Source organism: Streptomyces sp. BRA346, from assembly GCF_052851135.1.
On record NZ_JAIWIH010000029.1, the window covers coordinates 57,672 to 113,315 of the forward strand.

Below are 55,644 nucleotides of genomic sequence, written 5' to 3' on the forward strand. Positions count from 1 at the left end.
CGGTGGCGGGTCACGGAGCTGGGGCTGCACCGGCTGCGCGGCACGCGCAATGTGGCGACGCATCTGTCCACGCCCGCGCAGCCGCTCGTCCTCACCGTGCCGGATCTGGCGGTGCGGATGCCGCTGGACTACGGGGCGTCCGCCATCGGCTCGCTGAGCGCCACGGGCGCCACGGGCCTGCGGATGTCGCCGTTCCCGTTCCATCTCGCCTTCCGCCGGATCGGCCTGCCGCTGCGGCTGGCGGACGGGAAGAACGCGGCGCCGGGGCTGGCGGCGCACTGGGAGGCGGGGTTCGCCCGGCGCGAGGCGGCGCTGCTCGCCGCCGCGGCCGGGGGCCCGCTGCCCTCCCCCGCGGCGGACACGGTGGAGTGGGCGCGCCCCGAACGTGGGGAGCGGCGGCGGCAGTTCACCTCCCGTCTGGTGCCGCTGCTGATGGGGCTGGTCGCGCTCGGCGTGGCCGCCGTGCCGTCGGACGGGGCGGTCCCTGGGCGGGTGGCGGTCATCAACGCGCTCGCCGTGCTGGTGCTCGTCTGGACCGCGGGCTCGTACTGGCGCGTCCTGCGCAACCCCGGGGTGCGGTGGCGCGTCGGCCCGCGCGGGATCACGGCGTACGACCCGTGGTTCGGCACCACCGAGCTGCCCGCCGGCCGGATCGCCGGGATCGTTCCGCAGCGGGTCACCGAGGAGACGCCCACCGGCACCACGCGGACTGCGGTGGTGCTCCAGTTCTACGGGTACGACCTGTCGCTGCTCGGCACCGCCCACGCCGGGCGGATCCCGCCCGTCGAACTGCTGGCGGTGCTGCACTCGCGCGGCTACCGCGTCATCGAGGACGAGCACGCGCCGGACGGCAGCGCCCACCGTGCCCCCGGCCAACCTCCCGCCCCGGAGTACGACGCGTACGCCTCGACCGCCTACGCCTCCCTGGCGGCGGGCGCGGCGCACCCGGCCCCGGCCCGCCCCGCGCCGCAGACCCCGCCCCCGCCGCCGTCCCCCTCCGGGGGCGAGCCGGTGGTCGTTCCGCTGCCCGCCGCCACCCGCCTCTGGTACTACCTCGGCGGGGTGGCCGCCGGGGCGGCGGTGGCCGCGGTCCTCGGCTTCAAGCTGCGCCACCTCGTGGGCGGCGGAATGTCCTGGCTGCTCTGGGGGCTGCCCGCGGGCATGGCGATCGGGGCGCTGGCGGGCTGGTTCCACGATCTGCGCCGCCCCGGCGTCGTCCTCGGCCCGGACGGCATCCGGCTGGCGGGGCGCGGCGGCAAGGGCGGTACGCAGTGGGGGCACGACCGCGCGACGATCGGCGGCATCGCCGTGGAGGCGTACGACAACGGGGAGCGCGCGCTGTACGTGTGGTCGCCGTCGGGCCAGGTGATCCGCAAGGAGAGCGGGCACGTACCCGACGCCCAGGAGCTGCGGCGCGGCTGCGAGCGCGCCGGACTCCCCTGGGGCCGCCCGGACTTCGGCCACGGGAGCCCGCCGACCCCGTAGGTCCGTACGGCCTATTCCAGGAACGCCGCCAGGGCGTCGAGGAACTCCTCGGGCCGGTTCTGGTGGACGCAGTGGCCCGCGTCGATGGTGACCAGGCGGCAGTCGGGTATCCGCTCCGCCAGGTCGGCCAGCAGCTCCTGCGGGATGTGGCTGGCCGGGCCGCCGCCTATCACCAGGGTGGGCGCGGTGATGGCCGAGAGCCCCTCGGTCCAGCCCGGGTCCGGGGCGTTGCGCTGGGCGGTGAACTGCGTCTTCACGGCCCAGTCGAAGGCCATCCGCCCGGCCGGGCGCGGCGGCACCTCCAGCGGCGGGTCCTGGGGCAGCAGCGGCGGGGCGTCCTCGATCACCAGCCGCTCCGTCAGCTGCGGGAAGCGCTGGGCGACGAGGTAGGCGACCACGCCGCCGTAGGAGTGCCCGATGAGCGTGACGCGCTCCAGCCCCATCGCCGCGAGGAACCCGGCGACCTCGTCCCGCAGCAGTTCCAGGGCGTAGTCCCCCGGCCAGTCGCTGGAGCCGTGGCCGCGCAGGTCGAGCGCGTACACCCGGCGGCCCGGGGCGAGGCGCGGCGCTATGGTGAGCCAGTCGACGCCGTCCTCGCCGAGGCCGTGCAGCAGCAGGACGGGCGGGTCGCCCGCGGCGCCCCACACCCGGTACGTCAGCTCGACCCCGTCCACCTCGACACTGTCAAGTGTGTGCATGGGGCAGAGGATACGGCCGATACGGCTGGAAACCACCCCTGTCACAAGGCCCCTCACCGGGAAGGTGGTCACATATGCGAAAAGCGCTCATGACCGTCCCAGTAGGGCTCCCGGAGCCGCCGCTTGTAGAGCTTGCCGTTGGGGTCGCGGGGCATCTCCGCGATGAAGTCGACGGACTTGGGGCACTTGTAGCCCGCGAGCCGCTGTGCGCAGTGGTCGAGGATGGCGGCCGCCAGCTCCGGTCCCGGGGTGTGGCCCGGGGCGGGTTCCACGACCGCCTTGACCTCCTCGCCCCAGTCGTCGTGCGGGATGCCGAAGGCGGCGGCGTCGGCGACGGCGGGGTGGGTGAGCAGCGCGGACTCGATTTCGGCCGGGTAGATGTTGACCCCGCCCGAGATGATCATGTCGATCTTGCGGTCGCGGAGGTAGAGATAGCCGTCGTCGTCGAGGAGGCCGAGGTCGCCGACGGTGAAGTAGTCCCCGATGCGGTTCTTGCGGGTCTTGCCCTCGTCCTTGTGGTAGCTGAAGCCGCCGGTGCTCATCTTCATGTAGACGGTGCCGAGCTCACCGGGCGGCAGCTGCCGCCCGTCGTCGTCGAAGATGGCGATTTCGCTGATGGGCCAGGGCTTGCCGACCGTTCCCGGTTTCTTCAGCCAGTCCTCGGCGGTGGCGAAGGCGCCGCCGCCCTCGCTCGCCGCGTAGTACTCCTCGACGCAGCCGCCCCACCAGTCGATCATGGCGCGTTTCACGTGGTCCGGGCAGGGCGCGGCGCCGTGGATGGCGTGGCGCATCGAGGAGACATCGTAGGACTCCCGTAACTCCTCGGGGAGGGCGAGCAGCCGGTGGAACTGCGTGGGCACCATGTGGGTGTGGGTGCAGCGGTAGGCGTCGATGAGCCGCAGCATCTCCTGGGGCGTCCACTTGTCCATGAGCACCAGGGGGTGGCCGATGTGCAGGGACGAGGACGCGAACTGGAGGACGGCCGTGTGGTAGAGCGGTGAGCACACCAGGTGGACGTGGTCGGGCTCCTCGGCGCGGGGCCGGATGCCGAAGAAGCGCAGGAAGCCGCCGAGATGGCTCTCCTCAGGGAGCTTTCCGGTCAGTGGGCGACGGATGCCGCGCGGGCGTCCCGTCGTACCGGAGGTGTAGTTCATGACCCAGCCCAGTTCGCGGTCGGCGGGCGGGTCCGCCGGCTGTCCCCGGAGGAGTTCGGCGTACGGGCGAAACCCGTCGACAGCAACGCCGCCACCCACCGCGTAGCGGTGGGTGGCGGGCAGCCCGGCCTCGTCGGCGGCCAGGGCGGCCTGGGTGCCGAAGCGTTCGTGGGCGATCAGCACCTTGGCGCCCGAGTCGGAGACGATCCAGGCGATCTCGGGGCCGACCAGGTGGTGGTTGACGGGCACGAGGTAGAGCCCGGCCTGGGTGGCGGCCAGCGCGGCGGTGAAGAACTCGACTCCGTTGGGGAGGACGACGGCGAAGGCGTCGCCGCGCCGGAGCCCGGCGGCGCGCAGCCCGCCGACGAGCTGGTTGCACGCGGCGTGCAGCCGGGCGGCGGTCCACTCCTCGCCGTCGGGGGCGACGAGGACGACGCGGTCGGGTTCGCTCGCGGCCTGGGCCCAGAAGCCGACCGGGATGGTGTGGGTGGGGTCGCTGGTGGTGGCGGTCATCGGTCGTGGCCCTTCTTCAGTCCCGCTTCAGTCCCGTCCGGCGATGCGGTTGACGCGGTCGATGGCACGTTCGAAGCCCCGGGTCAGGTCGTCGAAGACGGCCTGCACGCTGCGGGTTGAGTTCATCCGGCCCACGATCTGCCCGACCGGCGTGCCGAGCAGCGGCTCCACCTCGTACTTCTGGATGCGCGAGACGGCCTCGGCGACCAGCAGCCCCTGGAGCGGCATCGGCAGCGTCCCGGGGCCCTGCGGGTCGTCCCAGGCGTCCGTCCAGGCGGTGCGCAGCTGGCGGGCGGGCTTGCCGGTGAGGGCGCGGGAGCGCACGGTGTCGCCGGATCCGGCGGCGAGGAGCTTGTTCGTGAGCGCGGCCGAATGCAGTTCGGCCTCCTCGGTGGTGAGCCAGATCGAGCCGAGCCATACGCCCTGGGCGCCGAGCGCGAGCCCGGCGGCGATCTGTTCGCCGCTGCCGATGCCGCCCGCGGCGAGCACGGGCAGCGGGTCGACGGCCTCGACGACCTCGGGGGTGAGCACCATGGAGGCGATCTCACCGGTGTGGCCGCCCGCCTCATAGCCCTGGGCGACGACGATGTCGAGGCCCGCGTCCTGGTGGTGGCGGGCGTGACGGGCGCTGCCGGCCAGCGCGGCGACGAGGATGCCGCGGTCGTGGGCGCGGGCGACGACGTCGGCGGGCGGCGAGCCGAGCGCGTTGGCCAGCAGCTTGACGGGGTAGTCGAACGCGACGTCGAGCTGGCTGCGGGCGACCTGCTCCAGCCAGCCGGTGATCCGCCAGCCGGACGCCTCGCCCTCGGCCAGTTCGGGCACCCCGTGCTTGGCCAGGGTCTCCTGGACGAACGCGCGGTGCTCCTGCGGGATCATCGCCTCGATGTCGGCCTCGCTCACCCCCTCGACCTTCTTCGCGGGCATCACGACGTCGAGGCCGTACGGTTTGCCGTCGGTGTGCTCCTGCATCCAGTCCAGGTCGCGGGCGAGGTCCTCGCCCGCGGCGTAGCGGACCGCGCCGAGCACGCCGAACCCGCCCGCGCGGGTGATCGCCGCGGCCACGGCGGGGAACGGCGTGAAGCCGAAGATGGCGTGCTCGACACCCAGCCTTGTGCTCAGCTCCGTCTTCATGCGGGGCAGGATGCCGCAGGGGACCGGGGAGGGGAAGAGTTTTTCTGACGCAACGTCAGATTGGCTCGGTTGCCGGGGTCCCGAGGTGCCGGGGCTACTTCCCCAGCACCGCCATCGCCGCGTTGTGGCCGGGGATACCGCTGACCCCGCCGCCGCGCACCGCGCCCGCGCCACACAGCAGCACATTGGCGTGGCGCGTCTCCACGCCCCAGCGGCCGGTGCCCTCCTGTGCGTACGGGAAGGCCAGCTCGCGGTGGAAGATGTTCCCGCCCGGCAGCCGCAGTTCGCGGTCCAGGTCCAGCGGGCTCTTCGCCTCGATGCACGGCCTGCCGTCGGCGTCGTACGCGAGGCAGTCGGCGATCGGCTCGGCGAGATGGGCGTCGAGCTGGGCGAGGGTGTCGCGCAGCAGTGCCTCGCGGGTCCCCTCCGGGTCGTCCGTGAACAGCCGGGCGGGGGTGTGCAGCCCGAACAGGGTCAGGGTCTGGTAGCCCCGCGCGGCCAGGTCCGGGCCGAGGATCGACGGGTCGGTCAGCGAGTGGCAGTAGATCTCCGACGGCGGCCGCCGCGGCAGCTCCCCCGCGGCCGCCTGCCGGTACGCCTCCGCCAAGTCGCCGTACCCCTCGGCGATGTGGAACGTCCCGGCGAACGCCTCGCGCGGGTCCGCCTCGGGGTCCCGCAGCGCGGGCAGCCGCCGCAGCAGCATGTTCACCTTCAGCTGCGCGCCCTCGGCGGGCGGGGCGGGCGGCTCCTCGCCGAGCAGCCGCGCCAGCTCCCGCGGGGCGGCCCCGACGAGTACGTGGCGGGCGCCCACGACGTGTTCGCCGTCCCGGTCGACGTAAGCCACCTCGGCCGACGTCCCGTCGGTGGCGATCCCCGTCACCTCGCAGCCGGTCGCGATCCGCGCGCCCGCGAGGCTCGCCGCGTGCGCGAGCGCGTCGGTGAACGCGCCCATGCCGCCGACGGGTACGTCCCAGTCGCCGGTGCCGCCACCGATCACGTGGTACAGGAAGCAGCGGTTCTGCCGCAGCGAGGGGTCATGGGCGTCGGCGAAGGTGCCGATCAGCGCGTCGGTGAGCACCACGCCCCGCACCAGGTCGTCCTCGAACGCCGCCTCGACCGCCTCCCCCAACGGCCGTTCGAACAGCGCCTCCCACGCCGCGTCGTCCCCGATCCGGGCCCGCAGCGCGTCCCGGTCCGGCAGCGGCTCGGTCAGCGTCGGGAACACCCGCTCGGCGACCCGCCCCGTCATCCCGTAGAACCGCTCCCAGGCCGCGTACTCCCGCTCCCCGCCGGTCAGCCGCGCGAACGCCTCCCGGGTCCGCGCCCCGCCGCCGGTCTCCACCAGCAGCCCGGTCGGCCGCCCGCCCCGGACGGTGGGGGTGTACGAGGAGACGGACCGCTTGCGGACCGCGAACCGCAGGCCCAGGTCGTCGACGATCGACCGGGGCAGCAGGCTGACCAGGTACGAGTAGCGCGAGAGCCGGGCGTCCACCCCGGGATAAGGCCGCGTGGACACGGCCGCGCCGCCGGTGTGGCCGAGCCGCTCCAGCACCCGCACGCTGCGCCCCGCCCGGCCCAGATAGGCGGCGGCGACCAGGGCGTTGTGGCCGCCGCCGACGATGACGACGTCATAGGCATCCCTGGCACCGCTGGCACCGCTGGCACCGCTGGCATCGCTGTGAGGCATGCCCTCTGGATTAGCACGGGGTGAACGCCGCGGCTACCACCCGGCCCCGTCCGGTACGGCCGCGTCGCGGAGGAGGGTGCGGGGCGAGGGGCGGGTGCCCGGGCCGAGCCTCTCCACGGCCCGCAGGATGTGCTTCGGCGGCAACTGCCAGCGCACCGTGGACGGGACGCACCGCAGCACCCGGCCCGTCGCCCGCAGACGGCGGGTGACGGTGGCGGGCGCGGGTGCGGGGCGTCCGTACAGCTCGTGGGCGTAACGCGGCAGGGAGGCGTAGGCCAGGGCGGCGAAGCGCCCCCAGATCAGGTCGCGCGCCGGGACGAGCGCGGTGTGCACCGGGGGCCTGCGCAGAAAGGCGTCGACCTCGCGGGCCTCGGGGGTGGCGGCGAGTTCGGGGCGCACCGCCGCGAAGTACGCGCGCAGTTCCGCCGTATCGCCCGGCACGGCGGCGGGGTCGAGCCCGACCAGGCGGGCGGACTCCCGGTTCTCGGCGACATAGGCGTCCGCCTGGCCGTCGGTGAGGGGGTAGCCGGAGCGGCGTACGACATGGAGGTACGAGGCGACCTCGGCGCAGTGCACCCACAGCAGCAGGGCGGGCTCGTCCACGGCGTGCCGGGCGCCGGTGCCGGGGTCGGTGACCGAGAGCCGCCGGTGGATGCCCCGCACCCGGGCACCCGCCCGCTCCGCGGCCTCGGTGGTGCCGTAGGTGATGGTCGCGACGAACCGGGCAGTGCGCAGCAGCCTGCCCCAGGCGTCCTGGCGGAAGTCGGAGTTCTGGATGACGCCGCGCACCGCGAGCGGGTGCAGGGCCTGGAGATAGAGCGCGCGGACCCCGGCGATCCACATCATCGGGTCGCCGTGCATCTGCCAGGTGACCGACCGTGGGCCGTACAGCCCCGGGTCGGGGTCCGGTATGCCCTGCGCCGCGGGCGCCGTCATGGCCCACCACCTCCTGCGGTCAGCCTAGAGGCGCATGAGCTTGCCCTAAGTTCGATCTAGATACAATTTCCGCTTCGCCGCCACGCCCCCAAGATCCCTTCGCTCCGATGGTTGTACCAATCCGCGGCTTGAGACAACATAGGGCGCCCCGACGCTCACCCGCGGGCCCCACCCGCCCGGAACAGCATGGATCATGAGCACAGACCGCATCGACGCCCCGTCCGCGCACGCCCGGCCGACGCGCCGCCGGGTGCTGCGCGGCGCCACCGCCGCGGGCGTCCTCGCCGCCACCGGCGGCACGTGCTCCGGCTGCACCGCGGACGAGGCGAACGCCGCCGCCCGGCCGACCCCGCGTACTACCCGGCCGGTTACGACCACATAGTCGACCGGCCAACGGCCGCGTCGACGAGGAGTCGCCCGCCGACGCCAAGACCCTGCGCATGGAACTCGGCACCAGGGTCCGCCACTTGAGGGTCGTACGCACCGACACCGCCCCGCCCCGGGCGAAGCCGCCACCGTCGGCCTGCGCTCCGAACGCATCTCGCTCACCGACCGCACGGAGGCCGAGGGCGACACCGCCGACGTCAACGTCCTCCGCGCGAGGATCGAGCAGTGCTCGTACACCGGCGCCCGCTTCGAGTACCACCTCGCCATCGGCGACCTGCGCGTACGCGCCGAGAGCGCCGTACGCCACGCGGGTCCCGAGATCAGCCTGCCTGCTGTACCCACGGGCGACGTGAGGTCGGGCAGCCGGCGGGTCAGCGGCGTACCCGTGGCATGCCCAGGCCGATCCAGGAGATGATCTCCCGCTGGATCTCGTTGTTGCCGCCGCCGAAGGTGAAGACGACGCTGCTGCGGTAGCCGCGCTCCAGGTCGCCGTGGAGGACCGCACCCGCCGAGCCCTCCTTGAGGGGGCCCGCGGCGCCGACGATTTCCATGAGCCAGGCGTAGGCGTCGCGGCGGGCCTCGGAGCCGTAGACCTTGACGGCGGAGGCGTCGTGGGGGGTCAGGGTGTCGCGCTGGAGGGCGTCCACCATCTGCCAGTTGAGCACCTTCATGGCGTCCAGCCGGGCGTGGGTACGGGCCAGCCGGGCGCGGACCCAGGCCAGGTCGATGACCCGGCGGCCGTCGGGGAGCTTGGTGTCGGCGGCCCACTGCTGTACGCCGCGCAGGGCGCGGATGGCCATGGTGCCGTGGGCGGCGAGGGTGACGCGTTCGTAGTTGAGCTGGGTGGTGATCATCCGCCAGCCCTCGTTCTCGGCGCCGACGCGGCGGGCGGCCGGGACGCGGATGTTCTCGTAGTAGCTGGCGGTGGTGTCGTGGGAGGCGAGGGTGGTGATGACGGTGCAGGAGTAGCCGGGGTCGGTGGTGGGGACGAGCAGGATGCTGATGCCCTGGTGGGGCTTGGCGTCGGGGTCGGTGCGCACGGCGAGCCAGACCCAGTCGGCGGTGTCGCCGTTGGTGGTCCAGGTCTTCTGACCGTTCACCACGTAGTCGTCGCCGTCGCGGACGGCGCGGGTCTTGAGGGCGGCGAGGTCGGTTCCGGCGTCGGGCTCGCTGTAGCCGATCGCGAAGTCGATCTCGCCGGAGAGGATACGCGGCAGGAAGTACCGCTTCTGCTCGTCGGTGCCGTAGCGCATGAGCGTGGGGCCGACGGTGTTGAGGGCCATGAGCGGCAGCGGTACGCCCGCCTGGGCGGCCTCGTCGAAGAAGATGAACTGCTCGACCGGGCCCAGCCCCCGCCCGCCGTACTCCTGGGGCCAGCCCACGCCCAGCCAGCCGTCGGTGCCGAGGCGGCGGATGGTCTCGCGGTAGAACCGCTTCTGCCCGGCGGGGTCGGCGTAGCGGGCGTAGTCGTCGTCGGGGACCAGCTCGGCGAAGTAGGTGCGCAGCTCGGCTCGTAACTGCCGCTGCTCAGGGGTGTATTCGAGGTCCACGGCCCCTCCTGGAGTCTCGCGTGCGCCACGACGGCGGTCGGGGAGCGTCCTGGGATCGAGGGGCACGGTAGAACGCGTTCCAAAAATTCGGAAGGGCCGTGGACCATCGGGCAGTGCGGTCGCGCCCGCCGCGCTCAGCTCGTCTCGTCCGCCGGGGGCGGGCCGTCGTCCGCGCCGGGCCGTACGACCCGTACCGGCTGGCCCGGGCGCCAGGTCCGCAGGCTCAGCCCGGATTCCCCGGCCTCGGTCTGCACGACCTCGGTCACCTCGGCGCGGAAGAGGTGGAACGGCTCGGGCGGATGGACCTCGGCGGCGAAGCGGGCCAGCGAATCCGGGTCGGTCACCTCGACGGCCCGGCCGCTGACCCGGACGTCGCCGCCGGGGGTGCCGGTGTCGGCGCCGGGGTTGGCCTGGATCGAGAAGCGCCGGTCGCGGCGCAGGTCGACGGCCTTGCGCGAGTCGGGCATCATGCCGAGCCACAGTTCCCCGAAGCGGAAGGTGACCTCCAGCGGTGTCAGCCGCGGGGAGCCGTCCTGGCGCAGGGTGGCCAGGACATGGGTGCGGTAGCGCTCGAAGCGCTCCTGCGCGGCGGTGGCGAAGCCGGGCTCGGCGGCCTGGAATCCTGCCCAACTGGTGATCGGATACGTCGTCATGGCGCCCATGTTCGCGGGATTATCCGACGCCTTCTGTCCGGATTTCCGGGACTGACGGGACTGACGGGACTGAAGGGCCTCCCCCGCGCCGCGCGAGGCCACTTGGCGTGCCTGATGCGGCGGCAGATACGCGCTCCACGCCGTGCCCGGCAGCGGGAACCCGATCCAGGTGCGGGCGTACGACGGCGGCCGGGCGCCGCCGTCGCGCCGGACGAGCAGCGCGGTGGGCTCGTGCGCGGCCCGCCGCAGCAGCCCGGACACGCTGATGGAGCGGTTGTTCCCGGCGGTCTGGGCGGAGGCGCAGCCCGCGTGGTACGCGACGGGCAGGGCCCGGTCGCCCGCCACCAGACACGGCGGCCGCAGCCCCAGCCGGGTCAGGCCCTCGGCGGCGGTGCGGTAGCGCCCGGTGGTCTTCTCGGACACCGCCGCCGTGTGGGTGAGGACGGCGAACTGGCTGGCCAGCTGGAGCAGGACGACGATCGCGAGCGCGGTGGCCATGTGGCGGGGCGAGCGCGCGGCGCGTACGGCGCGGAAGCCCAGCGCGGCGAGGGGCAGGGCGAGCAGCGCGTAGGAGGGCATGAGGAAGCGCGGCGCCGAGTAGTCGATGAGCAGCAGGTAGGGGACGGCGAGGGAGGCCGCGCAGACGATGGGCAGCACGGTGACCGGCGCACCGGGGTCCTGGGGTGCGGAGGGCTGCCCGAGCCCGACGCGCATCCGGGTCCGCCGTGCGTGACGGTCCCGCAGGGCGACGCTGATGGCGGTGAGGGTCAGCACCGGCAGCGACAGCCACCACAGGGTCAGCTCCGGGTGGGTCAGCGACACGTCGCAGGGGCGGCACAGCTGCGGCCCGTTGAGGCTGCGCAGCGCGGCGCCGACGGCGAAGTGGAGGCCCATGCCGCCCTCGACCTCGCTGGAGACGTCCAGCCGCCCGCCGATGCCGCCGAAGCGTTCGTACGCCTCGCCGATCCACTGTGCGGCGCCGAGCAGGAGCCCGCCCACCAGCGGGGCCAGCGCGGGCCGCCAGGCCCGCACCCGGAGCGCGGCGACCAGCAGCGGAAGGGCCAGCCAGCCGCCGTCGGGGGTGCGGACGAGCGTGACACCGGCGACGAGGGCGGCGAGCCACCAGCGGGCATGGAGCTCGGTGGGTAACCGCAGGAACCAGCCGACGGCGGCCACCGCGCCGAGCGCGACCCAGAGGTTGGGCATCACGGCGGGGCCGCTGATCGCGGTGATCCACAGCCCGGCGAAGAGCAGCGCGGCGAGCGCCACGGGACCGCGGGGCAGCAACCTGTTCCAGACGCGGAAGGCGGCGTAGAGCGCGCCCGCGGAAAGCACCGCAAGGAGGACCCGGAGCACCGTAATGGAGGACGTGGCGGCCACCACCGGGGAGACCAGCATGCTGATGCCGCGGGAGCGCGGCGCGCTGAAGTACGCGGACGGGGTGCGCGGGTCCACCTGGGAGACGTACACGGACTCGTCCCAGCCCAACGCGTGTCCGACGTGCGGAACGACCACGGCGAGCTGGACCGCCGCATAGCCGACGGCGACCACCGCGAGCCACGGCGCGCGGCGCCGGTGGCGCGGCGTCCGGGGTGGATGCGGTCGCGGGCGCGCGGCAGCGGCCGCCGGTGCGGCAGTGTTCTCCATGCGCGCACCATATGATGTCTATGTACCTTTTTCGGCTTATTAGGCCGTTCGGCTCAGCGCCCCAGGGGTGCCATGACCGCGCCGGATCCGTACGCTGTTGCAGCGGTGCACAGCTCCCACCCGGTGGAGGACGAACACGCCCATGAAGATGCTCATCAATGTGGCCGAAACCGTGGTCGCCGACGCGCTGCGCGGACTGGCCGCCTCCCATCCCGAACTGACCGTGGATGTCGAGAACCGGGTGATCGTCCGGCGGGACGCGCCGGTACCCGACAAGGTGGCCCTGGTCTCCGGCGGCGGCTCCGGCCACGAGCCGCTGCACGGCGGGTTCGTCGGTGCCGGCATGCTCGACGCGGCCTGCCCCGGCGAGGTCTTCACCTCCCCCGTGCCCGACCAGATGGTGCGCGCGGCGGCCGCCGTGGACAGCGGCAAGGGCGTGCTGTTCGTCGTCAAGAACTACACCGGCGACGTGCTCAACTTCGACATGGCGGCCGAACTGGCCGAGGACGAGGGCATCCAGGTCGCCAAGGTGCTCGTCGACGACGACGTGGCGGTGTCCGACAGCACCCACACGGCGGGCCGCCGCGGTACCGGCGCCACGCTGTTCGTGGAGAAGATCGCCGGCGCGGCGGCCGAGGAGGGGGCGCCACTGGAGCGGGTGGAGGCGATCGCCCGCCGGGTCAACGCGTGCTCGCGCAGCTTCGGCGTGGCGCTCTCGCCCTGCGCGACACCCGCCAAGGGCGGCCCCACCTTCGACCTGCCCGCCGGGGAGCTGGAGTTGGGCGTGGGCATCCACGGCGAGCCGGGGCGGGAGCGGCGCGCCATGATGACCTCGCGCGAGATCGCCGACTACGCGGTCGACGCGGTCCTGGACGACCTGCGCCCGGACAATCCGGTGCTCGTCCTGGTCAACGGCATGGGCGCCACCCCGCAGCTGGAGCTGTACGGCTTCGCGGCCGAGGTGCACCGGGTGCTCGGCGAGCGCCGCGTGGCGGTGGCACGTACGCTCGTCGGCAACTACGTCACATCACTCGACATGGCGGGCGCCTCGGTCACGCTGTGCCAGGTCGACGAGGACCTGCTGCGGCTGTGGGACGCGCCCGTACGGACCGCCGGGCTGCGCTGGGGCTGCTGACCCGGACCACCGCATCCGGACCACCGCATCCGGACCACCGGACCCCGACCACCGGAGCCGGTCCGCCGGGCCCGGCCCGCCGGACCCCACCGGCCGACCTGATACGTACGCTGTCGCCGTCGGTTACCGTCCTGAGGAGGCGTCTGTGTCCAGCAGTGAATCCGCAGTCGAACACGCGCTCGACACCTCTTTCTTCCAACGCTGGCTCACCGCCGCGGCCGAGTCCGTGCACCGCGAGGCGGCCCGGCTCACCGAGCTGGATTCCGCGATCGGCGACGCCGACCACGGCACCAACATGCAGCGCGGTTTCGCGGCCGTGACGGAGGCGCTGGAGAAGGAGCCGCCGGGATCGCCCGGCGCCGCGCTCATCCTGGCCGGGCGCCAGCTGATCTCGAAGGTGGGCGGCGCCTCCGGGCCGCTGTACGGGACGCTGCTGCGGCGCGCGGGCAAGGCGCTGGGGGACGCGGCGGAGGTCACGCCCCAGCAGCTGGCGGACGCGCTGCGGGCCGGGGTGGACGCGGTGGCCCAGCTCGGCGGCGCCGCGCCGGGCGACAAGACCATGCTGGACGCGCTGGTCCCCGCGGTGGAGGCGCTGGGCGGCGACACCGCGTCGTTCGCCGCGGCGGGCGAGGCCGCCGACAAGGGCGCGCTGGCCACCGTGCCGATGCTCGCGCGCAAGGGCCGGGCCAGCTATCTGGGCGAACGCAGCGTCGGCCACCAGGACCCCGGCGCCACCTCGTCCGCGCTGATCGTCGCGGCGCTGGCGGAGGCCGTCCGATGACCGAGGACAGTGGGGAGAAGCTGGTCGGGGTCGTGGTCGTGTCGCACAGCGGGGAGGTCGCCGAGTCGGTCGCCCGGATGGCCACCGCGCTGGCGGGCGGCGGCACCGCGCCCGTACGGGCCGCGGGCGGGACCCCGGACGGCGGATTCGGCACCAGTGAGGAGCTGATACGCGAGGCGGCGTACGCCGTCGACCAGGGCGCCGGGGTGGCCATACTGGTCGACCTCGGCAGCGCCGTACTGACCGTCAAGGCGCTGCTGGCCGAGGAGGACGAGCTTCCGGAGGGCTCCCGGCTGGTGGACGCGCCTCTCGTGGAGGGCGCGGTGGCGGCCGTGGTCACCGCGTCCACGGGCGCGGACGTGGACACCGTCGCCGGAGCCGCCGCGGAGGCGTACGACTACCGCAAGGCCTGAAGCGGAGCGCACGGGCCCGGGGGCATCGGACACCACCCACCCCCGGGCCCGTTCGTGTGGCCCCCTTCGTATGGGTGCGGGGCCCGCAGCGGACGGCCCAAGTGTGGAGTCCCCGTACATATCCGAGCTGACATGCGCATTTCTACGGTGTGGGCACTCGCATCCGTCCCCGCACCCGCTCGGAAGTGGTAACCATGGCTCCTCCGGCCCCCGCTCCCCCGACCAGCCCCGGATCGCTGCGCCGCGTCGTCGCCGCCAGCCTCGTCGGCACCACCATCGAGTGGTACGACTTCTTCCTCTACGGGTCGGCCGCCGCGCTCGTCTTCAACAAGCTCTTCTTCCCCGACTCCGACCCGCTCGTCGGCACCCTGCTGTCGTTCCTGACGTACGCGGTCGGCTTCGCCGCCCGGCCGATCGGTGCCCTGGTGTTCGGGCACTACGGCGACCGGCTCGGCCGTAAGAAGCTGCTGATCCTGAGCCTGCTGCTGATGGGCGGGGCGACCTGTGCGATCGGCCTGCTGCCGACGCACGCCACCGTCGGCTCGGCCGCGCCCGTCCTGCTCACCGCGCTGCGGCTGGTGCAGGGCTTCGCGCTCGGCGGCGAATGGGGCGGGGCGGTGCTGCTGGTGTCCGAGCACGGGGACGCGCGACGGCGCGGATTCTGGGCGTCCTGGCCGCAGACCGGCGCCCCCGCCGGGCAGTTGCTGGCCACCGGGGTGCTGTCCGCGCTGACCGGGCTGCTCTCCGAGGGCTCCTTCGAGTCCTGGGGGTGGCGGGTGCCGTTCCTGCTCTCCGGTGTGCTGGTGCTGGTCGGCTTGTGGATTCGTCTCTCTGTCGATGAATCCCCGGTGTTCAAGGCCGCGCTGGCCCAGGCCGAGGCACGGAAGTCCGCCGACGTGGCGGAGAAGATGCCGCTGGTGGCCGTCCTGCGCCACCACTGGCGGGACGTCCTGGTCGCGATGGGCGCCAGGATGGCCGAGAACATCAGCTACTACGTGATCACGGCCTTCGTCCTCGTCTACGCCACGTCCGACCATGTGGGCCTCGGCAAGCAGACCGCGCTGAACGCCGTCCTCATCGCCTCCGCCGTGCACTTCGTGACGATCCCCGCCTGGGGCGCCCTCTCGGACCGCATCGGCCGCCGTCCGGTCTATCTGCTGGGCGCCGTGGGCGTCGGCGCGTGGGCGTTCCCCTTCTTCGCCCTCATCGACACGGAGGGCTTCGGGGCGCTGCTCCTCGCGGTCACGGTCGGGCTGGTCTTCCACGGTGCGATGTACGCGCCCCAGGCGGCCTTCTTCTCGGAGATGTTCGCGACGCGCATGCGGTACTCGGGCGCCTCGATCGGCGCCCAGTTCTCCTCCGTCGCGGCCGGGGCGCCCGCACCGCTGATCGCCACCGCGCTGCTGGCGGACTACGACAGCGCCACGCCGATCGCCCTGTACGTCATCGCGGCGGCGCTGCTGACGGTGGTCGCGGTCGGCGCGGCGAAGGAGACGCGCGAACGCGACCTGGCCGCCATCCGGCCGGGCGACGGCGATGAGCCGCGGGCGGCGTCGAAGGCTTCCCGTTCGGCCTCGGCGTGAGGGGTGCGGGGCGGGCCTCGGCTCAGGGGGTATGGGGCGGGTGCTCCACGGTCCCCGTCAGCCGGTGCAGCCGCAGCGCCAGCTGGATCTCCAGCGACCGCGCGGGCGACTGCCAGTCGGCGCCGAGCAGCCGCCCCACCCGCTCCAGCCGCTGCGCCACCGTGTTCACATGCACATGCAGCTCGTCCTTGGTGCGCGCCGGGCTCATCCCGCTGGCGAAGTATGCGTCGAGCGTGCGGACCAGCCCGGTGCCGCGCCGCGCGTCGTACTCCACGACCGCCCCGATGGTGCGCGTGACGAAGTCCCGCACCCGGGTGCCGTCCGGGGCGCCGTCCCGCGTACCGGCCAGCAGCAGACCGAGGAAGCCGAAGTCCTCGGCGGCGGCCCCCTCCCCGGCCCGGCCCAGCACCCGCAGCGCGGCCAGACAGCGCCGGGCCTCGGCGTACGAGGCCGCCACCTCGGCGGGCGCGGCGGCGGGCGCGGCCACGGGTGCGGAGGCGCCGACGGTGACGGGCGCGTGCACGGCGGTGCCCAGCTGCCGGGCGGTGCGGCGGGCGAGGGCGTCGGCGCTGTCGCCGTCGGCGAGCGGCAGCAACAGCACCGTGCCGCCGTCGCGCGCCGCGGCCAGGCCCTGTCGGGTGGCGGCCAGATGGGACGCGGCGGACCACAGGCGCTGCCGGTCGGCGGCGTCCTCGGCGGAGGGGTCGGGTTCGGCCGCGGGCTCGGAGCGCGGCGCGTCGATGCCCGCGGCGAGGACGACATGGGGCGCGTCCAGGTCGGCCCGCAGCCGCGCGGCCCGCTCCCGCAGCAGGCGCGGCTCCCGGTCGGGCGCGTCGAGCAGGTCGTCCAGCAGCTCGCCGCGCACCCGCTGTTCGGCCTCGCCCGCCGAACGGCGGGCGAGCTGGAGGAGTGAGGTGACCATGGCGGCGCGCTCCAGGGTGCGCTGGTCCACGGGGTCGAGCCGGGGGTGGCCGTGCAGGACGAGCGCGCCGAGGAGTTCGCCGCCCGCGGAGACGGCCGCGACCCAGTCCTCGCCGTGGCGTACCGCGTGGCCGTCGGCCCGCGACCGGTCGAGGGCGCCCGCGGGGGCCGCGTCCGCCTCCAGGAACTCCACGGATCCGCTCAGCACCTCGGCCACGGCGGCGGCGACGTCCTGCACCCCGCCACCGCGCAGCACCAGTTCGGTGAGCCGGTCGTGGACTTCGGAGGCGCGCTCGATGACACCGCTGCGGTCCCGGATGATCTCGTTGGCGGCCTCCAGTTCGGCCAGCGCGGTCCGGGTCTCGGCGAGCAGGTTGGCCGTGTCGATCGCCACGGCCGCGTGCGCGGCGAAGGAGGCGAGCAGGGCGATCTGTTCGCGTTCGAAGACGCGGACGCGGCGGTCGGCCGCGAACAGCACGCCGATGACGCCGCTGCCGAGCAGCAGCGGCACTCCGAGGATGGCGACCAGGCCCTCGTCGCTGACGCCCGCGTCGATGGTGCGGGTGTGCTGGAACCGGGGGTCGTCGAAGTAGCTGTCGGTCACATAGGGGCGCGCGGTCTGGGCGACGAGCCCGCCGAGCCCCTCCCCCATGCCGAGCCGCAGCTGCTGGAAGCGCGCCGAGACCGAACCGTCGGTGACCCGCATATAGGTGTCCCCCGCGGTCGGGTCGTTGAGCGTCAGGTACGCGACCTCGGTCCCCAGGAGCGAGCGGGCGCGCTGCACGATGGCCTGGAGGACCGCGTCCAGATCGCGCAGCCCGGCGAGGTCGTGGGCGGTCTCGAAGAGCGCGGACAGCTCGGCCTCGCGTCGCCTGCGCCCCTCCAGTTCGCCGCGTACCCGCAGGGCGAGCAGCTTGGCGCGCTCCAGCGCTGCCAGCCGCCCGGCCGGGGCGCCCTCGGCGCGGGCCCGCAGGCCGGGGCGCTCGTACGCCTCGGCGGGCGCGCCGCGCGCGAGCAGTTCCAGGTATGGGGTCTCCGGCGGATCGTCGGACGGCGTACTCCCGCCGGAGGCGGCGCGGCCCGGTGTGCGGTCCGCCGAGCGGCCGGGCAGGGGGCCGTCCGGCCGCTCGTACGGGGGGCCGTTCGAGGAGCTGTCCGGGGAGCCGTTCAGTGGGCCGTCCATCCGCCGTCCATGCTGAGCGAGGCGCCGGTGATGAACGAGGAGTGCGGACCGCACAGATACGCCACGGCCTCCGCCACCTCCTCCGGCTCGACGAGCCGCTTGACCGCCGCGTCGGCCAGCAGCACCTCGGAGACGACGCGCTCAGTGGAGATGCCGTGCGCCGCGGCCTGATCGGCGATCTGACGCTCGACCAGTGGGGTCCGTACATAGCCGGGGTTGACGCAGTTGGACGTCACCCCGTGGGGCGCGCCCTCCAGGGCGGCGACCTTGGAGAGCCCCTCGAGACCGTGTTTGGCGGCCACATACGCGGACTTGTACGCGGACGCGCGCAGCCCGTGCACGGAGGAGATGTTCACGATCCGCCCCCAGCCGCGCTCGTACATCCCCGGCAGGGCGCCGCGCACCAGCCGGAACGGGGCCTCCAGCATCACCGTGAGCACCCGGGAGAAGACCTCCGGCGGAAAGTCCTCGATCGGGCGGACGAGCTGGATCCCCGCGTTGTTGACCAGGATGTCGGCGCCCTCGGCGGCCCGTTCGGCCTCGTCGAGGTCGGTCAGGTCCAGGGCGTACGCCTCGACGCTGCCTTCGGCACAGGCGACCAGGTCGGCAAGGCCCTCCGCGTCCATGTCGACCGCCCGGACCCGCGCCCCGGCGGCCGCCAGCCGCAGGCTGCACGCCCGCCCGATGCCCCCGGCGGCGCCGGTGACGACTGCGGTACGGCCGGCGAGACCGGGGGCTTCGGAACGGGATGCGGGGGACGCGCTCATGAGCGGCACACTAGGCGGCGGCCGCGCCCGGACCGATGGGGGCGCGGCACACTCTTCACGCCGCCGGGATGGGTTCGAACCACGTCGGCCCCTCGCCGAGCGCCTGCTTGATCCGGGTGAGCGAGAAGTCCTCCAGCTCCGGCAGCCCGTCGAGCGGGAACCAGCCCACGTCCAGCGACTCGTCGTCGTTCACCCGCGCCTCGCCGCCCACCGCGCGGCAGCGGAAGCAGACGTCCATGAACTGGCACTGGTCGTCGTTGGGGTACGTCACCGGCGCCAGCGTCCGTACGAGCACGATGCGCTCCGGAACGCAGCGCACCGCGGTCTCCTCGTGCACCTCGCGCACCACCGCCGTGGCGGGCTGCTCGCCCGGTTCGGGGATGCCGCAGATGATCGCCCAGCGGCCGTTGTCGGCCCGGCGGCCCAGCAGCACCCTGTCCTCGTCGTCGAAGACGACGGCGCTCACGCCCGGCAGGTAGAGGAGTTGATGACCGATGGAGGCCCGCAGGCCGCGGATGAAGTCAGGGGTCGCCATGCGCAGAGGGTATCCGCCGGACCCGAACCCGCGCCGGTGACCTGCGCCGGGCGCCCGTTCTGTGCGCTCGGGGTGCGTTTCACCACTGACACATCGTTTCTGCGCAACATATACACATAACTCGCCGCTGGCGCTACCGTTCCTGGTGCATGGCACGCGACGCGACTTCCGGTCGCTGCGCGATGCCCGTCACGACGGGGGGTCGACGGGATGACGTCATCTGCGCTGGAACCGGTCGTAAGGAATCACGACCAGGACGACAGCGACCACTACAGCAATCACTACAGCCAGCCCCTGGGCAGTCTGCCCGACATCGCGGGTGTGGCGATCCTCGCTTCCTGCGCCCTCTGGGCGCTCATCTCCGCCATGGGGCGCACCGCGCGCCCCGAGGGGGTGCTGCTCGCCGTACTGGCCGTGGCCGCCGGGTACGCCTGCGGCCGCATCGCCGGATCGCTCCTGCCGGTCGCCTGCGGGGCCGCCGCCGGGCTCGCCGGGCTCGGCCTGGCCCTGGCCGGGTGGAACGATCCGAGCGGCCACCAGGGGCTGGACGCGGCCCAGCTGACCCTGGCCACCGGCGCGGCCTGCTGCGCCGCGTGGGCCGCCCGGCGCACCGCGCTCCGGCTCGCCCTGTGGCTGCTGGCCCTGACGATCACGCTCACCGCCGTGGTGAGCGGGCCGCCCGCGGGGTGGGTCGCGAGCGGCACGGTCCTGCTGTGCTCCCTGGCCGCCGCCCGGCTGCGGCGGCGGCTCGCCGCACTGGCCGCCCTCGCGCTCGTCGCAGCGGTCGCCGTCGGCGGCTGCTGGGCGGTCGCGGCCGACGCGGTGCCCGGCGGTCTGCCGCGCCCGCTGCGGTCCCACCTCACCGAGCACCGGATCCGCATGTGGCAGGACGCGGCCCACCTCGCCCGGGCGGATCCGGTACGCGGTGCCGGGCCCGACCGCTTCGGCGAGCTGAGCCCGGCGGCCGCGCAGTCGCCCGAACCGGACCCCACCCCGCACTCCGCCCCGCTCCAGCAGGCCGCCGGGCAGGGCCTGCCGGGGGTGGCCCTCCTGGGCGCGGCCTTCGCCTGGCTGCTGTACGCGCTGTGGCGCTCACCCCGGTCCACCCCGGTCGTCCTGACGGCGGCGGCCGCGCTGACGGCCCTGGCCGTCGAGGCGTCGCTGGGCAACGCGCTCAGCTTCCCGCAGGTGACGGCGGGCGCGGGCCTCCTGGCGGGCCTGGCAACGGCCCGCCCCCCGGACGGAACCGTGCCCTGACGTGGCGGGCCTTCTCCGCCACCCCGCCCCTTCCCGAAACCGGGGACACCCCGGCCCCCGCGGCCCCGCCCCGGGCACGCCACCCCGCGAAGCGGGCCACAACCGCACCACCGCCGAGGGCGGCCCGGGGCCCGCCCAGCACCGGGGCCCGGGGGCCATCCTGGGGAGGACCTAGGTCGGGAACCCACCGCAGCCGCACCCCGGAGGAGGCACGCCCACCGCCAGGGGCGCAACTCCGGGGCAGGCCCACCGCCGGGGCGGGCCGGGCCCCTGGTGACGATCGATACGCGAACGCGCGCCGGGCGCGGCACTCCGCGAAACCCCAGGACGGGGGCCGGGAGCATCCCCGGTTACGGGAAGGGGCGGGGCAGGGGAACAACCACCCGCCACAACCACCCGCCACACCCGACCGCCCCGGCACCACGAGAAACCCCAGGCCCGGGACCCGGCACCGACCGACACACGAACCCGCCCCCGGCCGCGGCGCTCCGCGAAACCCCAGGACGGGGGCCGGGGGTGTCCCCCGGTTTCGGGAAGGGGCGGGGCAGGGGACCAACCACCGCCACACCCGACCGCGCACGCCCCAACCCCGACCGCCCCGGGCACGCCACCCCGCGGAGCGCCAGAACGGGGCCCGGGGGGCATCCCCCGGTTACGGGAAGGGGCGGGGTGGGGGAACAAACACCGCGGCCTCGCACCGCCGGGGTGGCCCCGGGGCGGGGAGGGGGCCGCTAGACCTGGGACGTCCGCGTCGCGATGAGTCGCAGTCGGCCACGAATGACCCGCACGGCCGCCTCCGCATCGTCCACCGTCACCGTGAAGATCCGCCCGTCCCCCAGCCGCAGCACCAACCCCTCACCGCGCCGCACCACCACGGCGGTGCCCTTGTCGGGGCGCCATCGGTAGCCCCATCCGCCCCACTGGCACGGGGTGACGCGCGGCGCGACGTCGGCGTCGACCACGTCGCTGAGGGGGATGCGGCGGCGGGGCAGCCCCATGTGGCCGCAGCGGACCTCCAGGCACTCCTCGTCGACCCGCACCGCCACATGGACGAAGGCGAGGGTGCCGAAGAGCATCAGCAGTCCGGCGGCGAGGCAGCCGATGACCGACATCAGGAGCGGGGCGAGTCCGGTGGTCCAGGGGGAGGCGACGGCCAGGTCGATGCCGAGCGCCACGCACGCGGCGCCCGCGGTCGCCAGCACCCACTGCATCCGGTTGTGGGCATGACCGGTCCAGACCGCGGGCGTGCCCTGGCCCGGGGTCTGCTTGCCGTGGTGATCGGGGTCCTCGGCGTGGGGCCTCATGTCTGGCAGGGTACTCACGTTCCGCTACCGCGGCAGCCGACGGCGGCGTTTTGCCCGGTGGGAGGGGTCCGGGGTCAGCCGCGCGCCGTGGTGGTGGCGGGGGCCAGCAGGCTGCCCTCGGCGTAGGCGAGCGCGGCTTCCGGAAGCGTGGCCTCGCGGCCGCTGAGGATGACCGTGAGGGTGCCGCGGGCGGACCCGGCCGCGCCGGGCGGCAGGGAGGGCTCGGCGCCGATCCGGCGCAGGGCCTGCGCGGCGACGGCCCCGGCCGACCCGTGGAGGGCGATGGGCGGCGCACCGGCGGGCTGGACGGCGGCCCGGATGCGTTCGGCGACCAGCTCGTAGTGGGTGCAGCCGAGGACGACGGCCCGGACGTCGTCCGGGGTGCGGGCCGCGGCGGCGGCCACCGCGGCGTCGATCGCCGCGTCGTCGACGTGCTGGACGGCGTCGGCGAGGCCGGGGCAGGGCACGGCCGTCACCTCGACGCCGTCGGCGAATTCACGGATCAGCTCGCGCTGGTACGGACTGCCGGTGGTGGCGGGCGTGGCCCAGATCGCGATGGGGCCGCCGCCGGCCGCCGCGGGCTTGATCGCGGGGACGGTCCCGATGACCGGCAGCCCGGGCTCCAGTTCGGCCCGCAGGGTGGGCAGGGCGTGGACGGAGGCGGTGTTGCAGGCGATGATCAGCGCGTCGGGCCGGTGCGCGGCGGCGGCGCGGGCGCAGGCCAGGGCGTGTTCGGTGACGTCCTCGGGAGTACGCGGCCCCCACGGCATTCCGTCGGGGTCGGAGGAGAGGACGAGATCGGCGTCGGGTCGAAGGCGGTGCATCGCGGCCGCGGCGGGCAGCAGGCCGAATCCGGAGTCCATCAGCGCGATCTTCACCCCGTCACTTTAATGGATCGGCCCCGACTCCTCGGCACCGCGGTCCGGGTTCGGGCAGACTGCGGCGGGTGAGCGCGCTGACGTGGATCGCGGCCGGGTCCCTGGTGGTGTGGCTGTGGCTGCTGCTGGGCCAGGGGTTCTTCTGGCGTACGGACGTCCGGCTGCCCCGGACCCCACCGGGTGAGCACGGGAACCCGCCCGATGGGCAAGGGAATCCGCCCGACCAGGACGGCAACCCGCCCGACGGGCACGGGCCCGCGCCCGGTGAGGAGCCGGGCGGCTGGCCCTCGGTGGCCATCGTGGTGCCCGCCCGGGACGAGGCCGCCGTCCTCCCCGCGAGCCTGCCGTCGCTGCTCGCCCAGGACTATCCGGGACCGGCGGAGGTCTTCCTGATCGACGACGGCAGCTCCGACGGCACCGGAAAGCTGGCCCGTGAACTCGCCGACACCTACGGCGGGCTGCCGCTGACCGTCGGCTCGCCGGGCGAGCCGGAGCCCGGCTGGACCGGGAAGCTGTGGGCGGTGCGACACGGCATCGCGCTCGCCAAGAGCGCCCACAAGTCCGAGTTCCTGCTGCTGACGGACGCCGACATCGCTCATGAGCCGGATTCGCTGCGGGAGTTGGTGCGGGCCGCCCGGGCCCACGGACTGGACCTGGTGTCGCAGATGGCGCGGCTGCGGGTGACGACCGGCTGGGAGCGGCTGATCGTCCCGGCGTTCGTGTACTTCTTCGCCCAGCTGTACCCGTTCCGTTGGGTCAACCGGCGCCGGGGACGCCGGGCGGCCGCCGCGGGCGGCTGCGTCCTGCTGCGCCGGGGGGCGGCCGAGCGGGCCGGAGTTCCGGAGGTCATCCGGCAGGCGATCATCGACGACGTGGCGCTCGCGCGGGCGGTCAAGCGCTCCGGCGGGGCGATCTGGCTGGGCCTCGCCGACCGGGTCGACAGCGTGCGGCCGTATCCGGGGCTCGGCGAGCTGTGGCGGATGGTCTCGCGCAGCGCGTACGCCCAGCTGCGGCACAATCCGCTGCTGCTGGTGGCGGCGGTCGTGGGGCTCGCGGGGGTGTACCTCGCGCCGCCCGTCGCGCTGTGCGCCGGCGCACTCACCGGGCGCCCGGCGCTGCTGGTGGCGGGCGCCGCCGCGTGGGCGCTGATGGCCGTCACGTACGTCCCGATGCTGCGCTACTACCGGCAGACCCTCTGGCTGGCCCCTCTGCTGCCGCTGACGGCGCTTCTGTATCTGCTGATGACGGTCGACTCGGCGCTGCGGCACTGGCGGGGACAGGGCGCGGCGTGGAAGGGGCGCACCTACGCCCGTCCCAGCGCCGCGCCCTGAGCCCGGCCGGTGCTCACTTGCGGCCGGGGGTCCAGTTCATGCCCCAGCCGTAGGCGTGGTCGAGGGTGCGCTGCGGGCTGACGCCGCGGTCCGGCACCAGATAGCGGGCCTCGCGCTGGACGACGAGGTCGCCGCCGTTGTTGGTGATGAGCGCGAGCGCGCAGACCGTTGAGGGGACGGTGCACTCGTCGAGGGAGAAGTCGACCGGCGCGCCGAACTGTGGCTGAAGAGTGACGGTGGCGTGCAGGTTCGCGAAGCTGCGGGCACCTTCGTAGATGGTGACGAACACGAGGATGCGGCGGAACGCGTCCTTGTGGTCGAGGTTGACGGTGAGGTTTTCGCCAGATGTCCGGGCACCGGTCCGGTCGTCGGCGTCGAGGTGGATGAACGGCGGCTGGTGCAGCGACCCGAACGCGTTGCCGAGCGCCTGCACCACGCCCTTGCTGCCGTCGGCGAGTTCGAACAGGCAGCCCAGGTCGAGGTCGAGGTCGCCGTGCAGGGCCAGGGCCCGGCCGAGCTTCTGGCCCCACCCCTGGAACTGCTTGTGCACCTGCCAGTTGAGGTTGACCCGCAGGGCGCCGGAGGTGCCGCCCTGCTTGGTGAGCGAGACGGCGGGCGCCTCCTTGGTCAGCGTGACCTTGCTGAGGCTCACCGGGGCCCCCGCGGGCGCGGCGGTCGGGGGCGCGGCGGTCGGGGGCGCGGCACCCGGCGCGGGCGGCGGGTACGGCGCGGCGGCGGCCCCGGGCGGCGGCGGGAACGCGGCGGCCGGGGGCCCCGACGGCGGCGCCGGGGGCGCGGCGGGCGGTGCGGCGGGGGGCGTGGGAGGCGCGACGGGGGGCGCGGGAACGGAGGCGGGGGCGGGCGCCTGCTGCGGTTCGTCGACGCTGATGCCGAAGTCGGTGGCGAGGCCCGCGAGCCCGCTGTCGTACCCCTGGCCGACCGCGCGGAACTTCCACCCGCCCTGCCTGCGGTACAGCTCACCGAGGACGAACGCGGTCTCCACGGAGGCGTCCTCGCTGTCGAAGCGGGCGATCTCGGCGCCGCCGGACGCGTCGAGGACCCGGATGTACAGACCGGGCACCCGGCCAAACGTTCCGCCATCCGAGGAGGCGGCGAGCACCACGGTCTCGATCGCGGGCTCCACGCGGCCCAGATCGACCGCGAGGACGTCGGTCACGGTGTCACCGGCGGTGTGCTTGCCCTCGTGCCGTACGGCGCCCGAGGCGTGCACGGCCTGGTTGTAGAACACGAAGTCCGCGTCGGAGCGAACCTTTCCGGACACCAGCAGCAGCGCGGAGGCGTCCACGTCCGGCACTCCGGGGCCGGACCGCCAGCCGAGTTCGACCCGCACCGACCCTGCCGTGACCTGGATGTTGCTGCCTTTGCGCATCGCCATGCTGTCCCCCTGTCTTTCTGTTCGCTTCATCATCTGGACGGGCATGTGACCCTCCGAAAACGCGCCCTTTACAGGATCTCAACGTACCCTGACGACCGTTTTTCCCGGGTTCGGTCCGATTAGGGGTCCGCGACCGCTCCGAACACTGAAAACAACCCTCCTACCGGGCTCCCCAATCAGCACATGGTGGGCTTAACTTATGGTCTATGACCTCCCCCCGCAGCACCTACGGCGGCGGCTACTACTCCTCGCCGTCCTTCCCGGACACCCCCATCTACGACAGCCTTGTCGCCGAGCGGGGAACGCCTCAGATCGCACCCATCCGGGTGCCTTCCGCGTATGACAGCGGAAGTCACCTTCCGGCACTGCCCTCGGCGCTTCCCGCGCTCCCGGCCGCCCCCTCCCAGCAGACCCCGCCGCCCGGCTATCAGCAGCAGGCGCCGCAGCCGGGCGGCATGCAGCCCGGCGGCATGCAGCCGGGCGGGCTCCAGCAGGCGCCCTCTCCGTACATCCCGCCGCAGGCGGGCCCGCGCGGCTACCCGGGGGCGCAGCAGCAACAGCAGCGTCCGGCGGCGCCGAACGGGTACGAGGCGATGCGTCCGGCGATGCCGCGCCCCCAGGCGCCCCGCCCGGCGGCTCCCTCGCCGTCTCCGTACGACGACCCGTACGGCCGTCAGCAGCAGTATCCGGGGCGTCCCCAGCAGCCGGGGGGCGGCTACTGACCCCAGCGCACTCTTCGCGCACCCTTTCGCAGCACTGCCGGGGCCCGGTGGTCCGTCGTTCGGACCACCGGGCCCCGGCTTGTGTTCACCCTGCGGCCGCCCGGTCTGTCGGACCCTGGTGGCAGGATGTTCCGCATGGTCAACCCGGAGCTGAGCGCCCTGCACGTCTACCCCGTCAAGTCCGTCGCGGGGCGGGCGCCAGGTGCCGCGGTCGTGGAACCGTGGGGACTGGCAGGTGACCGCAGGTGGATGGTCGTCGAGCCGGACGGGCGCTATGTGACCCAGCGCCAGCAGCCGAGGCTGGCGCTCGCCTCGGCCGAGTCGCTGCCGGACGGGGGTGTCCGGCTGAGCGCCGAGGGCCGGGAGCCGCTGACCGTGACGGCACCCGGGCCGGGGGACCCGTCGGTGCCGTCACCGGTCACCTTCACCGCCAAGCTGGCGCGGACGGAGGTCGAGGTGGTGTCGGCGGGTGCCGCCGCCGACGCCTGGTTCAGCGACTTCCTGGGCACCGAGGTGCGACTGGTCCACCTCGACGACCCGGCGCGGCGGCCCCTGACCCCGGAGTACGCGCGCGGCGGGGAGACCGTGAGCCTCGCCGACGAGTTTCCGCTGCTGCTCACGACCACCGCGTCGCTGCACGCGCTCAACTCGCTCATCGCACAGGGTGACCACCCCGACGAGGGCCCCTTGCCGATGAACCGCTTCCGGCCGAACGTCGTGGTCGACGGCACCGCGCCATGGGCCGAGGACGACTGGCGGCGGATAAGGATCGGCGAGGTCGTCTTCCGGGTGCCCAAGCCGTGCTCCCGCTGTGTGATCACCACGACCGACCAGAGCACCGGCGAGCGCGGCAAGGAGCCGCTGCGGACGCTGGCGCGGCACCGGCGTGCGGGGGACCGTCTCCTCTTCGGGCAGAACATGGTGCCGGAGGGCACGGGCACGCTGCGGCTGGGCGACCCGGTCGAGATCCTGGAGTAGCGCCCCGACGGGCAGCGCGGCGGACCATCCGGCCCCGGGCCGGGGGCCGTTCGGCCCTCCCCCACCGGGGCGGGACACGGGACGCTGGGAGCGGTGTGAGCCGGTTGACCACGGGGCAGCCGGGCTCTCACTCCACTGCGGTGATGAGCCTCCATGATCGGCCGACCCCGTTCGGCGTGGGGTGCGGGGCCGGATGGGGAGCCGGCCTCGTACCCCCCGCGACCCAGGGGGTGTCCCGCCGCACCGCCCCGTCCGGGGCTCCCCTCCTCACTGTCCCGTCTCGCGCTCCCTGATCCGCTCGGCGATCACCGCGGCCTGGATCCGCCGCCCGACGCCCAGCTTGGACAGGATCGAGGAGATCCGGTTCTTGACGGTCTTCTCGGCGAGGAACAGCCGCTCGGCGATCTGCCGGTTGGTCAGCCCGTCCCCGATCAGCTCCAGGATCTCCCGTTCGCGCGGGGACAGCCGCTCCAGCTCGTCGGGCGTGCTGGGCTGGGGTCCGCGGAGCCGGGCCATGACGCGGGCGGTCGCGCCCGGGTCGAGCATGGACCGGCCGCCCGCCACGGTGCGTACGGCGGACACCAGGTCGGAGCCGTTGATCTGCTTGAGCACATAGCCCGCGGCCCCGGCCATGATGGCGTCGAAGAGCGCCTCGTCGTCGTCGAAGGACGTCAGCATCAGGCAGGCCAGCTCCGGCAGCCGGGCCCGCAACTCCCGGCAGACCGCGATCCCTTCGTGGTCGGCGCTCTCCCCCGCCCCGCCCAGCCGTACGTCGAGCACCGCCACGCGGGGCCGTACGGCGGGGGCGCGGGCAATGGCCTCGCGGGCGCTCGCCGCCTCGCCGACGACCGTGAGGTCGGGCTCCGCGTCCAGCAGGTCGCGCAGGCCCCGTCGCACCACCTCGTGGTCGTCGAGCAGGAAGACCCCGATCGGCTCGGCGGGAGGGTCGACTCCCCCGGCATCGGCGGTGTCGGCTGTCTCGGGCACTGCCCTCTCCTCCGTAGCGCGCGGGGCGCCGGTCGTGATCCGGTTGCCCACTCTTACGTCCTGCCGCACGGAGGCGTAAGGGGCCATTCGGCCCTCGGGCGCGCCGCTCCGCGATCAGCGGTGCCGACGATACGCAGTCCGGCCCGCCCGGCGGCGTCAGCGCGCGGTTCCCGTCCCGATCAGGGGACGGCCCGTGGGCGACAGGAACACGCTCAGGGGGTCATGCCGCCCGCGTACGGCCCGTACAGGTCCAGCAGGCGGCTGCGGGCGGCCTGGAGGCGGCGCCCGATCACCTGTGCACAGGCCAGCGCGAGCGAATAGCCCAGCTCCGGGTCCTCGTCGCACAGCCGACGTACCGCCTCCGCGTCGAACTCGTACGCGCGCACCGGGCTGAGCGCCTCCGCGCCCAGGTGCCAGGTGTCCGGCGGGAACAGCCATGACCAGCCGATCAGCTCGCCGGGGCCCAGGGTCTCGATCACCGCGGCCCGGCGGCCCGGCACCCGCAGGTCGAGGGTGACCGCGCCGGTGCGGATGACCCAGAAGCGGTCGGCCTTCCGGCCCTCCTCGAAGATGCGGCCGCCGGAGGGGAAGGACACCTCGTGGGCGAGCGTCATCAGCCGCTCGCGGTGCTCGGCCTTCAGTCCGCGCAGAAGTCCCATCATGGCCTCACTCTGCCGTCTCCTCCCGCACCTCGCCCCTCGGCGGTGACCGTGCGTGGGAGCGGCCGTCGATCCGAAGCGATACGCCGATGAGCGCGTACCGACTCTCCTTTAGTCATTTCCCGTCGAGTTGCTGATATGACACGTCATTTGTGTTCACGCCTCCCCAAGGGACGCCGCACCCCATACCCTCAGCTCCTTCACCGACCCTGATGTCGCTCGTCCTCGTCACCCGGGAGGCCCTGGTGCCAGCCGACTCTCTCCGTCGGTCCGCCAACCGAGCCGGAGCACACCTGGAACATCTGCTGCACCGCCGCTTCACCGCCGGCGAGCTGCCGCGGCTGCGCGTCCTCGTGGAGGAGTGCGCCGCCTGGGCGGGGCTCAGCGAGGCCCGCCGCGGTGACTTCGTCCTCGCCGTCGACGAAATCGCCAGCAATGCGATCGAACACGCGGGCGGGACGGGCTCCCTGCTGCTGCGGCGGGTGGGCGACGAGCTGGAGTGCCGGATCAGCGACTCCGGCCCCGGCTTCTCCGAGGACGTCATCCCGCAGATCCTGCCCGGCCTGGACGGCGCGACCAGCGGCCGCGGGCTCTGGCTGACCCGCTTGGTCACCGATCGGCTGGTGATCAGCGCCGGGGCCATGGGCGCCGTCGTGACGCTCGCCATGCGGCTGCGTTAGGGCACACCCCCTGGGGCGGCCGTTGGCGGCCGTTACTCCCGGTGCCCCGATACCGCGTCATGGCCGCCGCTTCGACGGGACAATGAGCGGGAATACAGCCAGGTGCCGACAGGAGAGGCGGTGGGCACGGTGGAGCTTCCCGTGGTCGTCGGGGTCGACGGTTCGGACGCCGCCTCCGACGCGCTGGACTGGGCCGCCGCGATGGCGGCCCGGCGGCGGCTCCCCCTGCGCATCGTGCACGCCTCCCTGTGGGAGCGGTACGAGGGCTACGTCCCCGCCACGGCCGCCGACCGTCCCACCGAGCGCCTGCACAGCGAGACCGTGCTGGCCACCGCCGCGGAGCGGGCCGGGCGGCGCGCCCCCGCGCTGAAGTTGATGACCGATCTGGCGGCCGACGACCCGGTGACCGCCCTGCTGCGCGCCGGGCAGAGCGCGGAGGCGGTGGTCGTCGGGTCGCGGGGGCGCGGCGAGTTCGCGTCCCTGCTGCTGGGCTCGGTCGGGCTGGGCATCGCGGCGCGCGCGGCCTGCCCGGTGGTCGTCGTCCGCGGCCGCCCGGAGGGCGGGTACGGCCGGATGCGCCGCGTCGCGGTGGGCATCGCCGAGCGCGAGCGCCCGGGCGAGCACGAACGCCCGCCGCCCTCCCCCGCCGTCGCCTTCGCGCTCCGGGAGGCCCGGCTGCTCGGCTGCGAGCTGGAGGCGGTGCACGCCTGGCGCTGCGCGGGACCGGACGACCACGGGCCGCACGAAGAGCGGAGCTGCGCGAAGCGCATCGGGCAGGGGTGGTGGTCGGGCTGGCGGGCGGGGCATGCCCGGCACGCCGCCGAGCTGCTGGACGAGGCGCTGGGCGGGGTGACGGAGATGGCGCGGCCGCCCGTGCCGGTGGCCTACCGCGCGGTCGAGGGCCCGGCCCGCAAGGCGCTGCTGGACGCGTCGGACCAGGCCGGCCTGCTGGTGGTGGGCGCCCGGCGGCGGCAGGGCCACTTCGGGATGCAGCTGGGCCTGGTCAACCACGCCGTGCTGCACCACGCCCGCTGCCCGGTGGCGGTGATCCCGCAGCCCTGACGGCCCCCGCGCCTCGATATCCTGTGTCCGGGGGCGAACCGAGCCTCAAAAATGGGGGGTTTCAGTTGTCTGGGGGTCAGGGGCGTCATCCTGCGCTGCCTCAACTCCGGCTGGATCAGCTTCTCGACGAGCTCCAGGCGCGGCTGGATGCCGCCCGGTCCACGCAGGGGCGGATGCACAGCCTGCTGGAGGCGGTGCTGAGCGTGGGCCGCGAGCTGGACCTGGAGCAGGTGCTGCGGCGGATCGTGGAGTCCGCGGTGGTGCTGGCGGACGCGCAGTACGGGGCGCTGGGCGTGGTCGACAGCAACCGGCTGTCGCAGTTCCTGCCGGTGGGCATATCGGAGGACCTCGCGCGCCGGATCGGCCCGCTGCCGAGCGGCCACGGCCTGCTGGGCGAGCTGATCCGTCATCCGCAGCCGCTGCGGCTGACCGATCTGTCCGAGCACCCGGCGAGCCATGGCTTCCCGGAGGACCATCCGCCGATGCGCTCGTTCCTGGGGGTGCCGATCCGGGTCCGGGATCAGGTGTTCGGCAATCTGTACCTGACGGAGAAGCGCGGTGGCGCCCAGTTCGACCCCGACGACGAGGCGGTGCTGACCACCCTGTCGGTCGCCGCCGGGGTGGCCATCGACAACGCCCGGCTGTACCACGAGAGCCGCCGCCGCGAGCAGTGGCTCGAGGCGCTGGGGGTGATCACCCGCACGCTGCTGGCGGGCACTCCGGCGGCCGAGGTGCTGAGCCTGATCGCCCGGCTGGCCCTCCAGGTCTCGCTGGCCGATTCGGCGGCCATCCTGCTGCCCGCCGCGGGCACGGACAGCCTGATGGTGGAGGTCGCGGAGGGGCACGACGCGGAGCGCATCAGCGGTCTGGTGGTGCCCTCCGACGGCTCGCTGGCCGGGCTCGCGGTGCGCACCGGACGGCCCGCGGTGGCGAGCGACGTACGGACCGACGCCCGGGCGCGGGCCTGGCAGCTGCCGGACCAGGAGAGCGAGTTCGGCCCGCTGGTGGCCGTCCCCCTGGTCGCCCACGAGCGGTCCTCGGGGGCGCTGCGGCTGTGCCGGCTGGCGGGGCGGCCCGCGTTCGACGACCATGAGGTGGAGCTGCTGTCGGGGTTCGCCGCGCAGGCGGCGCTCGCGCTCGAACTGGCCCGGCACCGTGCCGAGTCCGAGCATCTGGCGCTGCTGCACGACCGCGACCGGATCGCCCGTGACCTGCACGATCTGGCGATTCAGCGGCTGTTCGCGACGGGGCTGACGCTCCAGAGCGCGAGCCGGCTGATCGACCATCCGGAGGCGGGTGAGCGGGTCGGCCGGGCGGTGGACGACCTGGACGAGACGATAAAGATCATCCGTTCGACGATCTTCGCGCTGCGGGCGGTCGGGGACGAGGACGGCGAACCGGCCACCTTGCGGAGGCGGCTGGTGAAGGCCGTACGGTCGGCATCGGACACCCTGGGCTTCACGCCGTCGCTGCTGATGGACGGACCGGTCGACACCGATGTGCCGGACGAGACCGGTGACCAGGCGCTGGCGGTGCTCGCCGAGGCGCTCAGCAACACCGTCCGGCACGCCCGGGCCCAGCGGGTGGACGTGCGCTTCACGGTCGGTGCCGATGTCGTCCTCACGGTCACCGACAATGGGGTGGGCATCGGCGGCGCGGCCCCCAGCGGAGGGCTGGTCAACATGCGGTCGCGGGCCGAGCTGCTCGGCGGCACGCTGACCATCGAGGCCCCCGAGGCGGGCGGCACCCGGGTGGTGTGGCGCGTGCCACGAACCCCCGACGGCCCCGCCCGCACGACCAAAGGGTTCAGCCCGTGATATGGCTCTCTCTTCTCCGAATTCGCGCATATCCGGCCTCCCATGCGGTATCCACGAACGGGGAAGGGGACTGTCGAAAGACGTGCGGATGATGCGAATGATCAAGGGCTTGTGGCGCTGGCGGCGGAACCCGCTGCGCCGTAAGACCGACCTGGCAGAGGCGTGGGCGGCACTGGTCGCCGCCGTATTGATCCTGCTCGCGGCCCCGGCCGCGGGCTGGGCAGCGGGCTCCCTGGCGCATGGTGCGCTGGTGAGAACCGCGCAGGAGCAGCGCGCCGAGCGCCATCTGGTGGCAGCGACCGTGGTCAAGGTGCTGCCCCAGCCACCCATAGACTCCGACCCCGAGACCGCCTCGGCGCGCGACGCCCAGCGCCGGGTGCTCGCCCAGTGGACGGGTCCGGACGGCAGCAAGCACGAGGGCACGCTCGGCGCCCGCCCGAGCGCCGACCCGGGCGAGACGTTCCGCATATGGACCGACGACCAGGGCCGGCTGAGGGCCCGTCCGCTGGACTCGGCCACCGCGGCCACCCACGCCGCGCTGGCGGGGATCGGCGCGGGCGCGGCGACGGCGGGGCTGGTCGACGGCGCCCGGCGGCTGGTCGTATGGCGGCTCATGCGCCGTCGTTACGCCCAGTGGGACGTCGCGTGGGAGCGGGCTCGCCAGGATTGGGGCCGGGCCGACGCGGACAGCTGACGCGGACCGTACCGTAGACCGGGTATTGCCCCGGTACGTTCCGTGTCGCCAGGACACCTTGTGCACCGGGCTTCCGGGCAGGTCAACTCGGCGTGCCGCGCGCACGCTACGGTGGGGCCTTCACGTGAACAGCGGCACAGTCGCGCACATCCGGCATTCGCACGAGGTGGGGGCACAGCAGCACCATGGCACAGGGCTCGGTCGTCCAGGTGACGCACAGCGGAACGTCGCGGTGGCGGCGCCGCACCGGAGAGTACGCCTCCCTCGCCGCGGCCCTGGAGGCCGCCGGCGACGGCGACGTGCTCTCCATCTCGCCCGGCACCTACCGTGAGAATCTGGTGGTGGGACGGGCCGTCACCCTGCGCGGTCCCGAGGGCTCCTCGCGCGGCTCGGTGCGCATCGCGCCCGCCGACGGCGTCGCGCTGACGATACGCGCGTCGGCGGTGGTCCAGGATCTCCACGTGGAGGGCATGGACTCGGCGTCGCCCGCGCTGCTGGTCGAGGAGGGCACTCCGGAGCTGACGGATCTGCGGGTCGCCACGCGCTCCGCCGTCGGCATCGAGGTGCGCGGCGGCGCCCGGCCGACCGTGCGGCGCTGCACCGTGGACAACCCGGCGGGCGTGGGCCTGAGCGTGCTGGACGGCGCGGGCGGCGTGTTCGAGGACTGCGAGGTCGTGGCCGCCGGGCAGTCCGGCGTCGCGGTGCGCGGCGGCGCCCGCCCGCGCCTGGAGCGCTGCCGCATCCACCACTCCTCGGGGTCCGGGGTCTCGCTGACCGGCGAGGGCAGCTCGCTGGAGGCCGTCGGCTGCGAGGTGTACGAGATCCGGGGCGCGGGCGTGACCGTCTCCTCGCGGGCGACCGGGCACCTGACCGACTGCCGGGTGCACCGCACGACGGGCGACGGCGTCAACCTGGACACCGACGCCGTGCTCACGCTCGCGGACTGCGAGATCCACGACGTCCCGGAGAACGCGGTCGACCTGCGGTCCCGTTCGGTGCTGACGCTGACCCGCTCGACGGTGCGCCGGTTCGGGCGCAACGGCCTGTCGGTGTGGGACCCGGGCACCCGGGTGGACGCCAACCAGTGCGAGCTGCACGAGAGCACGGGCGACTATCCGGCGGTGTGGGTGAGTGACGGCGCCACGGCCGTGCTCGACTCGTGCCGGGTGCGCGAGGTCCCGGACGCGCTGTTCGTGCTGGACCGCGGCTCGCGCGTGGACGTCGTCGACAGCGATCTGTCGCAGGTGCGCAACACGGCGGTGTCGGTGAGCGACGGGGCGACCGCGCAGCTGGACGACTGCCGGATCCGGGAGGCGGCCACCGGCGCCTGGTTCCGCGACCACGGCAGCGGCGGCACCCTGGCGAACTGCACCATCGACGGCGCCGCGACCGGAGTGATCGTCACCAAGGGCGCCGATCCGACGGTCGAGCGCACCACGGTCTCCTCGCCGACGGAGGCCGGGTTCTATGTGTCCGCCGAGGGGCGCGGCACGTTCACCGGCTGCCGGGTGACGGGCAGCAGCGGCTACGGCTTCCACATCATCGACGGCTGCCGCACCACCCTGACCCGGTGCCGCACCGAGCGGTGCGTGCGCGGCGGTTACGAGTTCTCCGAGGCGGGCCCGGCCGTCGAGGACTGCACCAGCGACGAGAGCGCCACCAGCGCCGTCACCGCCCCGGCGACCGCCCCCGCCCTCCCGGCGCCCGCCGTGGAGACCGCCGCCTCGACGGGCGGGCTGCTGGGCGGCATCCCGACACAGCGCGCCACCCAGCCCCCGGCCCTGGCCGCCGCGCCCGGTGCCCCGGCCGCCGAACCGGTGTCCGTACGGCCCTCCACCACGGTGCTGGGCGAACTGGACGCGCTGGTCGGGCTGGAGAGCGTCAAGCGCGAGGTGCGCGCCCTCACCGACATGATCGAGGTCGGGCGGCGGCGTCAGGAGGCCGGGCTGAAGGCCGCCTCCGTCCGCCGCCACCTGGTCTTCACCGGCTCCCCCGGCACCGGCAAGACGACGGTCGCCCGGCTCTACGGCGAGATCCTGGCCTCCCTGGGGGTGCTGGAGCGCGGCCATCTGGTGGAGGTCTCCCGGGTGGACCTGGTCGGTGAGCACATCGGCTCGACGGCGATCCGCACCCAGGAGGCGTTCGACCGGGCGCGGGGCGGGGTGCTGTTCATCGACGAGGCGTACGCGCTGTCCCCCGAGGACTCCGGCCGGGACTTCGGGCGCGAGGCGATCGACACCCTGGTGAAGCTGATGGAGGACCACCGGGACTCGGTGGTGGTCATCGTCGCCGGGTACACGGCGGAGATGGAGCGTTTCCTGTCGGTCAACCCGGGGGTGGCGTCCCGCTTCTCACGCACCATCACCTTCGGCGACTACGCGCCCGAGGAGCTGCTGCGGATCGTCGAGCAGCAGGCCGACGACCAGGAGTACCGGATCGGCGAGGGCGCGTCGGAGGCGCTGCTGAAGTACTTCACGGCGCTCCCGAAGGGCCCGGCGTTCGGCAACGGCCGCACCGCCCGGCAGACCTTCGAGGCGATGGTGGAGCGGCACGCGGGCCGGGTCGCCCAGCTGAGCGACCCGACCACCGACGACCTCACCCTGCTCTACCCGGAGGACCTGCCCGAACTGCTCTGAGCCGGATTCGGTACGGCCGCGCTGCCGGACGTTCCCTCGGGGAGCCGGGCCAGCAGCGCGGCCCGCTCCCGGTCGAAGGCCGGGTCCGCCTGGTACTCGGAGTGCCCCAGGATCGGTGCGGGCAGCGGGTGTTCGGCGGTACGGCCGTACGCGAGCGGGTCCTTGAAGGCGTCGCAGTCCACCTCGGGCCCGGTGCCGTCGGGCAGCCGGATCGGCCCACCGATGGGGTCGGTGTAGCGCCACAGGTTGCGCCAGCAGCGCACCTCGCCGTGGAGCGAGCGCAGTTGGGCGGGGCCGAAGTAGGCGGGGAACCAGCGCCCGTACAGCCGCTCCAGCGGGGAGCCGTAGGTGAGCAGCGCGACCTGGGCGCGGGTGCGCAGGTCGACCTGCCAGACCGCGGCGGCGGCCAGCACGCTGCCCTGGGAGTGCCCGGAGATGACCAGGCGGCCGCCGTAGGTGCGGGTCCAGGTCTCCATCCGCCAGGTCAGGTCGGGGACGGCGCGCTCGGCGTAGCAGGGCGGGGCGAAGGGGTGCGCGGCGCGCGGCCAGAAGGTGCCGACGTCCCACAGGATGCCGATGGTGCGCCGGGCCGACGGGCTGCGGTAGGCGCGGCGGGCCCAGGTGACCAGCATCAGGACCGCGAACCCCATCATCCAGGAGCCCAGCGCCTGGGCGGTCTGCGTGGCCGCGTCCACGAAGCTCGGGGTGTCGTCGGCGGCCCGCCCCGGCACCTCGTTGGTGACTAAGGTCCCGGCGACCGCGAGTCCCCCGAGCAGCAGGGCGAACAGGGCGACGGGGCCGACGAGCCAGGGGCTGGAGTCGGTGAGCCCGGCGCGGGCGATCGTGGTGGCGATCCGGCGGGTGCGCACCGCGTCGGCGGGCTCGCCCGGATAGCCGTCCAGGACGCCGGGGATGAGCCGTTCGCGGATCCGCCAGGCCCGCAGGGCGGTGATCACGGCCAGCAGCAGGATCATCAGCAGCAGGACCGGTATGGCCGTGGCCCACCAGGACAGCAGGATGGGCGGCGCGATGGCGCCGCCCTCGCCCGGGGTGGCGCCGCCGTCCAGCCAGTCGGCGATGCGCTGGGCGATGCCTCCGGCGAGCACCGAGCCGAGCCCGCAGGCGAGCATGGCGACGGCGGGACCGGCCAGCCCGCGCAGCGGGGTGCGCTCGGTGGGCGCCTCCCGGTACAGGACCAGGGCGCACACCGCGATGGCCACGATGAGGGCGCCCTGCACGACCGCGATGGTGACGAAGGTCTGGTCGCCGGGCAGCCCCCTGTGGGAGACCCAGCCGGGGCGGGACCAGCCCGCGTACAGCATGGCCAGCGCGAGCACGCCGAGCGCGGCGCCGGGCAGCAGGGTGATGGTGAGGCGGTCCAGATCGCTGTCGGCGCGGGTCTCGCTGCGGCCGCGTCGGCACACCACGAGCACCACCGCGCACCCGCCGGCCACCACCAGGGTGAGCAGCGTCCAGCCCACGGCGTCCAGCAGGGCGCTGCCGCCCGCCGCGCGGTCGTACCCGGCGGTCGCCGCGGTGACGCCCGCGGCGATCGTCAGGAATCCGGCGGCGGTGTGGGCGGCGCGCAGCCGGGCGACGATCCGGCGGCCGTACCAGAAGCCCGGCAGGCACAGCGCGGGGCGGTTGCCCGACTCGGCGCAGGTCTCGTCCACCGGCAGCTCCAGCGGGGGCTGCGACTCGTACGCGCTCCAGGTGCGGTTGGACAGGTACCACAGCAGGCCGTTGAGGGCCGCCGGTACGACGGCGGTGAGCGCGAGGCGGCGGCCGGGCTGGCTCCACCAGCCGTCGTCCCCGGCGGACAGGAAGCCGAGCCAGGTGCCGTCGGCGCAGTCGGCCGAGCCCGCGCACTGCCAGGCGACCAGGTCGAGGGCCACCTCGCAGGCCCCGGCGATCAGCAGCACGGTCAGGCTGAGCGCGACGAGCCGCACCAGCAGGCCGTAGGTGCGCACGGTGCGCTCCCGCCGGTCGGCCGCGGGGCGCATCCAGTGGGCCAGGTTGACGACCATGAAGGGCAGCAGGAGCAGCCACAGGGCGCGGGCGCTGTTGCCGGAGGTGAGGTTGGACCAGACGTACGCCTCGCGGACCGGGCGGTCCCGGTAGTCCTCCGGCCGCGACTCGGCGTCGATGTCGTCGATGCGCCGGTAGACCGCCGCGGTCTCGTCGCCGGTGAGCGGGGTGGTGCGCGGATCGCTCAGCATCTCCTGGGGCGTGGTGCCGCCGACGCCGTGGACCAGGAGCTCCAGATCGGGGGGCGGTGCACCGTTCCGTGGTGGCGGTGACACCCCCAGCGCCCGGTCCGCCCCCGCCGCCGATGCCCCCGTGCCCGTGGTCGATGTCACCGTGCCCCCCGATCCCGGTGTCGTGCGGTCGTTCCGCCCCCGGTACTCGCTCCAGGATTGTGCCCAGCGGGGTGGGGCACGGAGCATGACAGGCCGGGCGTGGCGAAATCGTAACCCCCCGGTGCTCCGGGGACCGGCTGTCCGCCCCACATGCGAAGATATCCGCGCGGGCGACGTGCGCCGACCGGAAGGGAACGGGCAGGGTGAGCGACAACCAGAATCTCCTCGCCGAGCAGCGGCGCGCCCTGATTCTCGACGAGGTCAGACGGCGCGGCGGAGTGCGGGTCAACGAGCTGACGCGCAAGCTCAATGTGTCCGACATGACGGTCCGTCGCGATCTGGACGCACTGGCCCGGATGGGCGTGGTGGAGAAGGTGCACGGCGGCGCGGTGCCGGTCGCCGAAGCGAGCACGTACGAACCGGGGTTCGAGGCCAAGTCGAGCCTGGAGCTGACCGCGAAGGAGGACATCGCCAAGGCCGCCGCGGCGATGGTCACCCCGGGCACGGCGATCGGGCTCGCCGGGGGTACGACGGCGTTCGCGCTGGCCCAGCAGCTGCTGGAGGTGCCGGACTTGACCGTGGTGACCAACTCGGTCCGGGTGGCGGACGTGTTCTACAACGCGCAGCGGTCGGCGGCGGCGCTCGGCGGGGCGGCGCCGCGCCCCGGGGCGGCCACCGTGGTGCTCACCGGCGGGGTGCGCACCCCGTCGGACACACTGGTGGGGCCGGTCGCGGACGCCGCGGTGCGCTCGCTCCACTTCGATGTGCTCTTCCTCGGGGTGCACGGCATATCGGTGGAGGCCGGGCTGTCCACGCCGAACCTGGCGGAGGCGGAGACCAATCGCCACTTCGTTCGGTCCGCGCGGCGGGTGGTGGTGGTCGCCGACCACACCAAGTGGGGCACGGTGGGCCTGAGTTCCTTCGCCACGCTGGACCAGGTGGACGCGCTGGTGACGGACCCGGGGCTGCCGGCCGGGGCGCGCGCCGAGATCGCCGAGTATCTGCCGGAGCTGGTGGTGGCGGGCGAGCGGATCGAGGCCGCGTCGGACATCTGACGGAGCGACAGCCGTGCGGCTATCGTGGCCCCATGGCATACCGGTTGCGTTCCGTGGGGCTGGACTACACCCAAACCGCCCCGGTCCAGCTCGCCTTCACGGCCGAGGTGTCGGCGCCGCCCGAGGCGGTGTTCGGGGCGCTGGCCGATGTCGAGGGCTGGCCCCGCTGGTTCCGCCAGGTGACCGAAGCCCGCCCCACGGCCGACGGGACGGGGCGGGAGATCCGCCTCCTGGGCGGCACCCGCTTCCGCGAGACGGTGATGGCGTCGGACCCGTGCGAGCGGTACGCGTACCGCGTCGACGAGACGAACGTGCCGGGGCTGCGGGCCCTGCTGGAGGAATGGCGGCTGGTGCCGTGGCACTCCGGCACGGTGGTGCGCTACACGTTCGCGCTGGACGGCACGGCGGTGATGCGGGGCTCGGCGAGGGCGTTCCGCCCGGGGCTGCGGAAGGCGTTCCACGACGCGGTCCGGTGCCTGGACCGGCGACTGACGACGGGCTGAGACCGCCCCCGGGCCTCCCCGGGTGATGCGCTGGTCCGGCCACTAGTCCGGCCGCTGGTCCGGCCGCTGGTCCGGCCAGTGCCCGGTCGCCAGGAAGATGTCGATCGCCTTCGTGTGCGGCTCGATGTCGAGCCCCTGCTCCTCCAGCCAGGCGTCCGAGTAGTACTTGTCCAGATACCGGTCGCCCGGGTCACAGAGCAGCGTGACCACGCTCCCCGTGCGCCCCTGTGCGACCATCTCCGCGACGATCTTCAGCGCGCTCCACAGCCCGGTCCCCGTGGACCCGCCCGCCTTGCGCCCGATCACCCGTTCCAGCGCCCGGACGGCGGCGACGCTGGCGGCGTCCGGGACCTTCATCATCCGGTCGATCGCACCGGGCACGAAGCTGGGCTCCATCCGGGGGCGGCCGATGCCCTCTATGCGGGAGCCGGACTCGCTGCACGCCTGGGCGTCGTGGTGCACCCAGCCGTCGAAGAAGCACGAGTTCTCCGGGTCGGCGACGCACACCCGGGTGTCGTACTGCATGTAGTGCACATAGCGCGCGATGGTCGCGGAGGTGCCGCCGGTGCCCGCCGTGGCGACCACCCAGGCCGGTTCGGGGTAGCGCTCCAGCCGCAGCTGCTGGTAGATCGACTCGGCGATGTTGTTGTTGCCTCGCCAGTCGGTCGCCCTTTCGGCGTAGGTGAACTGGTCCATGTAATGGCCCCCGGACTCTCCCGCGAGCGCGAGGGACTCCTCGTACATCTTCCGTGGGTCGTCCACGAAATGGCACTGGCCGCCATGGAATTCGATCAGGCGGCACTTTTCCCGGCTCGTCGTGCGCGGCATCACCGCGATGAAGGGGACCCCGATCAGCTTCGCGAAGTACGCCTCGGATACGGCGGTGGAACCGCTGGACGCCTCGATGACGGGTTTGCCGGGGCGGATCCAGCCATTGCACAGCCCGTAGAGGAACAGCGAGCGGGCGAGCCGGTGCTTGAGGCTCCCTGTGGGATGGGTGGACTCGTCCTTGAGGTAGAGGTCGATCCCCCACCGCTCCGGGAGCGGGAAGCTCAGGAGGTGCGTATCGGCCGAACGCTGGGCGTCGGCCTGCACTTTCCGGACGGCCTCCTTGAGCCAGTCCCGGTAGTCGTGGTCGCTGCGGTCCACGTCAACCGTGTCGACGACCGCCCGCGTCGTACTGTCCACGCCGCTCCTCGTGCTTGTGCCCCGTGCCCGGTCCGAGTGGCATACTCGGTCCATTTCGATCCTAAAGGGACCCCGGTGCGCCCTGGTGCCCCGGCCCGGTCCCGGGCACACTGCGCAGCAGGGAGAATGAGGCAGCAGCGTGCTTGCCAGTCGGAGCCACCGGGGAGGCGGTCGTGATGGCCGATACCGAGTTCAACGCCAGGGGCGTACGGATCGAGCGGTTCCTGCGCTCGGTCACCCGCGCCGGCCAGGTCTCGATCAAGGACGGCAGACTCCAGTTGCTGACCAGCTACGGGCGCGAGATCGACAGCGCACCCGTGCAGTCGGTCCGGGCGAGCAAGCCGTGGTTCGTGGACGGCGACCAGGCCATGGCGACCCTCAACGGCACCCGCTATCGCCTCACCCTCGGCCAGCACGACGCGGCCAAGCCCTCCGGCTCCGGCACCGCCAGCCGCTTCCTCGACGCGGTCCGCTCCGCCCGGGGCCACGTCCGCAAGGGGTGAAGGCGGCCGAGTTGCGCATGCGCGCGGGGGGACCGACCCTGGACGAGCATCAGTATCACTGAGGGTCAACGAGCGGTGACGCTGAGAACCGGCCCACCGGTCGCGCACGGCAGCCACCACTGCTGAACGCGTTCGTCGCCCGCATCTGCATCAGGCTAGCCCCAACTTCTTCAGGGAGTCGCAGCCGTGATCAGTCGTCCTAGCAGGCATTGCACGGTGGAGCTGCAAGCCCTGCCGTCGCGGATCGGTCAGGTCCGCAGAATCGTGTCGGCGCAGTTGCGCTACTGGCATCTGGATCCGCTCATCGACCCGGCGGCGCTCGGTGTCACCGAGCTGCTCACCAATGTGCACCGGCACGCCGAGCCGGACAAGCAGTGCACGGTGGAGATCGCCCTCATGATGGACCGGCTGACGGTATCGGTCCGCGACCAGGATCCGCGGCTGCCCCGGGTCCGCGAATGCGACCCCGTCTCCACCCACGGCCGGGGGCTCGCGCTGGTGGCGGCGGTCAGCCAGACCTGGGGCATGAACGTAAGGGACGACGGCAGCGGCAAGGTCGTCTGGTTCACCCTGGCCGTGCCGCAGCCCGCCACCGTGAACGGCTCGCCCTGCGCGGCGTACGCAGCGGGCCGCACCGCGCCGCCGCCGCACCGTACGAGCCCGGCGGCCCGACCGGTGACAGCCCCCACCCCGACCTCCGCACCGGCCCCGGCGTCCCCGGTGACTCCGGTATCGCCGGTGAGTCCGGCGTCACCGGTGACTCCGGTATCCGCACCGGCTCCCGTGGCAGCGCCCGCCCCCGCACCGGCGGCGGCCTCCGCACCGCCCGTACGGGAGCGGGCACCGGCCGCCCGGTCGGCCGTATCCCACTGAGGTTAGGGGGTGTCCGCAAAGTCCCGCCGGGCCCGCGACGCCTGGCACGCGCCCCCAGCTACCGCTGGGAGGTGCCCCCCGACGCCGCGGGCTGATCCGACGCGACTTTGCGGACACCCCCAGCGTTCAGCCGGCACCGCCCTTGGCGTGCCGGCCGAACTGCTCGTCCAGGACGGACAGACGGCGCCAGTACTCGTCCTCGTCGATCTCACCGGCCGCGAAGCGGCGGCCGAGCACCACGATCGGCGACTGCTCGCCGAGCGCCGCGTGGCCCTGCTGCCAGGGGGTGCGTCCGCGCCACCCCGCCCGCCGCAGCAGGAAGAGCCCGCCGCCGACGATCAGCGCCCACATCAGGGGGAAGAAGAGAATCCACGGACCGGGTCCGGGTCCGTCGGCGAAGCCGTGCGCCAGGGTGTTCATGGTGATCGCGCTCCTCGGTGGTTCCGCAAGGGTCGCTTCCGAGCGTCCCGCCCGGCGGCGCCCGGGTCGTCGTACGGCCGGGGGCAGTTCATGTAGTCCGCGGGGAGTACACCCGTCTGTACCTACTGGTATGTACACTGCTCGTATGACCACCTCGGAACGGCTGATCGAGAGCGCCCGGGAACTCCTGTGGGAGCGCGGCTACGTGGGCACCAGCCCCAAGGCGATCCAGCAGCGCGCGGGTGCGGGCCAGGGCAGCATGTACCACCACTTCACGGGCAAGCCCGATCTCGCGCTCACGGCCATCCGCCGCACCGCCGAGCAGATGCGGGCCACCGCCGAGGCATCGCTGTCCGGGCCCGCGGGCGCGTACGACCGCGTCCGCGGCTATCTGCTGCGCGAGCGCGATGTGCTGCGCGGCTGTCCGATCGGGCGGCTGACGATGGACCCGGACGTGATCGCCGACCCGGTTCTGCGGCAGCCGGTGGACGAGACGCTGGACTGGCTGCGCGGGCGGCTGGCGGACGTCCTCGCCGAGGGGCGGGAGGGCGGCGAGTTCACGGCCGGGCTGGACCCGGAGCGCACCGCCGCGACGGTCGTCGCGACCGTACAGGGCGGCTATGTCCTGGCCCGCGCGGCGGAGTCGGCGGCGCCCTTCGACAGCGCCGTGGAAGGTCTGCTCGCCCTGCTGACCGCCTACCGGGCACCCGATTCCCCTTCCCGGTAAGGGAATTCCAGGTTTCAGATTCCAGGCTCCAGGTTCCAGGAGAAGGAAAGAGTCCGCGCCATGCATGCGATGCAGTACCGGATCACGCTGCCCGCCGACTACGACATGAAGATCATCCGGCGCCGGGTCGAGTCGAAGGGGCCGCTCCTGGACGACTTCCCGGGGCTCGCCCTCAAGGCGTACGGCATCCGCGAGCGGGGAGTCGACGGTTCACCGGTCAACGCGTACGCGCCGTTCTACCTCTGGGCCGCGCCGGACGCCATGAACCGCTTCCTGTGGGGTCCCGGATTCCGGGGCGTCGTCCAGGACTTCGGCCGCCCCGCCGTCGAACACTGGCAGGGGCTGGCCTTCCACCGCGGCCCGGCCGCCGCCACCGCACCGCGCACCGCCGTCCGCCACACCACGCCGGTCCCGGCCGCCACGGACCCCGCGACGGCCGTCGGCGGCGCGGTGGAGGAGCTGCGGCGGCGGGCGGCCGCGGACGGCGCGCACTCCGCGGCCCTCGGCATCGACCCGCGCGGCTGGGAGCTGGTGCGCTTCACGCTCTGGGCCGACGCCGCGCCGTCCGACGAGCCCGGCGACCGTTACCAGGTGCTCCACCTCTCGGCCCCCGGCCTGGCCGCGCTCCCCGAGGGGCGGCCGTGGTGACGTAGCCGGTGACTACGCCACGCCGAGCGCCGCCAGCGGGTCGTCCAGCACCGGCTGCCATGCCAACTCCGCGGCGCCCACCAGGCTGTCGTGGTCCAGCGTGCACGCCAGGATCGGCACGCCCCCGCTCCGCCCCCACAGGCTGCGCTCGGCGACGACGGCCCGCAGCCGCTCCGGGTCGGCCCCCAGCAGCTCGCGGTGGAGGCCGCCGAGGATGATGCGGTCGGGGTTGAGGATGTTGACGAGCCCGGCGAGCCCGAGGCCCAGCCGGTCGATGAGCTGCTCCGCGGCGGCCCGCACCGACGGGTCGGCGTAGTCCTCGCGGATCAGGTCGCGAGCCTGCTGGAGCAGGGACACCTCCGGGCCGGGGTCGCGCCCGGCGGCGGTGAGGAAGGCGAGCGGGTCGGTCTCGATGTCCAGGCAGCCGCGGCTGCCGCAGTGGCAGGGCGGTCCCTCGGGGTTGACGGTCAGATGGCCGACCTCCAGGGCGAGCCCCGCGCTGCCGGTGTGCAGCCGCCCGTCGAGGACCAGCGCGCCGCCGACGCCGCGGTGTCCGGTGGCGACGCACAGCAGATGCTGGGCGCCCCGCCCGGCGCCGTGCCGGTGCTCGGCGAGGGCGGCGAGGTTGACGTCGTTGCCCGCGTGGCCGGTGGGGGGTTCCCCGTCCGCGCCGCGGATACCCGCCGCGGCCAGGCTCCGGGTGAACAGCTCGCGCACCGGCGCGCCCGCGGGCCAGGCGATGTGCAGCGGGTTCAGCGCGGTGCCCTCCGGTTCGGCGACCGCGGACGGCACCGCGAGACCGGCGCCCACACAGCGGCGGCCGGTCTCGCGCAGCAGCTGGGCCCCGGCCTCGACGACCGCGTCGATGACGTGCGCCGGGTCGGCGGGCACCGTCATGCAGCCGGGGGCGGTGGCGACGATGTTCCCGCCGAGCCCGACGAGCGCCGCCCGGAAGCCGTCGGCGTGGACCTGGGCGGCGAGCGCGACGGGCCCCCGCGGCGCGACCGCCAGCCGGTGCGACGGGCGGCCCTGCGATCCGGCGGAGCCGAGCGGCCGCGCGTCGACCTCGATCAGGCCGAGCGCCTCCAGTTCGGCGGCGACGGCCCCCGCGGTCGCGCGGGTCACCCCGAGTTCGGTCGTGAGCACCGCGCGGGTGGGCGCGCGGCCGGTGTGTACGAGTGCCAGTGCCGGGCCAAGAGCGCCCCGGCCCCGCTCGAGCCTTGTCCGTGTCTGGGTCACGGCTCTATTCTCACTTTGTGCCGACACCAAACAAAACATGGACGGCCATGACGGGGAAACGCGCCACCGCCGCTCCCGAGCGCCCCCTCTCCCAACTCCGCGCCGCCCTCACCGTCTTCTTCGCCCTCGACGGATTCGTCTTCGCCGGCTGGGTGGCCCGCATTCCGGCGATCAAGGACCAGACGGGTGCCTCCGCGGGCGCCCTGGGACTGGCCCTGCTGTGCGTATCGGTGGGCGCCACGGCCACCATGACGACCACCGGATGGCTCTGCCGCCGCTTCGGCAGCCACGCCACGACGGTCGCCCTCGCGGTGCTGCTCTCGCTCAGCGTCACGCTGCCGCCGCTGACCCATTCCGCGCTCGCCCTCGGACTGGTGCTGCTGGTCTTCGGCACCGGCTTCGGCGGGCTCAACGTCGCCATGAACAGCGCCGCCGTCGACCTCATCGCCGCGCTGCGCAGGCCGGTCATGCCCAGCTTCCACGCCGCGTTCAGCCTGGGCGGCATGGCCGGGGCGGGGCTCGGCGGGCTGATCGCGGACCATCTCTCCCCCACCCGCCACCTGGCGCTGCTGGCCGCCGTCGGGCTGGTGCTCGCGGCGGGCGCGGGCCGGACGCTGCTCTCCGTTCCGCCGCCGTCGCCGCCCGAAACCACGACGAGCCCGGCGGCTGGGGCATCCGCCGGGGCGCGGCGGGGGCCCGCGCGCTGGCTGGTCGCCGTGTTCGGCCTGATCGCCCTGTGCACGGCGTACGGCGAGGGGGCGATGGCGGACTGGGCCGCCCTCCATCTCCACCAGGACCTCGACGCGTCCGCCGGGGTCGCCGCCGCCGGTTACTCCGTCTTCGCGCTGACGATGGCCATCGGGCGGCTGTCCGGCACGGCCCTGCTCGAACGGCTCGGCCAGACCACGACGTTGACCGCGGGCGGCGCCACGGCAGCCGCCGGGATGCTGCTGGGCGCCCTCGCGCCCACGGTCTGGCTCACCCTGCTCGGCTTCGCGGTCACCGGTCTCGGCCTGGCCAACCTCTTCCCCGTGGCCATCGCCCGGGCGGGCGCGCTGACCGGCCCCAGCGGGGTCGCCGCGGCCTCCACCCTCGGCTACGGCGGCATGCTGCTGGGCCCGCCCGCGATCGGCTTCCTCGCCGACTGGCTCTCGCTGCCCGCCGCCCTCACCACGGTGGCGGCGCTGGCGGGCGTCGCGGCCGTCGTCGCGTACGCCACGCGCAACGCGGCACACCCCGGGGTTGGTTGAATTCTGCCAGGTCACCCCGCATGTCGGTGGTGGCTGGCAGAATTCCGCCATGGAGATTGCCGAGCTGATCGACGTCCTGGACCGCGAGGGACACCTGATGGCCGACGCCGCGGGCAAGGCGGGCACGGACGCCCGGGTGCCCACCTGCCCCGAGTGGCAGGTCAGGGAGCTGCTGTCGCACACCGGGCGGGTGCACCGGTGGGCGACCCGGTACGTCACCGAGGGCCTGACGGAGGGGATGCGGCCGGGTGACGGCCCGGAGCTGGACGGCGCCGAGCTGGTGGCCTGGTTCCGGGAGGGGCATCGTGCGCTGGTCAAGGCGCTCACCGATGCCGATCCGGACCTGGAGTGCTTCGCCTTCCTGCCCGCACCCTCACCGCTGGCGTTCTGGGCCCGGCGGCAGGCCCATGAGACGGCGATCCACCGGGTCGACGCGGAATCGGCGCTGGGCGCGGACCACTCGCCGTTCGACCCGGCCTTCGCGGCGGACGGGATCGACGAGCTGCTGACCCGCTTCCACGGGCGGGAGCGCAGCCGGGTCCGGATGGACACCCCGCGCACCCTGCGGCTGCGGGCCACCGACACCGACGACGTCTGGACGGTGCGGCTCTCCGAAGAGCCCCCGCACACCACACGCGGCGCCGAGGGGGACGCGGACTGCGAGCTGACGGGTCCGGTCGGCGAGCTGTACCTCGTGGCGTGGAACCGCCTGCCGTACAGCGCGCTGAGCGGCAAGGGCGACCTGTCGCTCGCGCAGGTGTGGCGGGAGCAGTCGCAGGTGTGAGCGGACATGCTGGGGAGAGAGGACTGATGCCGGATGACCGGACCCCGTAGCCAGGCCGAGCGGGACGCGCTCACCGTGGAGATCGTGTTCGCCCTGGTCACGGGCGCCTTGCTGGCGGCCGTCCTCTTCGTCGCCGTCGCGAGCCCCGCGCTCTTCGGCGAGCTGGGGCGGGCCCAGGAGTCCGCGTGGCGGACGGCGGCCCCCGCCGCGGCCACCACCGGGTTCGCCTACCGCGTGATCCGGGTGCTGTGGCTGTCCCGGGGGCGGCGGCGCGGATGACCGGGGACCGGCGGTGGCGGTGCGCGGGGCTGCGGTGGTCCCGGGGCTCCGGGCCGGTGCTCCTGTGGCGCCACCCGGCGCACGGTGAGCGGACGTCCGCGCTGACGCCGGACCGTCCGCTGGCCTTCACCACCGGGCCCGGGCGCCACTGCACCGGGGTGCGCCGGGGCGCCCGGCACACCCCGTGCCCGGACGACGCCGAGCTGGCGGCGTCCCCCGTATCGGCCCAGTGCGCGGACTGCGCCCGGCTCGACCGTTCGTACTCGGTCGCCGCCGACACCCGCGGCGACGACCCCCGCCCGTACGACGTCTATCTCGCCTGGTTCGGGCCGGGGTTGGTGAAGGTCGGCATCACGGCGGCCGAGCGGGAGGGCGTACGGCTGCTGGAGCAGGCCGCCCTCTCGTACGCCCTGCTCGGCCGGGGCCCACTGATGGCCGCGCGCCGCGCGGAGGCCGTGCTGGGCGCCGCGCTCGGCGTCCCGGACCGCTTTCCGTACGCCGCGAAGCGCGCCGCGCGCGAGGCGCCGCCGCCCCGGGAGCGCCGCGCCGCCGAGCTCGCGGCGCTGCACGCGCGGGCGGGCGGGCTCGGCGGCCTGCCCGAGTCGCTGGCCCTCATCGCCTTCGCGCCGGTCCACCACGACGAGGCGTTCCACCTGGAGCGGCTGCGTCCGGTGCAGGGGGTGGTGCGGCTCGCCGCCGATCGCACGGTGGCGGGGCGCGTCGAGGGCGTGGCGGGCCCGGACATCCAGCTGACCGCGTCGGACGGCCGCGCCCTGCTGCTGGACGGCCGTCTGCTGGCGGGCCGTCCGCTCGGCGCGGCCGCGGCGGACGCGGAGACGACGGCCCCGGTGGAGGCTCCGGCGCGGGAGGCGGCGAGCCCCGAGGCGCTGTTCTAGCCAGATACGCCGGGGCGTCAGCCCAGCCAGCCCGGGCGCACAAGACCCGACTCATAGGCGAGGACGACGAGTTGGGCGCGGTCGCGCGCGCCCAGCTTGACCATCGTGCGGCTCACATGGGTCTTGGCGGTGAGCGGGCTGACGACCAGCCGCCGCGCGATCTCCTCGTTCGACAGACCGATCCCGACCAGGGCCATCACCTCGCGTTCCCGCTCGGTCAGTTCCGTGAGGACCGAGGCGGGCGCGGGCTCCTTCGAACGGGCGGCGAACTCGGCGATGAGGCGGCGGGTGACCCCGGGCGACAGCAGCGCGTCGCCGTCGACCACGGCCCGCACGGCGCGCAGCAGCTCCTCCGGTTCGGTGTCCTTGACCAGAAATCCGGAGCTGCCGCCGCGGATGGCCTCGAAGACGTATTCGTCCAGCTCGAAGGTGGTCAGCATGACCACCTTCACCTCCGCGAGGGCGGGGTCCTCGGTGATCCGGCGGGTCGCGGCGAGGCCGTCGAGGAGGGGCATGCGGATGTCCATGAGCACGACGTCGGGGCGGTGCTCCCGCACCGCCTTCAGGGCCTGCTCCCCGTCGGCGGCCTCGGCGACCACGTCGATGTCCGGCTGGGCGGCCAGCAGCGCCCGGAAGCCCGCCCGGACCAGGATCTGGTCATCGGCGAGCAGGACGCGGATCACTCGGCTCACGGTGTCTCCGTAAGTTGTTGGGCGGCCCGGGAGGGCCGGATGTGGCTGACGGTGTCTTGCCTTGTGTGGCTGCCAAGGAGTGGCCGTCCGGCCTCTCCGGGGCGCCCTGGCTGAAAAAGCGCGGCGAAGGCTGCAAGCATGTCCAGGCCGTCATCGCCCTGGCCCGCCGCCGGGCCGGCGTGCTGTGGGCGCTCCTGCGCGACGACCGGGTCTTCACCCCCGCCCCGCCGGTCGCGCAGGCGGCTTGACTTCGTCATTGAGACTCCTCGGTGGCATCGGGCGTGGCGGGCTCGTCGCGCGGCGCGGGCGTCACGGTGAGCGGGATGCGGGCGTGCACGCGGAACCCGCCGTCCGGGCGCGGGCCCGCCTCCACCGTGCCGCCGAGGGCGGCGGCGCGTTCGCGCATGCCGACCAGGCCGTTGCCGCCGCCCGTCACGCCGTCCGCCGTGTCATCCGCCGTGTCGTCGGTGGTCGCCGGGCCGTCGTCGTCCACCCGCAGCTCCAGCTCGTCCGGGGCGTACGACAACCGGACGCGCGCGCTCCGCGCGCCGGAGTGGCGGACGATGTTGGTCAGCGCCTCCTGGACGATGCGGAACGCGGCCAGGTCCGTGCCCGGCGGCAGGGCGGCCCGTGCGCCCCGCGTCTCCACCTCCACCGTCAGCCCCGCGCCCGCGGCCTGCTCGGTCAGCTCCGGCAGCCGGTCGAGACCGGGGGCGGGCTGGCGCGGCGCGGCGCCGGGGGCGCGCAGGGTGTCCAGGACCTGGCGTACCTCGCCCAGCGCCTCCTTGCTGGCCGCCTTGATGGTGGTCAGCGCGGTGCGGGCCTGTTCGGGGTCCTGGTCGAGGAGGGCGAGGCCGACGCCCGCCTGCACGTTGATGACCGAGATGCTGTGGGCGAGGACGTCGTGCAGTTCGCGGGCGATCCGCAGCCGCTCCTCGTCCGCCCGGCGCCGTAGCGCCGCCGCCCGCTCCGCCCGCTCGCGGGCCCACTGCTCGCGCCGTACGCGGACGAGTTCGGCCGCGGCGAGCACCGCCGCCGCCCAGGCCGCGATCGCCACCTCCTGTCCCCATCCGGCGGACCCGTCGCCGGGGGGCGGCAGCCAGCGGTAGAGCCAGTGCGCGATGAGCAGCCGCCCCGCCCACAGCGCGCCGACCGCGCACCAGGCCGCCACCCGCTGCCCGGCGGCGACGGCGGCGACGCAGGCCACGACGACGCTGAGGAAGACCGGGCCGCCCGGGCCGCCGGCGGCGAGGTAGCCCAGGGTCACCGCCGAGACGCCGAGGACGGTGAGCCGCGGGTGGCGGTGGCGCAGGAGCAGCAGCGCGGGCCCGGCCAGGAGCAGCGCGTAGATACCGGGTCCGAGGTCCGTCCGGTCGGGCTGCCGGTGTGCGGCGAACCCCGTGCCCACCAGCTGGACGACGGCGACGGCGAGCGAGGAGCGCCAGGGCACGGCCGCGCCCGGCGGGCCGAACGGCCCCTTGTGCCACGGTCCGCCCTGCCACGGCCCTCCGCGCCACCGCCCGCCCGGTCCGCGCCCCGGAACCCGCTCCGGACCGTGCTCCCCCGTGAATTCGTGCATACCGGTAACGCTAGACCGGCCGCCCGCGAACGGCGTCCCCCGCGCGCGGTGATCGCCCGTACTCCCGCCGGAGTAGACCGCGGCGGTCCGTAAGCAGTTCCGCTACCCCAGGCCCGCTTGCCGCCCCAGGGCGGCGGCCGTGTGCGTGAAGAACTCCTCCCTTGCCTCCACCACGCCCCGGAACTGGCCGAACAGCTCGAAGCTGATCATCCCGAACAGCTGCGCCCACACCGCGGCGATGGTCGCGAGCGCCGCGGCGGGCAGTTCGGTGCCGAGGGCGTCGGCCAGGGCCGTGACGTCCGCCCGCACCCCCTCCGGCAGCTCCGCCTCCTCCGGTACGCGCAGGGCGCCCGCGGCGTGGGCGTCACGCACGACGGCGATGAGGGCGAGGGCGACGCGGGAGGCGGGGGCGACGGTGGCCCGGGGCGCGGAGTAGCCCGGCACCGGGGAGCCGTAGATCAGCGCGTACTCGTGCGGGTGGGCGAGCGCCCAGGCCCGGGCCGCCCGGCAGACCGCGGTCCAGCGCGCCACCGGATCGTCGTCGCCGCGCGTCGTGGCGAGCGCGCCCTCGGCGGCGGCGCCGATCGCGTCGTACGCGTCCACGATGAGCGCGGTCAGCAGCTCGTCGCGGCTCGGGTAGTAGCGGTAGAGCGCGGAGGAGACCATGCCCAGCTCGCGAGCGACGGCCCGGAGCGACAGCTTGGCCGCGCCCTGGTCGGCCAGCTGGCGGCGCGCCTCTTCCTTGATGGCGGCGGTCACTTCGGCGCGGGCCCGTTCCCTGGCCCCTCGGATCGCGGTCATGCGGCCAGTCTGCCATCTTTCGGAGCGCCGCACCAAAACGAGAGCATTGCTCTTGTCAGACTCCGACCGCCGTGTGCACAATGCTCCTGAACGAGAGCACCGCTCTCATCGTGGTCACGGCACACGGAGGACGTCATGACACAGCACTACATCGAGCCCCGCCGCTTCGAGGTGCCCCTCAACGGTGCCGTGGCCTGGCTGGCGCGCCATGGGCTCAGCTTCTTCGGCGCGGCGGAGCTGTCCGTGCCCGGCCGGACCAGCGGGGCGTTGCGGCGCGTCCCGGTCAACCCGCTGGCCCTGGACGGCGGGCGCTATCTCGTCTCGGCGCGCGGCAACGCCCACTGGGTGCGCAATCTGCGGGCGGCCGGGGGCGGACAGCTGCGCAAGGGCCGCAGCACGCGGACGTTCACCGTCGCCGAGCTGCCCGAGGGCGAGGAGAAGGCGGCGGTGCTGCGGGCCTATCTGAAGCGGTGGGGGTGGGAGGTCGGCGCCTTCTTCGACGGCGTGACCGCGACCTCCCCCGACAGCGAACTCGCCCGGATCGCGCTCATGCACCCGGTCTTCCGCATCAGCGTCACCGGCGAGTAGGCGTCCGCCACTTCTCGTCCCTCACTTCCTGTCCCTCACTTCTTGTCCATCGCCGCCAGGGCCCGGCGCGCCGCCGGGTGGGTGCGGACGAGGTCGGCCAGCGTCGTCGTACCGCGCGTGATCTTGGTGAACGCGCGCCACGCCGGGCGGAAGCCGGTGATCGCCGCGTGGAACATCCCGGGGCGGCGGGCGAACACCGCGTACATCCTCCGGCCGACGCCCATCTCGACGCCCAGCCCGGCCTTGATCGCGAAGGCGTAGTTCAGGGCCTGGCGCCGGGCGTCCACCGCGTCGTGCGCCTCGGCGATCCGTACCGCCCACTCCCCCGCGAGGCGGCCCGAGCGCAGCGCGAAGGAGATCCCCTCCCGCGTCCACGGCTCCAGCAGCCCGGCCGCGTCCCCGCACACCAGCACCCGGCCGCGGGAGAGCGGCGAGTCGTCGGCGCGGCAGCGGGTCAGATGGCCGGAGGAGACGCTCGGCTCGAATCCGGCGAGGCCGAGCCGCGCGATGAAGTCCTCGAGGTAGCGCTTGGTCCCGGCGCCCTCGCCGCGCGCCGAGATGACGCCGACGGTCAGCGTGTCGCCCTTGGGGAAGACCCAGCCGTAACTCCCGGGCATCGGGCCCCAGTCGATGAGCACCCGGCCCGCCCAGTCCTCCGCGACCGTGTCCGGAACCGGGATCTCCGCCTCCAGGCCGAGGTCGACCTGGTCGAGCTTCACCCCGACGTGCGCGCCTATCCGGCTCGCGCTGCCGTCCGCGCCGACCACGGCCCGCGCCAGCACCGTCTCGCCGTCCGCGAGCACGACGGCCACGGTGCGGCGGTCGGGCACCGACGGGCCGTGCTGCTCGACACGGGTGACGGACACACCGGTACGCACCTCGGCGCCCGCGTCCTTGGCCGCCTCGACCAGACCGGCGTCGAACTCCGGCCGGTTGATGAGCCCGAACAGCACGTGCTTGGAGCGGCGGGTCCGGGACAGCTTGCCGTTCATCGAGAAGGTCACCGCGTGCACGCGCTCACGCAGCGGCAGTTCGAAACCCGGCGGCAGCGCCTCGCGCGACGGGCCGATGATGCCACCGCCGCACGTCTTGTAGCGGGGCAGTTCGGCCTTCTCCAGCAGCAGCACCCGGCGGCCGGCGCACGCCGCGGCGTGGGCCGCGGAGGCACCCGCGGGCCCCGCGCCGACCACGACGACATCCCATACCGTCTCTTTGTCCGGGGTTGCGTTGTCGCTGCTCACGTGTGCTTCCGCTCCCAATCGCCCGTCCTGATGCGCCTACCGGGCATCCTACGGCTCACCTCCGCGTGAACCTGCTGTGGGATGATCGGGCCACCGCACAGACCCGCACATCACCACCCAACGCCGCGCATCCCAGGAGCGTTCCCCCATGGCCCAGGACCTCGCCGCCACCGTCGCCGCACTCCAGCCCCGTGCCCTGGCCGAACTGGCCGAGCTGGTGGCCTTCCCGTCGGTGGCGGACCCGGCGCAGTTCCCGCGCAGCGGGTGCGAGGCCGCCGCGGAGTGGGTCGCGGCCGCGCTGCGCGCCGAGGGGTTCGAGGACGTGGCGCTGCTGGACACCCCCGACGGCACCCAGTCCGTCTACGGCTTCCTGCCCGGCCCGGACGGCGCCCCGACGGTGCTGCTCTACGCGCACTACGACGTGCAGCCGCCGCTGGACGAGGACGCCTGGCTCAGCCCGCCGTTCGAGCTGACCGAGCGGCAGGGCCGCTGGTACGGGCGCGGCGCGGCGGACTGCAAGGGCGGCCTGATCATGCACCTCACGGCGCTGCGCGCGCTCAAGGAGCACGGCGGCGTCCCGGTCAACGTCAAGGTGATCGTGGAGGGTTCGGAGGAGCAGGGCACGGGCGGGCTCGAGCGGTACGCCGAGGCGCATCCGGAACTGCTGGCCGCCGACGCGATCGTGATCGGCGACGCGGGCAACTTCCGGGTCGGGCTGCCGACCGTCACCGCGACGCTGCGCGGGATGACGCTGCTGCGCGTCTCGGTGGACACGCTCGAAGGGAATCTGCACTCCGGCCAGTTCGGCGGCGCCGCCCCGGACGCGCTCGCCGCGCTCATCCGGATGCTGGACTCGCTGCGCGCGGAGGACGGCTCCACGACGGTCGACGGCCTCGCCCCGGACACGTCCTGGGGCGGCCTCCAGTACCCGGAGGAGGACTTCCGCAAGGACGCCGGGGTGCTGGACGGGGTCGAACTGATCGGCTCGGGCACGGTCGCCGACCGCATCTGGGCCCGCCCCTCGGTCACGGTGCTGGGCATCGACTGCCCGCCGGTCGTCGGCGCCACCGCCTCCGTCCAGGCGAGCGCGCGGGCGCTGGTCAGCCTGCGGGTGCCGCCGGGCGTGGACGCGGCCGAGGCGAACCGGCTGCTGACCGCCCACCTGGAGGCGGCGGCGCCGTGGGGCGCGCGGGTCGCGGTGGAGCAGGTCGGCCAGGGCCAGCCGTTCCGCGCGGACACCGGGAGCCCGGCGTACGAGGCGATGCGCGAGGCCATGCGGGAGGCGTACGACGGCCAGGAGATGGCCACCGCGGGCCAGGGCGGCTCGATACCGCTGTGCAACACGCTCGCCTCGCTGTACCCGGAGGCGGAGATCCTGCTCATCGGCCTGAGCGAGCCGGAGGCGCAGATCCACGCGGTCAACGAGAGCGTCTCGCCGGAGGAACTGGAAAAGCTCGCCCTCACCGAGGCGCTGTTCCTGGGCGCGTACGCGACCGGCAAGAAGTCCTGACCCGGACGCCGACGGTTCCGGCCAGGCCGTCGCTGCCCCAGCCGGGCGGCCCGCGGCGCCGGGGCGTACGGCACCGCCGGGGTGTACGGCACCGCCGGGGTGTACGGCACGCGCCGCCCGGCCGTCGGTCAGCCCATGGGGACTCCGGCCTCCAGGTACAGGGGGCGGCCCTGTTCGCGGGCGCGGAGGGCCCAGCGGAGGCGGCTGAGGCGGACCGGGGGGAGCAGGTCGGCGGCCTCGGTCTCGGTGACGAAGCGCCAGCCGCGCAGTTCGGCGCCGGGCAGCAGCACCTCCTGGGCCTCCCCGGCCGTGAGCCGACCGCCGTCGAACAGCAGCCGCAGGCCCCCGAAGCCGGGCGGCTGGGGGCGTTCCCAGTCGGCGACGAGCAACCGCAGCGGCTCGTCGAGCCGTACGCCGAGCTCCTCGGCCACCTCGCGGCGCCCGGCGCACATCGGCGGCTCGCCGCGTTCGACGACGCCGCCGGGGAACTCCCAGCCGGGCTTGTACGTGGGGTCCACGAGCAGCACCCGGTCGGCCTCGTCGAAGAGCAGGACCCCGGCCGCCAGGGTTTCGGCCGTCGGCTCGGGCGTCTGCACGATGTCGCAGTTCCCGGCGCCCTCGCGGACGGCGTCGGCGATGTGCTGGGCGGTCTGGCGCGGGGTGAGCCCGGTGGTGTCGACCACATGGGCGTCGGTGGTCAGCCAGTTCAGGGCCGCGCGGTAGGGCGCGAGGTGGTCCAGGCACCAGCGGCGCACGGACTCACTGGCGTCCGCGTCGCCGGGTATCTCCTCGCGCTCGGCTATACGTCGGCGAAGGATCGTTTCATCGGTGTGCAGCAGGACGTGCCGCACGGGGATCCGCCGGGCGGCGAAGCCGCCGAAGATCTCGTCCCGGTACTCCTGCCTGAGGACCGTCATCGGGACCACGAGCGGGCCGCCGACCTCCGCT

52 protein-coding genes and 1 pseudogene (2 of these 53 running past the window's edge) are annotated in these 55,644 nt (G+C 74.1%); 29 read left to right on the plus strand and 24 right to left on the minus strand.

Going from position 1 to position 55,644, the window contains the following annotated elements:
• Positions 1-1,485, plus strand: the 3' portion of a protein-coding gene (locus LCH29_RS30250) for a hypothetical protein (RefSeq protein WP_446464872.1). It extends 216 nt beyond the left edge of the window; 1,485 of the gene's 1,701 nt are visible here — the last part of the coding sequence; its start codon lies beyond the left edge, outside the window; its stop codon occupies positions 1,483-1,485.
• An 11-nt stretch (positions 1,486-1,496) separates the two neighbouring features.
• Here LCH29_RS30250 and LCH29_RS30255 read toward each other — a convergent pair whose 3' ends face one another.
• The 5 genes from LCH29_RS30255 to LCH29_RS30275 form a co-directional block, all read right to left on the minus strand.
• A complete protein-coding gene (locus LCH29_RS30255; RefSeq protein ID WP_446464873.1) occupies positions 1,497-2,183 on the minus strand; it encodes an alpha/beta fold hydrolase in 687 nt (228 codons plus the stop codon).
• 68 nt (positions 2,184-2,251) lie between these two features.
• The gene (locus tag LCH29_RS30260; protein ID WP_446464874.1) at positions 2,252-3,850 is read right to left on the minus strand and encodes an acyl-CoA synthetase; all 1,599 of its coding nucleotides are present in this window, start codon (positions 3,848-3,850) and stop codon (positions 2,252-2,254) included.
• A 27-nt stretch (positions 3,851-3,877) separates the two neighbouring features.
• Positions 3,878-4,981, minus strand: coding sequence for an NAD(P)H-dependent flavin oxidoreductase (locus tag LCH29_RS30265; RefSeq protein ID WP_446464875.1), 1,104 nt, complete (start codon positions 4,979-4,981; stop codon positions 3,878-3,880).
• A gap of 94 nt (positions 4,982-5,075) precedes the next feature.
• Positions 5,076-6,668, minus strand: coding sequence for a phytoene desaturase family protein (locus LCH29_RS30270; protein ID WP_446464876.1), 1,593 nt, complete (start codon positions 6,666-6,668; stop codon positions 5,076-5,078).
• 33 nt (positions 6,669-6,701) lie between these two features.
• Positions 6,702-7,604, minus strand: coding sequence for an oxygenase MpaB family protein (locus LCH29_RS30275; protein ID WP_446464877.1), 903 nt, complete (start codon positions 7,602-7,604; stop codon positions 6,702-6,704).
• Positions 7,605-7,797: 193 nt separating this feature from the next.
• On the opposite strand from LCH29_RS30275, the gene LCH29_RS30280 reads away from it, so the two are divergent.
• Entirely contained in the window at positions 7,798-7,986 is a 189-nt protein-coding gene (locus LCH29_RS30280) for a twin-arginine translocation signal domain-containing protein (RefSeq protein ID WP_446464878.1), read from the plus strand.
• 156 nt (positions 7,987-8,142) lie between these two features.
• Positions 8,143-8,406, plus strand: coding sequence for a hypothetical protein (locus LCH29_RS30285; RefSeq protein ID WP_446464933.1), 264 nt, complete (start codon positions 8,143-8,145; stop codon positions 8,404-8,406).
• Here the strand turns inward: LCH29_RS30285 and LCH29_RS30290 are convergent.
• Positions 8,363-9,541 (minus strand): acyl-CoA dehydrogenase family protein, encoded by a 1,179-nt coding sequence (locus LCH29_RS30290; RefSeq protein ID WP_446464879.1) that lies wholly within the window; start codon positions 9,539-9,541, stop codon positions 8,363-8,365. The two genes, LCH29_RS30285 and LCH29_RS30290, sit on opposite strands and share 44 nt — an antisense overlap.
• Positions 9,542-9,675: 134 nt before the next feature.
• Positions 9,676-11,841: a pyridoxamine 5'-phosphate oxidase family protein gene (locus LCH29_RS30295; protein WP_446464880.1), complete on the minus strand. Its 2,166-nt coding sequence runs from the start codon at positions 11,839-11,841 to the stop codon at positions 9,676-9,678.
• A gap of 142 nt (positions 11,842-11,983) precedes the next feature.
• On the opposite strand from LCH29_RS30295, the gene dhaK reads away from it, so the two are divergent.
• The 4 genes from dhaK (at position 11,984) to LCH29_RS30315 (ending at position 15,753) form a co-directional block, all read left to right on the plus strand.
• Positions 11,984-12,976, plus strand: a complete 993-nt coding sequence (gene dhaK / locus LCH29_RS30300; protein WP_446464881.1) for a dihydroxyacetone kinase subunit DhaK — start codon at positions 11,984-11,986, stop codon at positions 12,974-12,976.
• Positions 12,977-13,121: 145 nt separating this feature from the next.
• Positions 13,122-13,757, plus strand: a complete 636-nt coding sequence (dhaL, locus tag LCH29_RS30305; RefSeq protein ID WP_446464882.1) for a dihydroxyacetone kinase subunit DhaL — start codon at positions 13,122-13,124, stop codon at positions 13,755-13,757.
• Positions 13,754-14,170 carry a PTS-dependent dihydroxyacetone kinase phosphotransferase subunit DhaM gene (locus LCH29_RS30310; RefSeq protein ID WP_446464883.1) on the plus strand — a complete coding sequence of 139 codons (417 nt, stop codon included), beginning with the start codon at positions 13,754-13,756 and terminating at the stop codon, positions 14,168-14,170. The genes dhaL and LCH29_RS30310 overlap by 4 nt, the downstream gene beginning before the upstream one ends.
• Positions 14,171-14,364: 194 nt before the next feature.
• Positions 14,365-15,753 carry an MFS transporter gene (locus LCH29_RS30315; RefSeq protein WP_446464884.1) on the plus strand — a complete coding sequence of 463 codons (1,389 nt, stop codon included), beginning with the start codon at positions 14,365-14,367 and terminating at the stop codon, positions 15,751-15,753.
• Positions 15,754-15,775: 22 nt separating this feature from the next.
• Here LCH29_RS30315 and LCH29_RS30320 read toward each other — a convergent pair whose 3' ends face one another.
• Genes LCH29_RS30320 through LCH29_RS30330 form a run of 3 tightly spaced genes read right to left on the minus strand, consistent with a single transcriptional unit; the run spans position 15,776 to position 19,159 of the window.
• The gene (locus LCH29_RS30320; RefSeq protein WP_446464885.1) at positions 15,776-17,857 is read right to left on the minus strand and encodes a helix-turn-helix domain-containing protein; all 2,082 of its coding nucleotides are present in this window, start codon (positions 17,855-17,857) and stop codon (positions 15,776-15,778) included.
• Entirely contained in the window at positions 17,842-18,624 is a 783-nt protein-coding gene (locus LCH29_RS30325; RefSeq protein WP_446464886.1) for a 3-hydroxybutyrate dehydrogenase, read from the minus strand. Before LCH29_RS30325 ends, LCH29_RS30320 begins: the two co-directional genes overlap by 16 nt.
• A 55-nt stretch (positions 18,625-18,679) precedes the next feature.
• Positions 18,680-19,159 carry an NUDIX hydrolase gene (locus tag LCH29_RS30330; RefSeq protein ID WP_446464887.1) on the minus strand — a complete coding sequence of 160 codons (480 nt, stop codon included), beginning with the start codon at positions 19,157-19,159 and terminating at the stop codon, positions 18,680-18,682.
• Positions 19,160-19,369: 210 nt separating this feature from the next.
• On the opposite strand from LCH29_RS30330, the gene LCH29_RS30335 reads away from it, so the two are divergent.
• Positions 19,370-20,416 (plus strand): O-antigen ligase family protein, encoded by a 1,047-nt coding sequence (locus tag LCH29_RS30335; RefSeq protein WP_446464888.1) that lies wholly within the window; start codon positions 19,370-19,372, stop codon positions 20,414-20,416.
• A gap of 731 nt (positions 20,417-21,147) precedes the next feature.
• Here LCH29_RS30335 and LCH29_RS30340 read toward each other — a convergent pair.
• Positions 21,148-21,720, minus strand: coding sequence for a hypothetical protein (locus tag LCH29_RS30340; protein ID WP_123099062.1), 573 nt, complete (start codon positions 21,718-21,720; stop codon positions 21,148-21,150).
• A 74-nt stretch (positions 21,721-21,794) separates the two neighbouring features.
• On the minus strand, positions 21,795-22,598 hold the full coding sequence (locus LCH29_RS30345) for a glutamate racemase (RefSeq protein ID WP_446464889.1): 804 nt from the start codon (positions 22,596-22,598) through the stop codon (positions 21,795-21,797).
• Positions 22,599-22,666: 68 nt separating this feature from the next.
• On the opposite strand from LCH29_RS30345, the gene LCH29_RS30350 reads away from it, so the two are divergent.
• The gene (locus LCH29_RS30350) at positions 22,667-23,929 is read left to right on the plus strand and encodes a glycosyltransferase (RefSeq protein ID WP_446464890.1); all 1,263 of its coding nucleotides are present in this window, start codon (positions 22,667-22,669) and stop codon (positions 23,927-23,929) included.
• 13 nt (positions 23,930-23,942) lie between these two features.
• On the opposite strand, the gene LCH29_RS30355 is transcribed toward LCH29_RS30350, so the two are convergent.
• Entirely contained in the window at positions 23,943-25,319 is a 1,377-nt protein-coding gene (locus tag LCH29_RS30355) for a TerD family protein (RefSeq protein WP_446464934.1), read from the minus strand.
• Positions 25,320-25,531: 212 nt separating this feature from the next.
• Here LCH29_RS30355 and LCH29_RS30360 point away from each other — a divergent pair, with 212 nt between their 5' ends.
• Together LCH29_RS30360 and LCH29_RS30365 are read left to right on the plus strand one after the other, a co-directional pair.
• A complete protein-coding gene (locus LCH29_RS30360; RefSeq protein WP_123105282.1) occupies positions 25,532-26,047 on the plus strand; it encodes a DUF6643 family protein in 516 nt (171 codons plus the stop codon).
• Positions 26,048-26,182: 135 nt separating this feature from the next.
• The gene (locus tag LCH29_RS30365) at positions 26,183-27,025 is read left to right on the plus strand and encodes an MOSC domain-containing protein (protein ID WP_446464891.1); all 843 of its coding nucleotides are present in this window, start codon (positions 26,183-26,185) and stop codon (positions 27,023-27,025) included.
• Positions 27,026-27,292: 267 nt separating this feature from the next.
• On the opposite strand, the gene LCH29_RS30370 is transcribed toward LCH29_RS30365, so the two are convergent.
• Both LCH29_RS30370 and LCH29_RS30375 read right to left on the minus strand, forming a co-directional pair.
• Positions 27,293-28,012, minus strand: coding sequence for a response regulator (locus LCH29_RS30370; protein WP_446464892.1), 720 nt, complete (start codon positions 28,010-28,012; stop codon positions 27,293-27,295).
• Positions 28,013-28,224: 212 nt separating this feature from the next.
• On the minus strand, positions 28,225-28,674 hold the full coding sequence (locus tag LCH29_RS30375; protein WP_446464893.1) for a Crp/Fnr family transcriptional regulator: 450 nt from the start codon (positions 28,672-28,674) through the stop codon (positions 28,225-28,227).
• A 209-nt stretch (positions 28,675-28,883) separates the two neighbouring features.
• On the opposite strand from LCH29_RS30375, the gene LCH29_RS30380 reads away from it, so the two are divergent.
• The 5 genes from LCH29_RS30380 to LCH29_RS30400 all read left to right on the plus strand — a co-directional run bounded on the left by LCH29_RS30380 (position 28,884) and on the right by LCH29_RS30400 (position 35,560).
• Positions 28,884-29,351, plus strand: coding sequence for an ATP-binding protein (locus LCH29_RS30380; protein WP_446464894.1), 468 nt, complete (start codon positions 28,884-28,886; stop codon positions 29,349-29,351).
• 120 nt (positions 29,352-29,471) lie between these two features.
• Positions 29,472-30,413, plus strand: a complete 942-nt coding sequence (locus tag LCH29_RS30385) for a universal stress protein (RefSeq protein WP_446464895.1) — start codon at positions 29,472-29,474, stop codon at positions 30,411-30,413.
• Between the two features lie 173 nt (positions 30,414-30,586).
• Entirely contained in the window at positions 30,587-32,230 is a 1,644-nt protein-coding gene (locus tag LCH29_RS30390) for a GAF domain-containing protein (RefSeq protein ID WP_446464896.1), read from the plus strand.
• 91 nt (positions 32,231-32,321) lie between these two features.
• Positions 32,322-32,924: an Rv1733c family protein gene (locus LCH29_RS30395; protein ID WP_446464935.1), complete on the plus strand. Its 603-nt coding sequence runs from the start codon at positions 32,322-32,324 to the stop codon at positions 32,922-32,924.
• Between the two features lie 185 nt (positions 32,925-33,109).
• Complete coding sequence (locus LCH29_RS30400) at positions 33,110-35,560, plus strand: right-handed parallel beta-helix repeat-containing protein (RefSeq protein ID WP_446464897.1); 2,451 nt, start codon at positions 33,110-33,112, stop codon at positions 35,558-35,560.
• On the opposite strand, the gene LCH29_RS30405 is transcribed toward LCH29_RS30400, so the two are convergent.
• Positions 35,530-38,007, minus strand: a complete 2,478-nt coding sequence (locus LCH29_RS30405) for a hypothetical protein (RefSeq protein ID WP_446464898.1) — start codon at positions 38,005-38,007, stop codon at positions 35,530-35,532. The two genes, LCH29_RS30400 and LCH29_RS30405, sit on opposite strands and share 31 nt — an antisense overlap.
• A gap of 116 nt (positions 38,008-38,123) precedes the next feature.
• On the opposite strand from LCH29_RS30405, the gene LCH29_RS30410 reads away from it, so the two are divergent.
• Both LCH29_RS30410 and LCH29_RS30415 read left to right on the plus strand, forming a co-directional pair.
• On the plus strand, positions 38,124-38,975 hold the full coding sequence (locus LCH29_RS30410) for a DeoR/GlpR family DNA-binding transcription regulator (protein WP_446464899.1): 852 nt from the start codon (positions 38,124-38,126) through the stop codon (positions 38,973-38,975).
• 32 nt (positions 38,976-39,007) lie between these two features.
• Complete coding sequence (locus LCH29_RS30415; protein ID WP_446464900.1) at positions 39,008-39,478, plus strand: SRPBCC family protein; 471 nt, start codon at positions 39,008-39,010, stop codon at positions 39,476-39,478.
• A 42-nt stretch (positions 39,479-39,520) separates the two neighbouring features.
• On the opposite strand, the gene LCH29_RS30420 is transcribed toward LCH29_RS30415, so the two are convergent.
• On the minus strand, positions 39,521-40,666 hold the full coding sequence (locus LCH29_RS30420) for a PLP-dependent cysteine synthase family protein (RefSeq protein WP_446464901.1): 1,146 nt from the start codon (positions 40,664-40,666) through the stop codon (positions 39,521-39,523).
• 176 nt (positions 40,667-40,842) lie between these two features.
• Here LCH29_RS30420 and LCH29_RS30425 point away from each other — a divergent pair, with 176 nt between their 5' ends.
• Both LCH29_RS30425 and LCH29_RS30430 read left to right on the plus strand, forming a co-directional pair.
• Positions 40,843-41,169, plus strand: a complete 327-nt coding sequence (locus LCH29_RS30425; protein WP_123107848.1) for a hypothetical protein — start codon at positions 40,843-40,845, stop codon at positions 41,167-41,169.
• Between the two features lie 186 nt (positions 41,170-41,355).
• The gene (locus LCH29_RS30430) at positions 41,356-42,042 is read left to right on the plus strand and encodes an ATP-binding protein (RefSeq protein ID WP_446464902.1); all 687 of its coding nucleotides are present in this window, start codon (positions 41,356-41,358) and stop codon (positions 42,040-42,042) included.
• 126 nt (positions 42,043-42,168) lie between these two features.
• On the opposite strand, the gene LCH29_RS30435 is transcribed toward LCH29_RS30430, so the two are convergent.
• Positions 42,169-42,462, minus strand: coding sequence for an SHOCT domain-containing protein (locus tag LCH29_RS30435; protein ID WP_446464903.1), 294 nt, complete (start codon positions 42,460-42,462; stop codon positions 42,169-42,171).
• Between the two features lie 145 nt (positions 42,463-42,607).
• Here LCH29_RS30435 and LCH29_RS30440 point away from each other — a divergent pair, with 145 nt between their 5' ends.
• Both LCH29_RS30440 and LCH29_RS30445 read left to right on the plus strand, forming a co-directional pair.
• Positions 42,608-43,189 carry a TetR/AcrR family transcriptional regulator gene (locus LCH29_RS30440; protein ID WP_446464904.1) on the plus strand — a complete coding sequence of 194 codons (582 nt, stop codon included), beginning with the start codon at positions 42,608-42,610 and terminating at the stop codon, positions 43,187-43,189.
• 60 nt (positions 43,190-43,249) lie between these two features.
• The gene (locus LCH29_RS30445; RefSeq protein ID WP_446464905.1) at positions 43,250-43,837 is read left to right on the plus strand and encodes a DUF4865 family protein; all 588 of its coding nucleotides are present in this window, start codon (positions 43,250-43,252) and stop codon (positions 43,835-43,837) included.
• 12 nt (positions 43,838-43,849) lie between these two features.
• On the opposite strand, the gene LCH29_RS30450 is transcribed toward LCH29_RS30445, so the two are convergent.
• Entirely contained in the window at positions 43,850-45,115 is a 1,266-nt protein-coding gene (locus tag LCH29_RS30450; protein WP_446464906.1) for an ROK family protein, read from the minus strand.
• Positions 45,116-45,123: 8 nt separating this feature from the next.
• Between LCH29_RS30450 and LCH29_RS30455 the strand changes: the two genes are divergently transcribed.
• Genes LCH29_RS30455 through LCH29_RS30470 form a run of 4 tightly spaced genes read left to right on the plus strand, consistent with a single transcriptional unit; the run spans position 45,124 to position 48,285 of the window.
• The gene (locus LCH29_RS30455; protein ID WP_446464907.1) at positions 45,124-46,326 is read left to right on the plus strand and encodes an MFS transporter; all 1,203 of its coding nucleotides are present in this window, start codon (positions 45,124-45,126) and stop codon (positions 46,324-46,326) included.
• A gap of 49 nt (positions 46,327-46,375) precedes the next feature.
• Complete coding sequence (locus tag LCH29_RS30460) at positions 46,376-47,110, plus strand: maleylpyruvate isomerase family mycothiol-dependent enzyme (protein ID WP_446464908.1); 735 nt, start codon at positions 46,376-46,378, stop codon at positions 47,108-47,110.
• Positions 47,111-47,143: 33 nt separating this feature from the next.
• A complete protein-coding gene (locus tag LCH29_RS30465; RefSeq protein WP_446464909.1) occupies positions 47,144-47,389 on the plus strand; it encodes a DUF6332 family protein in 246 nt (81 codons plus the stop codon).
• Entirely contained in the window at positions 47,386-48,285 is a 900-nt protein-coding gene (locus tag LCH29_RS30470) for a DUF2797 domain-containing protein (RefSeq protein ID WP_446464936.1), read from the plus strand. The genes LCH29_RS30465 and LCH29_RS30470 overlap by 4 nt, the downstream gene beginning before the upstream one ends.
• A gap of 17 nt (positions 48,286-48,302) precedes the next feature.
• Here the strand turns inward: LCH29_RS30470 and LCH29_RS30475 are convergent, their stop codons facing one another.
• On the minus strand, positions 48,303-48,968 hold the full coding sequence (locus LCH29_RS30475; protein WP_446464937.1) for a response regulator: 666 nt from the start codon (positions 48,966-48,968) through the stop codon (positions 48,303-48,305).
• A 116-nt stretch (positions 48,969-49,084) separates the two neighbouring features.
• Between LCH29_RS30475 and LCH29_RS30480 the strand changes: the two are divergent.
• A pseudogene (locus LCH29_RS30480) lies at positions 49,085-49,225 on the plus strand (IS110 family transposase); the annotation flags it as partial.
• A 5-nt stretch (positions 49,226-49,230) separates the two neighbouring features.
• Here LCH29_RS30480 and LCH29_RS30485 read toward each other — a convergent pair.
• The gene (locus LCH29_RS30485; RefSeq protein WP_446464910.1) at positions 49,231-50,556 is read right to left on the minus strand and encodes a sensor histidine kinase; all 1,326 of its coding nucleotides are present in this window, start codon (positions 50,554-50,556) and stop codon (positions 49,231-49,233) included.
• Positions 50,557-50,658: 102 nt separating this feature from the next.
• Positions 50,659-51,357 carry a TetR/AcrR family transcriptional regulator gene (locus tag LCH29_RS30490; protein WP_446464911.1) on the minus strand — a complete coding sequence of 233 codons (699 nt, stop codon included), beginning with the start codon at positions 51,355-51,357 and terminating at the stop codon, positions 50,659-50,661.
• A gap of 135 nt (positions 51,358-51,492) precedes the next feature.
• On the opposite strand from LCH29_RS30490, the gene LCH29_RS30495 reads away from it, so the two are divergent.
• A complete protein-coding gene (locus LCH29_RS30495) occupies positions 51,493-51,945 on the plus strand; it encodes a nitroreductase/quinone reductase family protein (protein WP_446464912.1) in 453 nt (150 codons plus the stop codon).
• Positions 51,946-51,980: 35 nt separating this feature from the next.
• On the opposite strand, the gene LCH29_RS30500 is transcribed toward LCH29_RS30495, so the two are convergent.
• On the minus strand, positions 51,981-53,186 hold the full coding sequence (locus tag LCH29_RS30500; RefSeq protein ID WP_446464913.1) for a geranylgeranyl reductase family protein: 1,206 nt from the start codon (positions 53,184-53,186) through the stop codon (positions 51,981-51,983).
• Between the two features lie 148 nt (positions 53,187-53,334).
• Here LCH29_RS30500 and LCH29_RS30505 point away from each other — a divergent pair, with 148 nt between their 5' ends.
• Positions 53,335-54,696 carry a M20/M25/M40 family metallo-hydrolase gene (locus tag LCH29_RS30505; protein WP_446464914.1) on the plus strand — a complete coding sequence of 454 codons (1,362 nt, stop codon included), beginning with the start codon at positions 53,335-53,337 and terminating at the stop codon, positions 54,694-54,696.
• Positions 54,697-54,824: 128 nt separating this feature from the next.
• Here the strand turns inward: LCH29_RS30505 and LCH29_RS30510 are convergent, their stop codons facing one another.
• A protein-coding gene (locus LCH29_RS30510) for an NUDIX hydrolase (protein ID WP_446464915.1) crosses the window boundary here: on the minus strand, positions 54,825-55,644 show its 3' portion. Its footprint extends 215 nt past the window's final position; 820 of the gene's 1,035 nt are visible here — the last part of the coding sequence; its start codon lies off the right edge, out of view — the gene reads right to left on this strand; its stop codon occupies positions 54,825-54,827.

Excerpts from the sequence above, each read along its gene's own strand:
- LCH29_RS30255 (WP_446464873.1), bottom strand. The coding sequence starts at position 2,183 with ATGCACACACTTGACAGTGTCGAGGTGGACGGGGTCGAGCTGACGTAC.
- LCH29_RS30260 (WP_446464874.1), bottom strand. The coding sequence starts at position 3,850 with ATGACCGCCACCACCAGCGACCCCACCCACACCATCCCGGTCGGCTTC.
- LCH29_RS30265 (WP_446464875.1), bottom strand. The coding sequence starts at position 4,981 with ATGAAGACGGAGCTGAGCACAAGGCTGGGTGTCGAGCACGCCATCTTC.
- LCH29_RS30270 (WP_446464876.1), bottom strand. The coding sequence starts at position 6,668 with ATGCCTCACAGCGATGCCAGCGGTGCCAGCGGTGCCAGCGGTGCCAGG.
- LCH29_RS30275 (WP_446464877.1), bottom strand. The coding sequence starts at position 7,604 with ATGACGGCGCCCGCGGCGCAGGGCATACCGGACCCCGACCCGGGGCTG.
- LCH29_RS30280 (WP_446464878.1), top strand. The coding sequence starts at position 7,798 with ATGAGCACAGACCGCATCGACGCCCCGTCCGCGCACGCCCGGCCGACG.
- LCH29_RS30295 (WP_446464880.1), bottom strand. The coding sequence starts at position 11,841 with ATGGAGAACACTGCCGCACCGGCGGCCGCTGCCGCGCGCCCGCGACCG.
- dhaK (WP_446464881.1), top strand. The coding sequence starts at position 11,984 with ATGAAGATGCTCATCAATGTGGCCGAAACCGTGGTCGCCGACGCGCTG.
- LCH29_RS30310 (WP_446464883.1), top strand. The coding sequence starts at position 13,754 with ATGACCGAGGACAGTGGGGAGAAGCTGGTCGGGGTCGTGGTCGTGTCG.
- LCH29_RS30315 (WP_446464884.1), top strand. The coding sequence starts at position 14,365 with ATGGCTCCTCCGGCCCCCGCTCCCCCGACCAGCCCCGGATCGCTGCGC.
- LCH29_RS30320 (WP_446464885.1), bottom strand. The coding sequence starts at position 17,857 with ATGGACGGCCCACTGAACGGCTCCCCGGACAGCTCCTCGAACGGCCCC.
- LCH29_RS30325 (WP_446464886.1), bottom strand. The coding sequence starts at position 18,624 with ATGAGCGCGTCCCCCGCATCCCGTTCCGAAGCCCCCGGTCTCGCCGGC.
- LCH29_RS30330 (WP_446464887.1), bottom strand. The coding sequence starts at position 19,159 with ATGGCGACCCCTGACTTCATCCGCGGCCTGCGGGCCTCCATCGGTCAT.
- LCH29_RS30335 (WP_446464888.1), top strand. The coding sequence starts at position 19,370 with ATGACGTCATCTGCGCTGGAACCGGTCGTAAGGAATCACGACCAGGAC.
- LCH29_RS30340 (WP_123099062.1), bottom strand. The coding sequence starts at position 21,720 with ATGAGGCCCCACGCCGAGGACCCCGATCACCACGGCAAGCAGACCCCG.
- LCH29_RS30355 (WP_446464934.1), bottom strand. The coding sequence starts at position 25,319 with ATGCGCAAAGGCAGCAACATCCAGGTCACGGCAGGGTCGGTGCGGGTC.
- LCH29_RS30360 (WP_123105282.1), top strand. The coding sequence starts at position 25,532 with ATGACCTCCCCCCGCAGCACCTACGGCGGCGGCTACTACTCCTCGCCG.
- LCH29_RS30365 (WP_446464891.1), top strand. The coding sequence starts at position 26,183 with ATGGTCAACCCGGAGCTGAGCGCCCTGCACGTCTACCCCGTCAAGTCC.
- LCH29_RS30375 (WP_446464893.1), bottom strand. The coding sequence starts at position 28,674 with ATGATGGGACTTCTGCGCGGACTGAAGGCCGAGCACCGCGAGCGGCTG.
- LCH29_RS30380 (WP_446464894.1), top strand. The coding sequence starts at position 28,884 with ATGTCGCTCGTCCTCGTCACCCGGGAGGCCCTGGTGCCAGCCGACTCT.
- LCH29_RS30390 (WP_446464896.1), top strand. The coding sequence starts at position 30,587 with ATGCACAGCCTGCTGGAGGCGGTGCTGAGCGTGGGCCGCGAGCTGGAC.
- LCH29_RS30395 (WP_446464935.1), top strand. The coding sequence starts at position 32,322 with ATGCGAATGATCAAGGGCTTGTGGCGCTGGCGGCGGAACCCGCTGCGC.
- LCH29_RS30400 (WP_446464897.1), top strand. The coding sequence starts at position 33,110 with ATGGCACAGGGCTCGGTCGTCCAGGTGACGCACAGCGGAACGTCGCGG.
- LCH29_RS30405 (WP_446464898.1), bottom strand. The coding sequence starts at position 38,007 with ATGCTCCGTGCCCCACCCCGCTGGGCACAATCCTGGAGCGAGTACCGG.
- LCH29_RS30415 (WP_446464900.1), top strand. The coding sequence starts at position 39,008 with ATGGCATACCGGTTGCGTTCCGTGGGGCTGGACTACACCCAAACCGCC.
- LCH29_RS30425 (WP_123107848.1), top strand. The coding sequence starts at position 40,843 with ATGGCCGATACCGAGTTCAACGCCAGGGGCGTACGGATCGAGCGGTTC.
- LCH29_RS30435 (WP_446464903.1), bottom strand. The coding sequence starts at position 42,462 with ATGAACACCCTGGCGCACGGCTTCGCCGACGGACCCGGACCCGGTCCG.
- LCH29_RS30440 (WP_446464904.1), top strand. The coding sequence starts at position 42,608 with ATGACCACCTCGGAACGGCTGATCGAGAGCGCCCGGGAACTCCTGTGG.
- LCH29_RS30445 (WP_446464905.1), top strand. The coding sequence starts at position 43,250 with ATGCATGCGATGCAGTACCGGATCACGCTGCCCGCCGACTACGACATG.
- LCH29_RS30450 (WP_446464906.1), bottom strand. The coding sequence starts at position 45,115 with ATGTTTTGTTTGGTGTCGGCACAAAGTGAGAATAGAGCCGTGACCCAG.
- LCH29_RS30455 (WP_446464907.1), top strand. The coding sequence starts at position 45,124 with ATGACGGGGAAACGCGCCACCGCCGCTCCCGAGCGCCCCCTCTCCCAA.
- LCH29_RS30460 (WP_446464908.1), top strand. The coding sequence starts at position 46,376 with ATGGAGATTGCCGAGCTGATCGACGTCCTGGACCGCGAGGGACACCTG.
- LCH29_RS30465 (WP_446464909.1), top strand. The coding sequence starts at position 47,144 with ATGACCGGACCCCGTAGCCAGGCCGAGCGGGACGCGCTCACCGTGGAG.
- LCH29_RS30470 (WP_446464936.1), top strand. The coding sequence starts at position 47,386 with ATGACCGGGGACCGGCGGTGGCGGTGCGCGGGGCTGCGGTGGTCCCGG.
- LCH29_RS30485 (WP_446464910.1), bottom strand. The coding sequence starts at position 50,556 with ATGCACGAATTCACGGGGGAGCACGGTCCGGAGCGGGTTCCGGGGCGC.
- LCH29_RS30490 (WP_446464911.1), bottom strand. The coding sequence starts at position 51,357 with ATGACCGCGATCCGAGGGGCCAGGGAACGGGCCCGCGCCGAAGTGACC.
- LCH29_RS30495 (WP_446464912.1), top strand. The coding sequence starts at position 51,493 with ATGACACAGCACTACATCGAGCCCCGCCGCTTCGAGGTGCCCCTCAAC.
- LCH29_RS30505 (WP_446464914.1), top strand. The coding sequence starts at position 53,335 with ATGGCCCAGGACCTCGCCGCCACCGTCGCCGCACTCCAGCCCCGTGCC.